The sequence below is a fragment of the Mesorhizobium sp. CNPSo 4689 genome (assembly GCF_057784325.1).
Map to the genome: position 1 here is coordinate 1 of NZ_JBWLUZ010000025.1, position 57,113 is coordinate 57,113.

The 57,113-nt window shown below is 63.4% G+C and carries 51 protein-coding genes and 5 pseudogenes (1 of these 56 running past the window's edge); 16 read left to right on the forward strand and 40 right to left on the reverse strand.

What is annotated here, in order from left to right:
* The 8 genes and pseudogenes from AC04SI_RS24505 to tpiA form a co-directional block, all read right to left on the reverse strand.
* Positions 1-556: DUF3631 domain-containing protein (locus AC04SI_RS24505; protein WP_488475046.1), on the reverse strand; the 556-nt coding region annotated here is incomplete at its 3' end.
* 1,196 nt (positions 557-1,752) lie between these two features.
* A pseudogene (locus AC04SI_RS24510) lies at positions 1,753-2,052 on the reverse strand (zinc-binding dehydrogenase); the annotation flags it as partial.
* 159 nt (positions 2,053-2,211) lie between these two features.
* The gene (locus tag AC04SI_RS24515) at positions 2,212-2,514 is read right to left on the reverse strand and encodes a DUF982 domain-containing protein (protein ID WP_192178741.1); all 303 of its coding nucleotides are present in this window, start codon (positions 2,512-2,514) and stop codon (positions 2,212-2,214) included.
* Positions 2,515-2,640: 126 nt separating this feature from the next.
* Positions 2,641-3,186, reverse strand: a complete 546-nt coding sequence (locus AC04SI_RS24520) for a DUF1697 domain-containing protein (protein ID WP_404276752.1) — start codon at positions 3,184-3,186, stop codon at positions 2,641-2,643.
* 19 nt (positions 3,187-3,205) lie between these two features.
* Entirely contained in the window at positions 3,206-4,843 is a 1,638-nt protein-coding gene (gene pyrG / locus AC04SI_RS24525; RefSeq protein WP_081482256.1) for a CTP synthase, read from the reverse strand.
* A gap of 175 nt (positions 4,844-5,018) precedes the next feature.
* Entirely contained in the window at positions 5,019-6,134 is a 1,116-nt protein-coding gene (locus AC04SI_RS24530) for a L,D-transpeptidase (protein ID WP_488475047.1), read from the reverse strand.
* 295 nt (positions 6,135-6,429) lie between these two features.
* A complete protein-coding gene (gene secG / locus AC04SI_RS24535; protein ID WP_404276754.1) occupies positions 6,430-6,924 on the reverse strand; it encodes a preprotein translocase subunit SecG in 495 nt (164 codons plus the stop codon).
* Positions 6,925-7,092: 168 nt separating this feature from the next.
* On the reverse strand, positions 7,093-7,860 hold the full coding sequence (gene tpiA, locus AC04SI_RS24540) for a triose-phosphate isomerase (protein WP_404276756.1): 768 nt from the start codon (positions 7,858-7,860) through the stop codon (positions 7,093-7,095).
* Positions 7,861-8,005: 145 nt separating this feature from the next.
* Here tpiA and AC04SI_RS24545 point away from each other — a divergent pair, with 145 nt between their 5' ends.
* Genes AC04SI_RS24545 through AC04SI_RS24565 form a run of 5 tightly spaced genes read left to right on the forward strand, consistent with a single transcriptional unit; the run spans position 8,006 to position 13,425 of the window.
* Positions 8,006-9,898 carry a SurA N-terminal domain-containing protein gene (locus tag AC04SI_RS24545; RefSeq protein WP_404276757.1) on the forward strand — a complete coding sequence of 631 codons (1,893 nt, stop codon included), beginning with the start codon at positions 8,006-8,008 and terminating at the stop codon, positions 9,896-9,898.
* Positions 9,895-10,905: an anthranilate phosphoribosyltransferase gene (gene trpD, locus AC04SI_RS24550; RefSeq protein ID WP_404276759.1), complete on the forward strand. Its 1,011-nt coding sequence runs from the start codon at positions 9,895-9,897 to the stop codon at positions 10,903-10,905. The genes AC04SI_RS24545 and trpD overlap by 4 nt, the downstream gene beginning before the upstream one ends.
* Positions 10,906-10,909: 4 nt before the next feature.
* A complete protein-coding gene (gene trpC, locus AC04SI_RS24555) occupies positions 10,910-11,722 on the forward strand; it encodes an indole-3-glycerol phosphate synthase TrpC (protein WP_488475048.1) in 813 nt (270 codons plus the stop codon).
* Between the two features lie 2 nt (positions 11,723-11,724).
* Positions 11,725-12,219, forward strand: a complete 495-nt coding sequence (moaC, locus tag AC04SI_RS24560) for a cyclic pyranopterin monophosphate synthase MoaC (RefSeq protein WP_404276763.1) — start codon at positions 11,725-11,727, stop codon at positions 12,217-12,219.
* Positions 12,220-13,425 (forward strand): molybdopterin molybdotransferase MoeA, encoded by a 1,206-nt coding sequence (locus tag AC04SI_RS24565; RefSeq protein WP_404276765.1) that lies wholly within the window; start codon positions 12,220-12,222, stop codon positions 13,423-13,425.
* An 8-nt stretch (positions 13,426-13,433) separates the two neighbouring features.
* Here the strand turns inward: AC04SI_RS24565 and AC04SI_RS24570 are convergent.
* Positions 13,434-14,253 (reverse strand): annotated as a pseudogene (locus tag AC04SI_RS24570) (alpha/beta hydrolase).
* A 29-nt stretch (positions 14,254-14,282) separates the two neighbouring features.
* Positions 14,283-15,530, reverse strand: a complete 1,248-nt coding sequence (kynU, locus tag AC04SI_RS24575; protein ID WP_404276769.1) for a kynureninase — start codon at positions 15,528-15,530, stop codon at positions 14,283-14,285.
* 457 nt (positions 15,531-15,987) lie between these two features.
* Here kynU and lexA point away from each other — a divergent pair, with 457 nt between their 5' ends.
* A complete protein-coding gene (gene lexA, locus AC04SI_RS24580) occupies positions 15,988-16,728 on the forward strand; it encodes a transcriptional repressor LexA (RefSeq protein ID WP_006205184.1) in 741 nt (246 codons plus the stop codon).
* On the opposite strand, the pseudogene AC04SI_RS24585 reads toward lexA, so the two are convergent.
* A pseudogene (locus AC04SI_RS24585) lies at positions 16,722-19,209 on the reverse strand (ComEC/Rec2 family competence protein). The gene lexA and the pseudogene AC04SI_RS24585 sit on opposite strands and share 7 nt — an antisense overlap.
* A gap of 101 nt (positions 19,210-19,310) precedes the next feature.
* Here AC04SI_RS24585 and gltX point away from each other — a divergent pair.
* Both gltX and gltA read left to right on the forward strand, forming a co-directional pair.
* Complete coding sequence (gene gltX / locus AC04SI_RS24590; protein WP_488475049.1) at positions 19,311-20,735, forward strand: glutamate--tRNA ligase; 1,425 nt, start codon at positions 19,311-19,313, stop codon at positions 20,733-20,735.
* Positions 20,736-20,898: 163 nt separating this feature from the next.
* Positions 20,899-22,227, forward strand: coding sequence for a citrate synthase (gene gltA, locus AC04SI_RS24595; protein ID WP_404276775.1), 1,329 nt, complete (start codon positions 20,899-20,901; stop codon positions 22,225-22,227).
* A gap of 45 nt (positions 22,228-22,272) precedes the next feature.
* Here gltA and lpxB read toward each other — a convergent pair whose 3' ends face one another.
* The 13 genes and pseudogenes from lpxB to AC04SI_RS24660 form a co-directional block, all read right to left on the reverse strand.
* Positions 22,273-23,439, reverse strand: coding sequence for a lipid-A-disaccharide synthase (lpxB, locus tag AC04SI_RS24600; RefSeq protein WP_404276777.1), 1,167 nt, complete (start codon positions 23,437-23,439; stop codon positions 22,273-22,275).
* Positions 23,429-24,331 carry an LpxI family protein gene (locus AC04SI_RS24605; RefSeq protein WP_404276779.1) on the reverse strand — a complete coding sequence of 301 codons (903 nt, stop codon included), beginning with the start codon at positions 24,329-24,331 and terminating at the stop codon, positions 23,429-23,431. Before AC04SI_RS24605 ends, lpxB begins: the two co-directional genes overlap by 11 nt.
* Positions 24,318-25,151 carry an acyl-ACP--UDP-N-acetylglucosamine O-acyltransferase gene (lpxA, locus tag AC04SI_RS24610; protein ID WP_404277127.1) on the reverse strand — a complete coding sequence of 278 codons (834 nt, stop codon included), beginning with the start codon at positions 25,149-25,151 and terminating at the stop codon, positions 24,318-24,320. Before lpxA ends, AC04SI_RS24605 begins: the two co-directional genes overlap by 14 nt.
* 13 nt (positions 25,152-25,164) lie before the next feature.
* Positions 25,165-25,626: a 3-hydroxyacyl-ACP dehydratase FabZ gene (gene fabZ, locus AC04SI_RS24615; RefSeq protein WP_120016200.1), complete on the reverse strand. Its 462-nt coding sequence runs from the start codon at positions 25,624-25,626 to the stop codon at positions 25,165-25,167.
* Positions 25,619-26,674: a UDP-3-O-(3-hydroxymyristoyl)glucosamine N-acyltransferase gene (gene lpxD, locus AC04SI_RS24620; protein ID WP_404276781.1), complete on the reverse strand. Its 1,056-nt coding sequence runs from the start codon at positions 26,672-26,674 to the stop codon at positions 25,619-25,621. Before lpxD ends, fabZ begins: the two co-directional genes overlap by 8 nt.
* Positions 26,675-26,751: 77 nt before the next feature.
* The gene (bamA, locus tag AC04SI_RS24625) at positions 26,752-29,124 is read right to left on the reverse strand and encodes an outer membrane protein assembly factor BamA (RefSeq protein ID WP_404276783.1); all 2,373 of its coding nucleotides are present in this window, start codon (positions 29,122-29,124) and stop codon (positions 26,752-26,754) included.
* A 218-nt stretch (positions 29,125-29,342) separates the two neighbouring features.
* On the reverse strand, positions 29,343-30,485 hold the full coding sequence (gene rseP / locus AC04SI_RS24630) for an RIP metalloprotease RseP (protein WP_488475050.1): 1,143 nt from the start codon (positions 30,483-30,485) through the stop codon (positions 29,343-29,345).
* Positions 30,486-30,609: 124 nt separating this feature from the next.
* Complete coding sequence (locus tag AC04SI_RS24635) at positions 30,610-31,425, reverse strand: phosphatidate cytidylyltransferase (protein ID WP_404276786.1); 816 nt, start codon at positions 31,423-31,425, stop codon at positions 30,610-30,612.
* A gap of 11 nt (positions 31,426-31,436) precedes the next feature.
* Positions 31,437-32,168: pseudogene (locus tag AC04SI_RS24640) on the reverse strand (isoprenyl transferase); the annotation flags it as partial.
* 20 nt (positions 32,169-32,188) lie between these two features.
* Entirely contained in the window at positions 32,189-32,743 is a 555-nt protein-coding gene (gene frr, locus AC04SI_RS24645) for a ribosome recycling factor (RefSeq protein ID WP_006205169.1), read from the reverse strand.
* 94 nt (positions 32,744-32,837) lie between these two features.
* Positions 32,838-33,560 carry a UMP kinase gene (pyrH, locus tag AC04SI_RS24650; RefSeq protein WP_006205168.1) on the reverse strand — a complete coding sequence of 241 codons (723 nt, stop codon included), beginning with the start codon at positions 33,558-33,560 and terminating at the stop codon, positions 32,838-32,840.
* Between the two features lie 158 nt (positions 33,561-33,718).
* A complete protein-coding gene (locus tag AC04SI_RS24655) occupies positions 33,719-34,828 on the reverse strand; it encodes an aldo/keto reductase (RefSeq protein WP_488475051.1) in 1,110 nt (369 codons plus the stop codon).
* A gap of 38 nt (positions 34,829-34,866) precedes the next feature.
* On the reverse strand, positions 34,867-35,394 hold the full coding sequence (locus AC04SI_RS24660; RefSeq protein WP_488475052.1) for a nuclear transport factor 2 family protein: 528 nt from the start codon (positions 35,392-35,394) through the stop codon (positions 34,867-34,869).
* 115 nt (positions 35,395-35,509) lie between these two features.
* On the opposite strand from AC04SI_RS24660, the gene AC04SI_RS24665 reads away from it, so the two are divergent.
* The gene (locus AC04SI_RS24665; protein ID WP_488475053.1) at positions 35,510-36,436 is read left to right on the forward strand and encodes a LysR family transcriptional regulator; all 927 of its coding nucleotides are present in this window, start codon (positions 35,510-35,512) and stop codon (positions 36,434-36,436) included.
* Between the two features lie 21 nt (positions 36,437-36,457).
* Here AC04SI_RS24665 and tsf read toward each other — a convergent pair whose 3' ends face one another.
* The 6 genes from tsf to AC04SI_RS24695 form a co-directional block, all read right to left on the reverse strand.
* Positions 36,458-37,381 (reverse strand): translation elongation factor Ts, encoded by a 924-nt coding sequence (gene tsf, locus AC04SI_RS24670; protein WP_404276791.1) that lies wholly within the window; start codon positions 37,379-37,381, stop codon positions 36,458-36,460.
* Positions 37,382-37,498: 117 nt separating this feature from the next.
* Positions 37,499-38,281 (reverse strand): 30S ribosomal protein S2, encoded by a 783-nt coding sequence (gene rpsB, locus AC04SI_RS24675; protein WP_006205162.1) that lies wholly within the window; start codon positions 38,279-38,281, stop codon positions 37,499-37,501.
* Positions 38,282-38,458: 177 nt separating this feature from the next.
* Positions 38,459-39,070 carry a LysE family translocator gene (locus AC04SI_RS24680; RefSeq protein WP_404276794.1) on the reverse strand — a complete coding sequence of 204 codons (612 nt, stop codon included), beginning with the start codon at positions 39,068-39,070 and terminating at the stop codon, positions 38,459-38,461.
* A complete protein-coding gene (locus tag AC04SI_RS24685) occupies positions 39,067-39,345 on the reverse strand; it encodes a DUF4031 domain-containing protein (protein ID WP_006205160.1) in 279 nt (92 codons plus the stop codon). Before AC04SI_RS24685 ends, AC04SI_RS24680 begins: the two co-directional genes overlap by 4 nt.
* A gap of 60 nt (positions 39,346-39,405) precedes the next feature.
* On the reverse strand, positions 39,406-40,704 hold the full coding sequence (locus AC04SI_RS24690; protein WP_404276796.1) for a hypothetical protein: 1,299 nt from the start codon (positions 40,702-40,704) through the stop codon (positions 39,406-39,408).
* Positions 40,705-40,804: 100 nt separating this feature from the next.
* Entirely contained in the window at positions 40,805-41,632 is an 828-nt protein-coding gene (locus tag AC04SI_RS24695) for a cell envelope integrity EipB family protein (protein WP_192178773.1), read from the reverse strand.
* Between the two features lie 138 nt (positions 41,633-41,770).
* On the opposite strand from AC04SI_RS24695, the gene AC04SI_RS24700 reads away from it, so the two are divergent.
* From AC04SI_RS24700 to AC04SI_RS24715, 4 genes are all read left to right on the forward strand, one after another.
* Complete coding sequence (locus AC04SI_RS24700) at positions 41,771-42,235, forward strand: RidA family protein (RefSeq protein ID WP_404276799.1); 465 nt, start codon at positions 41,771-41,773, stop codon at positions 42,233-42,235.
* A gap of 13 nt (positions 42,236-42,248) precedes the next feature.
* The gene (locus AC04SI_RS24705; protein WP_404276801.1) at positions 42,249-42,977 is read left to right on the forward strand and encodes a glycerophosphodiester phosphodiesterase; all 729 of its coding nucleotides are present in this window, start codon (positions 42,249-42,251) and stop codon (positions 42,975-42,977) included.
* 41 nt (positions 42,978-43,018) lie between these two features.
* A complete protein-coding gene (locus AC04SI_RS24710) occupies positions 43,019-44,233 on the forward strand; it encodes a GNAT family N-acetyltransferase (RefSeq protein WP_404276803.1) in 1,215 nt (404 codons plus the stop codon).
* A 74-nt stretch (positions 44,234-44,307) separates the two neighbouring features.
* Entirely contained in the window at positions 44,308-44,739 is a 432-nt protein-coding gene (locus AC04SI_RS24715) for an HIT family protein (protein ID WP_404276805.1), read from the forward strand.
* Between the two features lie 18 nt (positions 44,740-44,757).
* Here the strand turns inward: AC04SI_RS24715 and AC04SI_RS24720 are convergent, their stop codons facing one another.
* The 4 genes from AC04SI_RS24720 to AC04SI_RS24735 form a co-directional block, all read right to left on the reverse strand.
* Complete coding sequence (locus AC04SI_RS24720; protein WP_488475054.1) at positions 44,758-45,393, reverse strand: chloramphenicol phosphotransferase CPT family protein; 636 nt, start codon at positions 45,391-45,393, stop codon at positions 44,758-44,760.
* Positions 45,394-45,443: 50 nt separating this feature from the next.
* A complete protein-coding gene (gene clpA, locus AC04SI_RS24725) occupies positions 45,444-47,912 on the reverse strand; it encodes an ATP-dependent Clp protease ATP-binding subunit ClpA (RefSeq protein WP_404276809.1) in 2,469 nt (822 codons plus the stop codon).
* A 6-nt stretch (positions 47,913-47,918) separates the two neighbouring features.
* Positions 47,919-48,245: an ATP-dependent Clp protease adapter ClpS gene (clpS, locus tag AC04SI_RS24730; protein ID WP_023671012.1), complete on the reverse strand. Its 327-nt coding sequence runs from the start codon at positions 48,243-48,245 to the stop codon at positions 47,919-47,921.
* Positions 48,246-48,521: 276 nt separating this feature from the next.
* Positions 48,522-48,851, reverse strand: a complete 330-nt coding sequence (locus AC04SI_RS24735; protein ID WP_404276811.1) for a phasin family protein — start codon at positions 48,849-48,851, stop codon at positions 48,522-48,524.
* A 285-nt stretch (positions 48,852-49,136) separates the two neighbouring features.
* Between AC04SI_RS24735 and AC04SI_RS24740 the strand changes: the two genes are divergently transcribed.
* Entirely contained in the window at positions 49,137-50,537 is a 1,401-nt protein-coding gene (locus AC04SI_RS24740; RefSeq protein ID WP_404276813.1) for an SPOR domain-containing protein, read from the forward strand.
* A 43-nt stretch (positions 50,538-50,580) separates the two neighbouring features.
* Here the strand turns inward: AC04SI_RS24740 and AC04SI_RS24745 are convergent, their stop codons facing one another.
* The 4 genes and pseudogenes from AC04SI_RS24745 to AC04SI_RS24760 all read right to left on the reverse strand — a co-directional run bounded on the left by AC04SI_RS24745 (position 50,581) and on the right by AC04SI_RS24760 (position 54,036).
* A complete protein-coding gene (locus AC04SI_RS24745) occupies positions 50,581-51,279 on the reverse strand; it encodes a DnaJ domain-containing protein (protein WP_404276815.1) in 699 nt (232 codons plus the stop codon).
* A complete protein-coding gene (locus AC04SI_RS24750) occupies positions 51,279-52,010 on the reverse strand; it encodes a vWA domain-containing protein (RefSeq protein ID WP_404276817.1) in 732 nt (243 codons plus the stop codon). Before AC04SI_RS24750 ends, AC04SI_RS24745 begins: the two co-directional genes overlap by 1 nt.
* A gap of 101 nt (positions 52,011-52,111) precedes the next feature.
* Positions 52,112-52,548, reverse strand: a pseudogene (locus tag AC04SI_RS24755) (DUF1489 family protein).
* Between the two features lie 84 nt (positions 52,549-52,632).
* Positions 52,633-54,036 (reverse strand): L-serine ammonia-lyase, encoded by a 1,404-nt coding sequence (locus AC04SI_RS24760; protein ID WP_404276819.1) that lies wholly within the window; start codon positions 54,034-54,036, stop codon positions 52,633-52,635.
* Positions 54,037-54,247: 211 nt separating this feature from the next.
* On the opposite strand from AC04SI_RS24760, the gene AC04SI_RS24765 reads away from it, so the two are divergent.
* Entirely contained in the window at positions 54,248-54,943 is a 696-nt protein-coding gene (locus AC04SI_RS24765) for a cysteine hydrolase family protein (RefSeq protein WP_488475055.1), read from the forward strand.
* Positions 54,944-54,984: 41 nt separating this feature from the next.
* Positions 54,985-55,704: a DUF599 domain-containing protein gene (locus tag AC04SI_RS24770; RefSeq protein WP_404276822.1), complete on the forward strand. Its 720-nt coding sequence runs from the start codon at positions 54,985-54,987 to the stop codon at positions 55,702-55,704.
* Here the strand turns inward: AC04SI_RS24770 and AC04SI_RS24775 are convergent.
* Together AC04SI_RS24775 and AC04SI_RS24780 are read right to left on the reverse strand one after the other, a co-directional pair.
* A complete protein-coding gene (locus AC04SI_RS24775; protein WP_488475056.1) occupies positions 55,677-56,474 on the reverse strand; it encodes a YdcF family protein in 798 nt (265 codons plus the stop codon). The two genes, AC04SI_RS24770 and AC04SI_RS24775, sit on opposite strands and share 28 nt — an antisense overlap.
* Positions 56,475-56,604: 130 nt before the next feature.
* On the reverse strand, positions 56,605-57,113 hold the 3' end of the coding sequence (locus tag AC04SI_RS24780) for an amidase (RefSeq protein ID WP_404276825.1). The gene runs 1,057 nt beyond the window's last position; the window shows 509 of its 1,566 coding nt (coding positions 1,058-1,566); its start codon lies off the right edge, out of view; it ends in the stop codon at positions 56,605-56,607.

Sequence of the window (57,113 nt, forward strand, 5' to 3'; positions counted from 1 at the left end):
TACTGCTAGCTAATTGGAATCGTCGCCCATGCGGCTTGCGACTCTCCACCTTGAAACTGCGAGATACGGGGACGTATATCGCGCCGAAATGCTCGCGATGCTGAGGCGGCAAGTTGTGCGGCACATCAAGCGCACGGACGCGTCGGCTCAAAAAGTCGAAGAAGCGCTGGCCAGGTTGGCTGAAGCAAACGCGCCCACGGACCGGCTGGCTCAGTATGGCCGCCGTCCCCGGGCTGTCTCTTTCTGTAGAAATTTCTGAAACGAAAACTTTCTGGGCGGATTCATTCGGCCGCCTCGGCTGTGCGCTTGTTGCGTAGGGACGTAGCTTCTGTGGCAAGTGCCTGTCATCGATAGGTTTGCCTCTGATGTCAGACCATGGAGAGTCATCAAGGTTACAGAGTCGGGGCAAGATGGATTCGGTAGCCAACACGTCGTTGTCACTGAAGACTGTCTTGATGTTGAAGAGCAGTCGAACGCCTAGGCTGGGTGTGCTCTCCTTAGAGAGCGCAACAACTGCAACACGGGCGCGTTCCGGCCGCGAGAGGCCGAAAAGCATGCTCCCGGTCTAACGTAACGCGCGGCGAGGGTGTCGGTCGGGCGCTCCTGATAGGGCCCCATTCACCCCCCACCCCTCCACCGACGAACCCCGGGGGCGGGTGCCGGAGGCGGCCTACTATGGCACTTGCCTGTGCGTTCTTACCCGCGCAGGTGTGGCCTTAGGTCGCAAACTATTGGCTTCAGAAGCAGAGCCTCGGGCTTCATTGACGGTGCAACCAACACCATATGGTTATCCATAGCCCTCCAAAACGAGAGAAGCTCGCGCCGACGGGGTCGCACTGCGGCTGTCAGCCGAGCAATGGCTATGAACTAGGAAACCATCATGCCTGAAAATATCAGACCAACTTCGAGAGATGTCCCCCTCATTCAGCTAGGCCTCTATCAGTGCCGCTTCCCGGTGAGCGAAGACCGGTCAGTACCCGGCGGCTACCGTTTTTGCGCTGGGCCAACTTCGCCGGATCGCGTCTACTGTGATCACCACCATAGTATCGTCACCGCCGTCGACCCTCGTCGAGCCCGTTCGGGTGTCCACCTCGCTCAACGGCGCGCCGCGTAGTCAAGTGGGGGCGGCCTCCCTGCCCTCTCTCTGGGGCTCGGCGCGATGTGCTCCGACGCTGACAGTCGACTTCGGCCGTTTGCATCTCGTCCTTTCGCGGGCTGAACCCTCCTGGCTGGCGCTGTGAGTTCGTCCATCACCCCGATCCATTGCTTGATGATCCCGCGAGCACGAACGGACATGCTGTGGCGGTCCCCCTCGTCTGTTTCGATGTCGTTTGGATCGATGAATCGCTGGAACAAAACACCGGATCGGATCGGGCTGCGGTATGAAGCCCCGAGACGACGAGCAAAAGAAGAGCCGCCCATAGAGCCGGCGCGAGTGACGATGACAGAACCGTTGCGGATCGCATAATTGATCCTCTCATATGAACTTAGGACGGCAGCGACTTACGCCTCAACCGCCTTTGATGTGAGGCCGAAGCCCCGATGGTATAGGCATAGCTCAATCTCGTAACCGACCATCGCCACCGGCTCGCCAAGTCTGTTTCGAGCTTGTTTCCATCGCGACGCCAACCCTGACGGAAGTCTGCCCAGCACGTAAAACGCATGTCTTGCAGGGCCCAAAAAAGCCACCCCTACCCCCACCGCCGACAAAGCCGGGGGGCGGGTGCCGCGGGCTACCAGCGCGATCCAAGCGGTTTCCGCATCATGAGATTCGCATTGCGTCGGGCGGCCGACGACGGTCACCAGTGTTCCTCCGGCTCGAATCAGGCCCGCGGATCGCTTCTGTATGTCGCCGCCGATGACATCGAACACCAGATCGACGCCGCCGACGTCTTCCAGGGCGTCGTTATCGAGGTCGACGAACTCGTTCGCGCCGAAGTCGAGCGCCTTCTGACGGTCGGCAGAGCGTCCGGTGTCAATGACGTAGGCGCCGGCCTCTCGTGCGAGTTGCGTCACCATCGACCCGACTGCGCCGGCCGCACCGTGCAGCAACGATCAGTTCGGCCCGGCGAGCCGCACCATCTAGTCTATTCCTGAATTTTTTCAATTGGCGGGTGGCGGGAAGCTAATTGCTGTGAAGTGCCGTCAAAAAACGACCGTCTGCGCACCATCCGTGCGCAGACTTCAGATTACCTAACGACTGGAGCCGGCCTAGCGCCTCAACGCGTAGACGTTTTCCATGCTTTCGCCGCCGATCGGCAGTGCCATGTCGTCGTCCAGCAGACGGGTGATGCGGGCAAATCCGGTGAAAGCCTTCCGCGCCTCCTCGGCCGACATATTGCCAGACAGTGCCGCGGCGCAGCAATTCAGGGCACACTGATAAACCGGTCCACGCCGTCCTGTCGGCCACTTACGCAAGAACACCATGGCTTCGGCAACGCTATCGACTTCCTGCACTGGGTATCCCTGCCCGGGCGCAATGCGCACAGGCGTGAAGAAATGCAAGCGATCCATATTTAACCTCCCGGCCGATCGCCTCCGCTCGATCGAACCCCATTAAACTCCTGGATGGGCATTTGGTTCCAGAAAAAAGTGGGCTGCGCATAAAAAACTTCGCGCAAGAAGCGGGAAGGGAGAAGGTCAGGGTTGTCCACCAACCATCTCGGCCAGTCTGCGCACCGTGTTCCAGTTGCGCGAGGTGCCGATACCCAAGCGCGTGTGGCTGGTCGCCGCAATTAGCCGCGAACTTGGTGTCGCGCGCGAAAAGACGATCCAGATGTCGCCGCCGACCGCCTGCATTTTTTCGTCGTCGCCGACATACGCCTGCAGCGTTTCTGCAGCCTCCGCAGGAACAGGCTTGCGCATCACGCGCACCGCCACCTGGTCCGCGGTGGCGGCCGATTCTATCGGAAACGGATTGCCGGCGGCAAGCGCCAGCCAGTCATCCGCGCGGCGCACGATGATGTCGACATGGCGGCCGAAGGTCTTTTCGAACGCGGTCTCCAGCCGCTGCTCCAGCCCGGCAATGTCCGTCGCTTTCGTCTCGAACACCAGATTGCCGGTCGCCACCAGCGTACGCGGGTTCTTCAGCCCCAGGCCTTCCGCCATCGCCTTGAGATCGGCCATGATCACGCGCCGCCCCTCGCCCAGGATGATGCTGTAGAGCAGCGCGACGTAGGTCTGCATGACAAGCCGCGCAGCCGGCTCAAACCAGCCGCGACTGCTCCATCGCCGCCTCGATGAAGCTGGCGAACAGCGGGTGCGGGTCTAGCGGCCGGCTTTTCAGTTCTGGATGGTACTGCACGCCGATGAACCAGGGATGATCGGGATATTCGACCGTCTCCGGCAGCACGCCGTCGGGCGACATGCCGGCAAACACCAGGCCGCAATCCTCCAGCCGCTCCTTGTAGTCGACATTGACCTCGTAGCGATGGCGGTGGCGTTCGGAAATCTGGGTGTCGCCGTAGATCTCGGCGATCTTCGAGCCCTTGGTGAGCTCGGCCTGATAGGCGCCGAGCCGCATGGTGCCGCCGAGGTCGCCAGTCTCCTTGCGCTTCTCCAGCATGTTGCCCTTCAGCCACTCGGTCATCAGGCCGACAACCGGTTCCTGGGTCGGGCCGAATTCGGTTGATGAGGCATGCTCGACGCCGGCCAGCGAGCGCGCCGCCTCGATGCAGGCCATCTGCATGCCGAAGCAGATGCCGAAATACGGCACCTTGCGCTCGCGCGCGAATTTCGCGGCCAGGATCTTGCCTTCCGAACCGCGCTCGCCGAAGCCGCCGGGGACAAGGATGCCATGCACCTTTTCCAGCCACGGCGTCGGGTCTTCCTTTTCGAAGATCTCGCTCTCGATCCAGTCGAGCTTGACCTTGACGCGGTTGGCGAGGCCGCCATGCGAGAGCGCCTCGATCAGCGATTTATAGGCGTCCTTGAGGCCGGTGTACTTACCGACGATGGCGATGGTCACCTCGCCTTCCGGATTGTGGATGCGGTCGGACACCTTCTGCCAGGGCTCCATGCGCGGCTTCGGCGCCGGATCGATGCCGAAGGCGGCGAGCACTTCCGAATCCAGGCCTTCCTTGTGGTAGGCCATCGGCACGTCGTAGATGTGCGGCACGTCGAGCGCCTGGATGACGGCGCTCTCGCGCACATTGCAGAACAGCGACAGTTTGCGGCGCTCTTCCTTGGGGATCGGCCGGTCGGCGCGGACCAGAAGGATGTCGGGCGCGATGCCGATGCCGCGCAGTTCCTTGACCGAATGCTGCGTCGGCTTGGTCTTCAGCTCGCCGGCCGTCGGGATGTAGGGCATCAAGGTCAGGTGCACGTAGACGGCATTGTTGCGCGGCAGGTCGTTGCCGAGCTGGCGGATTGCCTCCAGGAACGGCATCGCCTCGATGTCGCCGACGGTGCCGCCGATCTCGCACAGCACGAAGTCGTAGTCGTCATTGCCGTCGAGGACAAAATGCTTGATCTCGTCGGTGACGTGCGGAATGACCTGCACGGTGGCGCCGAGATAGTCGCCGCGCCGCTCGCGCTCGATGATGTTCTTGTAGATGCGGCCGGTGGTGATGTTGTCCTGCTGGTTGGCCGAGCGGCCGGTGAAACGCTCGTAATGGCCGAGATCGAGATCGGTCTCGGCGCCGTCGTCGGTGACGAAGACCTCGCCATGCTGGTACGGCGACATCGTGCCGGGGTCGACGTTGAGGTAGGGATCGAGCTTTTTGATGCGCGCGCGATAGCCTCGCGCCTGCAAGAGAGCCCCAAGGGCCGCTGCAGCGATGCCTTTTCCGAGTGAGGAAACCACGCCGCCAGTGATGAATACATATCGCGCCATGGGAGTCATCGCTTAACGCGGCCGGATTGATTCCGCCAGAGAAAAAACCGCCGCGCAGGCTTTTTCCCAAGAAGGCGCGAAGCCCCGAGGGGCCAAATAGTGTTCCGATCAAAACAAAAGGGCCGGCTGAGCCGGCCCCTTCGGCATTCTTGATCAAACCGTCAGATGATGACGACCTTGGTCGTTAGATAATAACGACCTTGGTGCCGACCCTGACCCGGCTGTAGAGGTCCATGACGTGCTCGTTGATCATGCGGAAGCAGCCATTGGAGGCGCTGGTTCCGATCGACTGCGGCGCGATGGTGCCGTGGATGCGCAGGTGCGTGTCCTTCTTGCCGTCATAGAGGTAGATGGCGCGCGCGCCGAGCGGGTTCTCGCCGCCGCCGGGCATGCCGTCCTTGTACTGGCCATAGTGCTTGGGCTCGCGCTTCTGCATGTCGAGCGTCGGGATCCAGCGCGGCCATTCCTGCTTGTCGCCGACCGCAACCGTGCCCTTGAACTGCAGGCCTTCGCGGCCGACCGCTATCGCATAGCGGCGCGCGGTGAATGCCGATTCGACGAGATAGAGGCGGCGGGCGCTGGTGTCGATGACGATGGTGCCCGCATCGTAGCCGGTGAATTCCACTTCCTGCGGCACGAATTCCGGCTTCACCTTGAACTGCTTCTTGGCTTCCTTCTTGGCGAGCACCTGATCGAGCGCCCGCGTCTCCGGCAGCAGCGACATCGACGAGGACGAGGTGCCGCCGAACAGGCCGGCGAAGAGCCCGACGTTGCGCGGCTTCTGGCCGGGCGCTTCGCTGCGCAATTCGCCATTGTTGCCGGTCAGCGCCACGTTCATGGCCTCGGCGGGGAGCGTTTCGGCGGACTGGATCGGCGCGATCGGCTGAACCGGCTCGATGATCTTGACGGTCTTCTTGCCCGGCTTGGCGTCCGCCGCCTTGGTTTCCGCCGCCTGGTCCTTCTTGGCCAGGAATGCCTGGCGTTCCGCGTCGGCCTTGGCCTTGGCCGCCTCGCGCATCGCCAGTTTCCTGGCTTCGAGCGCCTTGGCGCGAGCGGCTTCCTTGTCGGCTGCGATCTTGGCTTCGAGCTTGCCGATCTGGGCCAGATCGTCGGCGCTCGGATTTTTCTTCTTCTTGAGAAGCTTCAACTGCGCCGCATCGCTTTTGGCGGCGGCGACATTGATGACATCGGTCTTTCCAACCGATTGCTGTGAAACCATTGCCGGAGTGCCGGCGAAGGCGGCCGAACTCATGCCGAGTACGGCGCAAAACCCCAGGAAAATGAAGCTGCGAAGCTGCATGGCGAAGATCCGATCGTTCAATGCTTGTTGCCACGGCGTCGCCCGGCGCCCCCCAAGGACGCCGAAAGTGCCGCGCGCAATCTATAATCGATTAGCCACGGACGCCTCAAGCGCGCCATGGAGCTACGCTCGGTTGAATCTTCGTGATCGTGCGGCATTTGCCGCGACTGTGTTCAAACGACAACAGATCGCGGCATCAAGAGGCCTGTTCCATGCCGATAGAATCGGGATGGGCTCTATCTTCTATCTTTTTGTTTTGAGCATGATTCCACTTTTCGGGATCATGCTCTGCCGACTACTGGTTCGGAACCTGCGGAGTGACCGGCAAGGTGACGCCATTGGCTGCGGGTGGGGTGGCCGGAGTCGCGGGCGCCGGCGTGGCCGGAGCGGCCGCGGGAGGCGTCGTGGCGGCATCGTTGCCGGAGGGCGGCGTCGGCGCCGTGCTGCCGGCGGGAGCCGCCGGCGCCGTGGTGCCTGCAGGCGCCGTGGTGCCCGGCAACTGGTTGAGCACGCCCTTGCCCGCATTGTCGGAGGATGCCGGAGCGCGGTCGAGGATGTCGATCGGCTTTTCGCCATAGCGGGCAAGGATCGACAATGTCAGCGAGGTGACGAAGAAGGCGGCCGCCAGGATGGCCGTCGCCCGCGTCAGCGCATTGGCGGCGCCGCGCGCGGTCATGAAACCGGAACCGCCGCCGATGCCGAGACCGCCGCCTTCGGAGCGCTGCAGCAGCACCACGCCGACAAGCGCGAGCACGACCATAAGGTGGATGACGATCAGTACGGTTTCCATAATTTATCCTGGCAAGGCCTTGCGCGGCCGCGAAGACGACCGGTGATTTGGAGGCGGCTCCTTACAATGCTTTAACGGCATTTCCAAGCCCGTGGCCGGAATATGGGAAGCATTGCAGTCTTTGCAACGATTTCGCCACCGCGCCCAGGCCGGCAATGAGCCGCCTGGTTACGCGATGTTCAAATAAGCCTCGGCGATGCCGAGAAAGTCCGCCGCCTTCAGGCTGGCGCCGCCGACCAGCGCGCCGTCGACATTGTCGATGCCGAGCAGCTCAGCAGCGTTGGAGGGCTTGACCGAGCCGCCATAGAGAATACGCATCCGTGCCGCGCCATCGCCGAGCAGTTCCACCAGCTTTGCGCGGATATGGGCGTGGGCCTCGGCGACATCGGCGGCGGTCGGCGTCAGGCCGGTACCGATCGCCCAGACCGGCTCGTAGGCGATGATGGTGTTGGCTGCGGTGGCACTCGGCGGCACCGAGCCGGCGACCTGGCGCGACAGGACTTCCAGCGTCGTGCCGGCCTCGCGTTCGGCGCTTGTCTCACCGATGCAGATGATCGCCACCAAGCCGGCGCGCCAGGCCGCGGAAGCCTTGGCTTGGACCAGGGCATCGTCTTCGGCGAGGTCGGAGCGGCATTCGGAATGACCGACAATGACATGGCTGGCGCCGGCGTCCTTCAACATCTCCGCCGAAATCCGCCCGGTATAGGCGCCGCTCTCCTTGGGGTGGCAATCCTCGCCGCCGACCCGCACCGGGGTGCGCGACAGGATTTCGGCGGCATGCGCAAGCAAGGTCGCGGGCACGCAGACAACCGCTTCCGTCTCGGTGTCGAGCCCGCTCATGAAGCCGTTGCCAATCGTCCTCAGCTCGTTCAGCGAGGCGCTGGTGCCGTTCATTTTCCAGTTACCGGCGACGAGCGGGCGGATTCCAGGCGTCATGGGCTTTGTTTCTCCGGGCGACATTGGGCTCCCGCCCTCACTACCAAAATCAGGCCACAAAGCAATCGACAGTGGACCGGAAGGGCGCTATTGCGCTTGTTTCAGACTCGGGCGCACGCGAAATGCGCATAAATCGGAAGTATGCATGCTTGGTATCTTGAGAAACGCGGCGGGCACCTGGGTCGCGAAGGCGCTGCTGTCATTGCTGGTGCTCAGCTTTGCAGTCTGGGGTATTTCCGGGCGCTTGTCTGGTACCTTGGGTGGCCATCATTCGGTGATCACCGCCGGTGGCACGACCGTTTCGATCAACGAATATCGCCTCGCCTATGATCGTCAGGTCAGCGTCATGTCGCAGCAATTCGGTCAGCGCATCACGCACGAGCAAGCAAAGGCGCTCGGCATTGACAATCAGGTGCTGGCCCAGCTCGTTTCGGGCGCCGTCCTCGACGAGCAGGCCCGCAAGCTCGGGCTTGGCCTTTCCAAGGACCGGCTCGCCGAACTCACGCGCGAAGACCCGGCCTTCAAGGGCCCGGGCGGCCAGTTCGACCGCAGAACGTTCGAGTATCTGCTGCGCGAGGTCGGCATGCGGCCCGAGGACTATCTGAAGAATCGTGCCCAGGTGGCGGTGCGCCAGCAGATCGTCGAGGCGGTTTCGGACGGCCTCAAGGCGCCGCAAACTTTCCTCAAGGCGGTGGCGCTCTATCGCGGCGAAGACCGCACGGTCGACTACCTGACCTTGCCTAAAAAGTTGGTCGAGCCGATCGAGGCGCCGTCCGACAGCGTGCTCTCGACCTATTTCGATGCCAACAAGAAGGCCTATGCGGCGCCGGAATACCGCAAATTCTCCTATGTCAGGCTCGAGCCGCAAGACATTATGGATCTCAGCGCCGTGACCGAGCAGCAGATCAGCGACGATTACAACAAGAACAAGTCGCGCTACACCACGCCTGAAATGCGCACCATCGAACAGCTTGTGTTCCAGTCGCCCGATGCGGCCAAGGCAGCGCTAGACTCGCTGAAGACCGGTGCAACCTTCGACAAGATCGTCACCGCCGAGGGCAAGACGCAGGCCGACACGCTGCTCGGCACGCTGGCCAAGGACAAGATCGCCGACAAGGCTGTGGCCGACGCGGCTTTCAAGCTTGCCGCCAATGAAGTCAGTCCGGTCGTCCAGGGCGCCTTCGGACCGGTGCTTTTGCGCGTCACCGATATCAAGCCGGAAGTGGTGAAGCCGCTCGCCGAAGTCTCCGAGCAGATTCGCAAGGACCTGGCGCTGGGCGAGGCAAGCCGCATCCTTCTGGATGTGCACGACAACTACGAAGACACGCGCGCCTCGGGCAGTTCGCTCGCCGATGCAGCCGCCAAGCTGAAGCTCAAGGTCGTCACCATCGATGCGATCGACCGCACCGGCCAGCGGCCTGACGACACGATCGTCAAGGATCTGCCGGAATCGGCCGAGCTGATCAAGTCGGTGTTCGCCGCCGAACCCGGCGCCGAGAATGAGGGCCTGACCACCGCCGACAACGGCTTCGTCTTCTACGAGGTCGGATCGGTCACGCCTGCGCGCGATCGCACGCTGGACGAGGTCCGCCAGAAGGTGGTGGCCGACTGGACGGCTGACGAGACGACGAAGCGGCTCACCGCCAAGGCCAACGAACTGGAGAAGCGGCTCAAGGCGGGCACCACGCTCGATGTCATCGCCGGCGAACTCAAGCTCGAGAAGCAGACCAAGCGCGGCGTCAAGCGCGAGGCGGACGACGTCGATTTCGGCAAGGAGGGTGCGGCGGCGATGTTCGGTGTCGGCGAAGGCGGAACCGGGCTGATCCCCTCGCCCACCGGCGAAGGACAGATACTGTTCAAGGTCGCCGAAGTGTTCGAACCGGCCGGCGCCGATGCCAGCTCGGTGCCGGACGATGCGCAGAAATCCTTCACCGCCGGCATGTCGGACGATCTGCTAGACCAGTTGGTGGCGCAGTTGCAGACGCAGTACGACGTCCGCATCGACCAGACCGCCGTTGCCCAGGCGCAGGCCAGATGAGCGCGCTGAAGACCCATATCGCCAAGGTCGCGGGCGGGACGCCGCTTTCCTTCGACGAGGCGCGCGAAGCCTTCGACATCATCATGTCGGGCGATGCGACGCCCGGCCAGATCGGTGGCTTCCTGATGGCGTTGCGCGTGCGCGGCGAAGCGGTGAGCGAGATCTCCGGCGCCGTCGCCACCATGCGCGCCAAGATGCTGCGCGTCGATGCTCCGCAGGGCGCCATCGACATCGTCGGCACCGGGGGCGACAATTCACACTCGGTCAACATCTCGACCGGATCGGCCTTCGTCATCGCCGGCAGCGGCGTGCCGGTCGCCAAGCACGGCAATCGCGGCCTGTCCTCGCTGACGGGTGCCGCCGATGTCCTGATCGCGCTCGGCGTCAAGATCGACATCCCGCCGGAAATCATCGGCCACTGCATCCACGAGACCGGCGTCGGCTTCATGTTCGCGCCGGCGCATCATCCGGCGATGAAGCATGTCGGTCCGATCCGCGGCGAACTCGGCACCCGCACCATCTTCAACCTGCTCGGACCGCTGTCCAATCCGGCCGGCGTCCTCAGGCAGATGGTCGGCGTGTTCCTGCCGGAATGGATCATGCCGGTCGCAGAGACATTGAAGGCGCTGGGCACCGACCATGCCTGGGTCGTCCATGGCGACGGCTATGACGAGATCACCACCACCGGGGAGACGCAGGTGGCGGAACTCGTCGGTGGCGAGATCCGCAGCTTCACGCTGACCCCGGAAGCGGTCGGGCTGAAGCGCCACAGCAAGGACGAGCTGCGCGGCGGCGACGCGGCCTACAACGCCAAGGCCATGCGCGACATGCTGGGCGGTGCCGCCGGCGCCTATCGCGATACGGTGCTGATGAATGCCGGCGCTGGGCTGGTGGTGGCGGGCAAGGCGACGACGCTTGCCGACGGCATGGCGAGCGCGGCGCAAGCCATCGACAGCGGCCGGGCACTCCAGGTGCTCGACAGGCTGGTAGCAATTTCGAACGGATAGGCCCTTGTCCGACATCCTGCGCAAGATCGAGGCCTACAAACGCGACGAGATCGCCGCGGCGAAGTTGCGAGTCCCGCTTGCCGTGATCGAGGCACGGGCGAAGGATGCAGACGCGCCGCGCGGTTTTCTCGCTGCGCTCGAAGCGAAGCGCAAAGCCGGCGGCTTCGGGCTGATCGCCGAGATCAAGAAGGCGAGCCCGTCCAAAGGCCTGATCCGCGCCGATTTCGACCCACCGGCGCTTGCAAAGGCCTATGCGAAGGGCGGCGCTGCCTGCCTTTCCGTGCTGACCGATGCTCCCTCTTTCCAGGGCGCACCCGAATTCCTCACCGCGGCGCGTGGCGCCGTCGCCTTGCCCGCGCTGCGCAAGGATTTCCTGTTCGATCCCTATCAGGTGTTCGAAGCGCGCGCCTGGGGCGCCGACGCCATCCTGATCATCATGGCCAGTGTCGATGACGCCATGGCGAGCGAACTCGAAGCCACGGCATTCGCACTCGGCATGGACGCGCTGGTCGAGGTGCATGACGAGGCCGAGATGGAGAGCGCGCTGAAATTGTCGTCGCGGCTGATCGGCATCAACAACCGCGACCTCAGGACGTTCGAGACCAGCCTGACTGTTTCGGAGCGGCTGGCGGCGATGGTGCCGGCAGACCGGCTGCTGGTCAGCGAGAGCGGTATCTTCACGCATGAGGACTGCCGCAGGCTGGAGACAAGCGGCATCGGCACCTTCCTCGTCGGCGAGAGTCTGATGCGCCAGCAGGACGTGGCGGCTGCCACGTCCCTGCTTCTGACTGGCAAGGCGCCGGCCGAGGCCATCTGACGATGGCAGCCGCCCTCACCCATCTCGGCGCCAAGGGCGAGGCCAACATGGTCGATGTCGGCGACAAGGCCGAGACGACCCGCACGGCAATTGCCGAAGGCTTTGTCTCGATGCTTCCCGAAACGCTAGCAATGATCCTGGCCGGGGATGCCAAGAAGGGTGACGTGCTGGGCACGGCACGCATCGCCGGCATCATGGCGGCGAAGAAGACGCATGAATTGATCCCGCTCTGCCATCCGCTGCTGCTGACCAAAGTTTCCGTCGACATCGAGCCGGACCATTCGCTGCCGGGCCTGAAGGTCACTGCGCTGGCCCGCGTCACCGGCAAGACCGGCGTCGAGATGGAGGCGCTGACAGCGGCCTCGGTCGCGTGCCTGACCATCTACGACATGGCCAAGGCGGTCGATCGCGCCATGGTGATCTCCGGCATCAGGCTGGTCGAAAAGACCGGCGGCAAATCCGGCGACTACAGATCCGACCACAAGGCAGGCGCCTAGATGGCGCTGGTTCCGGTCGCCGAGGCGCTTGAACGCCTGCTGGATGGCGCTGCCCCGACAGGCAGCGAAAGCGTCGCGCTCATCGATGCCGCCGGCCGGGTGCTCGCCGAACCCGTCGTGGCGCTGCGCACCCAGCCGCCGTTCAACGCCTCCGCCATGGACGGCTACGCCGTTCGGGCAGCCGATATCGCCTCAGTCCCGGCGCGGCTTTCGGTGATCGGCATGGCGCCGGCCGGGCGCGGCTTCGACGGTGCTGTCCACAAGGGTCATGCGGTGCGTATTTTCACCGGCGCGCCACTGCCCGAAGGCGCCGACACCATCGTCATCCAGGAGAATGTCAGGGATCTCGGTGGTGGCGCCATCGAGGTGACGGAATCGACAGCCGAAGGACGCAACATCCGCCGCGTCGGTCTCGACTTCACCAGGGGCGACGTGCTGCTCGAAAAGGGGCGCCTGCTCGATCCGGCGGCACTCTCCCTGGCGGCCTCTGCCAACCATCCAGAAGTGACCGTGGTCAAAAGGCCGCTTGTCGCCATCATCGCCACCGGCGACGAACTCCTGCCGCCGGGCAGCGCGCTCGGCCCAGACCAGATCATCTCGTCCAATGCCTATGGTGTCGCCGCCGCCGCGCAGTCTGTAGGGGCGCGCGCGCTCGACCTCGGCATTGCCGCCGATCGCAAGGAGGCAATTGCCGCGCTGGTGCGGCAGGCGGTCGAGCACGGCGCCGATGTCATCGTTACGCTCGGCGGCGCCTCGGTCGGCGACCACGACCTGATCCACGACGTGCTGACCGGCGAAGGCATGACGCTCGACTTCTGGAAGATCGCCATGCGCCCGGGCAAGCCGCTGATGTTCGGCCGGCTCGGGGAGATATGCTGCATCGGCTTGCCCGGCAATCCAGTCGCCAGCCTCGTCTGCTCGCAACTGTTCCTGAAGCCGCTTCTGGCGCGGCTCGGCGGCCGCCGCTTCCAGCAGGACATACGCGCGGCCCGCCTCGGGACCGCGATGCCGGCCAACGATCTCAGGCAAGACTATGTGCGCGCGGTGGTTCGGGAAGAGGCCGGCGCGCTGGTGGCGACGCCCTTCGGCATCCAGGATTCCTCGATGCTGAGAATGCTCGCCGACGCCAACGGGCTGATCGTGCGCGAGCCGTTTGCGCCTGCCGCTGCAGCGGGTGCCACCTGCAGCGTGCTGATGCTGCGCTGAACCCGTTCCTATTCCGCGATCAGCGTCCGGGTCAGCGGATGCTCCGGGTCTGCAAGACCGTCGATGATGCTGAAATGGTGCCGGTCCGGCTCGACCACCGAGCTGGTCGCAGCGCCGAGGCCGGTCCAGATGTTGGCCAGCAGAGCGCTCTGACGCAGGAACTCGGCGCGCTCGCCACCGCCGACCCAGCAGGTCAGGCGTGCATTGTCCATCGGGCGCAGAAGGGCCGGGCTTTCGGTCAGCGCTTCGGCATCGTCGATCGCCAGCGTCTCGTTCATGGCGGTGCGCATGAGCGGGCGCAGGTCGTGCACACCCGAGATCGACACGACATGGCGTATGCGCCCCGTCACTCCGGGCGACAGAGGCGTGGTTGCGCTCGCCATCCGGCTGGCGAGATGGCCGCCGGCGGAATGTCCGATCAGCATCAGCGGCCCGTCGACCAGCGCCGCCGCCTTGCCGATCGCCGCGCCGACCTCCCTGACGATGCCGGCGATGCGTATCTCGGGACATGGCGTGTAGGAAGGCATCGCCTTGGCCTATCGGCCCAGCGGCAAGATGCGACCAGAAACTCTTGTCGAACGCTTTCCAATAGCCGCCGTGCACGAACACAACGAGCCCGTTGGGTGAGGTGCCCGGCAGGAAAAGATCGAGCCGGTTGCGCGGTCTATCGCCGTAGACGATGTCGAGCCGCGCCCTGCCCTCGGCCGAAAGAGCGTCGCGAAAGGCCCGCGCGGGCTCGACCCAAGCGGCCGGCCAGCGATCGCCGCCAGCGATGTTGGCGCCGTTCGTATAGGCGTTGTTCCAGTCGGAAATACGATGTTCGAGCACCTATGCCCTCCCCCTGCTCTCCTTGCCGCTCAGGTGACCGCTGTCTTGACAGCGAAACGTGCGTCCTTCCAGGCGCCGCTGCGCAGGATGTCTGCCAGAACTTCGACAGCGTGCCACACATCGGCGTAGCCGACATAGAGCGGGGTGAAGCCAAAGCGTATGGTCGACGGCGCCCGGAAATCGCCGATCACGCCACGTTCGATAAGCGCCCGCATGATCTGGTAGCCGTGCTCGTGCATGAATGAAATCTGGCTGCCGCGCCTGGCGCTGTCACGGGTGCTTTCGAGCGTGAGACCGTAGGCACCGCATTTTGCCTCGACGAGTTCGATGAACAGATCGGCCTGGGCGATGCTCTTCTTTCTCACGGCCGCCATGTCGACATCGTCCCAGATGGCGAGTGCGCCCTTCAGCGTGCGCATCGACAGGACCGGCTGTGTGCCGCACAGAAAACGGCGGATGCCGGTGCCGGCTGCGTAGGATTGCTCGAAAGCGAAGGGCCGTGCGTGGCTCCACCATCCGCTGAGCGGCTGCTGCACATCGGCATGATGGCGCTCGGCCGCGTAGATGAAGGCCGGAGAACCCGGACCGCCGTTCAGATATTTGTAAGTGCAGCCGACCGCGAAGTCGGCATTGGCCTTATCCAGTTCGACCGGCATGGCGCCCGCGGTGTGGCAGAGATCCCAGACGATCAGCGCCCCCGCGTCATGGGCGATGCGCGTCAGCGCGGTCATGTCTCGCAGTTCGCCTGACTTGTAGTTGACGTGGTTGACCAGCACCACGGCGACATTTTCGTCGATCAGCTCCTCGATCGTCGGCGCGTCGACGCCAGCGAGGCGGAGAACGGTGTTCTTTCGGGTCGAGGCCACGCCTTCAGCCATGTAGAGGTCGGTCGGAAAGCTGTCGCCTTCGGCGACGATGACGGGCCGATCCGGCCGCATGGCCATTGCGGCGTGCAGAACCTTGTAGATGTTGATCGAGGTGGTGTCGCAGACCACCGTTTGGCCGGACGCTGCGCCGATCAGGCGCCCCAGCTGGTCGCCGAGTTCGAGCGGCATGTCGAACCAGCCGGCCGTGTTCCATGCGCGGATGAGGTCCTGCGCCCATTCTTCGGTCGCCGCCTTGCGCAGCGCGTCGAAAGCGGCATGCGAGGCAGCGCCCAGCGAATTGCCGTCGAGATAGATCACCCCTTTGGGCAGGATGAAGCGGTCGCGCAGCGAGCGCAGTGGATCCGCGGCGTCCATCGCCTCGACGGCCGCAAGATCAGGAACTGCGGTCATGATATGTCTGCTCCCCTCTGCAGGACACCGGCACGCAATGACGACACACAGGCCGATCGGTACTTTCTCTCATCACTCGCCATCGCACTGCAAGAACCTGCCTTGATGACTTGTCGGCCCAACGACAACCCCTCGACCTTTGCTCAAAGTTGGCATTTTGAGTTCGTTTCGTTCACGGTGCATCGAGCGGGCTGGATGGTCGAACACAGCCCGACCCGGGAATGTCTGCGCCAAATGATTGCCGGTACTGGAGCCTTCCAAGTCGGGCTGAGGCCATAAAAGAAAACAAAATCAATGCGATGAAGCCGGACTCTGAGGGAGTTTGACATTCTCTGTCGACCACAACATCGTTTCGGGCACCTTAAGCCATTCATTAAACTTTAAACGGTTGCGGAACACAAATGGAACAGATAGTGTTTGTTCTGGTTTTGTTTTTCTGATTCCGTTGGGGGCCGCGATGCTGACACGCAAACAACATGAACTGCTGATGTTCATCCATGAGCGGCTGAAGGAAAGTGGTATTCCACCATCCTTCGACGAGATGAAGGAGGCGCTCGACCTTGCCTCGAAGTCGGGCATCCACCGGCTGATCACGGCGCTGGAGGAGCGCGGTTTCATTCGTCGGCTACCCAACCGGGCGCGCGCTCTCGAAGTGCTGCGCCTACCCGATTCGATCGCTCCCGGCCTCAATGCGGCGAAAAAGTTCTCGCCGAGCGTCATTCAGGGCAGTCTTGGGCAGGGCGGTCTCGGGCGGCAGATCAAGCCGATGGCATCGTCGCGCACGCCCCAGGCGGGCAACGACGACGATGCGGTCGCGGCAGTGTCCATCCCGGTGATGGGCCGGATCGCGGCCGGTGTGCCGATCGACGCCATCCAGCATCAGACGCACTCGATCTCGGTGCCGCCGGACATGATCATGGGCGGCGAGCACTACGCGCTGGAGGTCAAGGGCGATTCGATGATCGAGGCCGGGATTTTCGACGGCGATACGGTCATCATCCGCAATGCCGATACGGCGAGCCCGGGCGAGATCGTCGTGGCACTGGTCGACGAGGAGGAAGCGACGCTGAAGCGCTTCCGCCGCAAGGGCGCTTCGATCGCGCTGGAAGCCGCAAACCCGGCCTATGAAACCCGCATCTTCGGGCCCGACCGGGTCAAGGTGCAGGGCAAGTTGGTTGGCTTGATCCGGCGCTACTGAGGCGGCGGTGATTGTTTTGGCGGCGGTTTGCTGGCCTGCCTTTCGGGTCTCTTGTAAGACGGCAGGCCCCTCGCCTCGCGCGAAAATCTGCGCTGCTCGTGCCAGGGCCGGTACGGCTGCTCGATCGCGAAGTCTATCTCCGCTGGCGCGATTGCCGATTGCTGGTCGAAGAAGACGGCGGCGCTGCCCAAGCGGGCAAGCTGCCGTTTCTTGACGACAAGGACAAGCGGATTGCGGCAAGGGTCGTAGGCGGTGGCGTCGTTGACGATGATCAGGGTCGCGAAAGCACACGCTCTCCACGCGTCCTTGCGGTCTTCTGCATACGCGATGATGGCGCCGGACGGATGCCGTGCGAGGCACAGACCGGCGCTGCAGTAGAAGGGCGAGCCCGGCGGCAGGTCGGCCGGATCCATGTCGAACCGCGCGTCTCCCTTCTCGAAGGTCTCCGGTACGACAATGGTTTCGGCTTTCAGTGCCCGTTTCCAGTTGTCGGTGGTGAACTCGTTCGATCGCACCCGGTTGATGGCGAGTCCCCCCCGCCGATCGGCATGACCACCAGATGCGCATCCTCCGAGATCAGGACATCCGGCGTGCGGGTGTCGGAGACCGTCAGCAGGCCGGCGAGCGCGAATGGAACGGCTGCCAGCCTGAGCCATGTCGTCGCCATGGTGGCGATGACCAGCGCGATGGTCACCAGCAGCACCGACTGAATGGAGATCAACCCGACGGCATCGACCGGCGAGCGCTCGGAAATCCATTCCGAGATCGCGATCATCGCCGTCAGCCCTTTGCCCATCAGATAGAGGGAGGGCCAATCGAGCCCGAAAGGCATCAGCAGCGCGCTGATTACGGCCAACAGCATGACGACCGAGACAATCGGCATGACGGCCAGGTTGGCAAACAGGCTGAGCGGCGACACGCGCTGAAAATGCCAGATGGCGAAGAGCGCTGTCGCACCGCCAGCGATGATGGAGGTCATGGCGAGACCGCCCATGCCGAGCAGGAATTTTCGCGTGACGAAGGCGAGCGGCGATCGCCTTGGCGGCGGCGATGTCGCCCTGCCGGCGCGGTAGTCCGACCAGCCGGCATAGGCGCCGACAAGGGCCGCGGTTGCCGCAAACGACATCTGGAAGCTCGGGCCGACCACTTCGTGCGGCGACACCAGGATGACGGCGATGGCCGAGATCGCCAGGTTACGCATGGTCAGCGCCGCGCGCGGTCGAACAGCACGGCGACCAGCATCACCGCCAGCATGATGAAGCTGCGTTCGGCGGCGACGACGATGCCGGAAAAGACGAGGTAGGCGGCGATGGAAAAGAGCGCTGCGGCGGCCGCATATTTCTTCACCGGCCGGCGCGAAGCGAAATCGGGAAACAGGGCGAAGGCGCCGCGCAGCAGCCCCATGATGGTGCCGGCGACAAGCGCCATGTGCAGGCCGGAAATCGAGATGATGTGGTAGATGCCGGTGCGCCGCATCGCTTCGTTGATCTCATCCGGGATGCCGGCGCGTACGCCGACCATCAGTGCCGCGGCAATCTCACCTTTGGGGCCGCCAATCTGACCGCGAATGTGGTCTGCGATGTTCTCCCGGGCGTTCTCGATCGCGGACGCCAGGCGCGTCGTGGATGGCGCGTCTTCGCCGGCGCCAGTTTTGGAGGCAACAGTCTTCGGATTGCCGAGGAAAAAGCCGCTAGCTCCGATGCCAGAAAGATAGCTGTCGAAGGAAAAGTCGTAGCTGTCCGGCCGCACCGGTCCGGTCGGCGGAAGCAGCCGGGCATAGCCGGTGATCAGGGAACCGGCCGTCATATCCGGAGGAACTTTCCGCGCCGAAAGCCTGACCCGCTCCGGCGCGTAGCGCAGCTTTGGGTGGGCGGTCGAAATCACGTCGATGGTCAGCCTGACGCGGCCGTTTTCCATTTCCTCCAGACTGGCGAGCCGCCCGGTCAGCCGCGTCTGGATCTCGGAGCCGAGCATTTGCGTTCCGGCACGCCAGGTTTCGACCTTGGCGGCGAGCAGGCCGAGTGCGCAGAGCAGCGCCGCCATGAAGCACAAATGCGTCTTCTGCCATGACCGCGAGACCACCGCGCAGGCCGCCATCAAGGTGACCACGGCGACGGGCCTGTAGAAATCGGGTTCCGTCGCCAGCGAGAAATAAAGGATCACCCCGCATGCCAGAAACACCGGCACCAGCAGGAAGCCTATGCCGCGGTCAAGCTCCGTGCCGGCTGCCGCAGCGATGCTTCGGCGGATTGCGGGACCAGAAAGGCGGCGGAGTGATGCGTGGATCCGCCTGACCGGTGCTTTCGTGGGGATAGGCGCCGGTACGCGATTGCCGGGCTGCAAAAGCTCAATGCCGGATTGCGGCGCTGGCGACAGAACCAGCGCCGGCTCGGCGTACGGAACATCGGCAAACAGGGCCCGCTCGCTGACGCTGCTCGTCGCGCCCTCGCCCTCCTCCGCACCCCGGCCTCGTCCAGCCATCGGGTCTGCCCCTTGCGCCCCAGACCTCCTATGCTACATGAACGCGCAACGCGCGAAAGTCCGCGCAATCACATCCGCTTTCTGCGCTTTCCGAGAGTTCCATGTCCGACAAGGTCGTCACCCGCTTTGCCCCCTCGCCGACAGGCTATTTGCACATTGGAGGCGCGCGCACGGCGCTGTTCAACTGGCTCTATGCAAAACACACCGCCGGCACGATGCTGCTGCGCATCGAGGATACGGACCGCGAACGCTCCACCGCCGCCGCCACCACGGCCATCCTCGACGGGCTGTCCTGGCTTGGCCTCAGCTGGGATGGCGAGCCGGTATCGCAGTTCGAGCGCGCGCCGCGCCATCGCGAGGTGGCTGAGGAGCTGGTGCGCATCGGCAAGGCCTATTACTGCTACGCGACGCCGGCCGAGCTGGAGGCGATGCGCGAGGCCGCACGTGCCAAGGGCCTGCCGCCCCGCTATGACGGCCGCTGGCGCGACCGCGATCCGTCGGAGGCGCCTGCAGGCGTCAAGGGCGCGATCCGCATCAAGGCGCCGACCGAGGGTGAGACGGTGGTGCACGACCGCGTGCAGGGCGAGGTGCGCTTCCCCAACAAGGATCTCGATGATTTCATCATCCTGCGTTCGGACGGCAACCCGACCTATATGCATGCCGTCGTCGTCGACGACCATGACATGGGCGTCACCCACATCATCCGCGGCGACGACCACCTGACCAACGCCGCGCGCCAGACGGTGATCTACAACGCCATGGGCTGGGAGGTGCCGTCGATGTCGCACATCCCGCTGATCCATGGCGCCGACGGCGCCAAGCTGTCGAAGCGGCATGGCGCGCTCGGCGTCGAGGCCTATCGCGCGATGGGGTATCTGCCCGAGGCGCTGCTCAACTATCTGGCACGGCTCGGCTGGAGCCATGGCGACGACGAGGTGATGTCGATCAAGGACATGATCGCCTGGTTTGACATCGGCGACGTCAACAAGGGCGCTGCCCGCTTCGACTTCGCCAAGCTCGAGGCGCTGAACGGCGTGCATATGAGGCGCATGGGCGATGCAGAACTGCTCGACATCTTCGTCGCCACGCTGCCCTATCTCGAAGGCGGCCCGGCAATCGCGGCGCGCCTCGATGACAACAAGAAGGCGCAGCTGCTCGCCGCCCTGCCCGGCCTGAAGGAGCGGGCGAAAACCTTGGTCGAGCTCGTCGATGGGGCCGGTTTCCTGTTCGCCGTGCGGCCGCTGCCGGTCGACGACAAGGCGGCTTCATTGCTCGGTGGTGACGCACGCGCGATCCTGGCTGGCGCTCACAGTGTTTTGAAGGCAGTTTCCGGCGAGTGGACTGCCGCTGCGGCGGAGGCGGCGATCCGCGAGCTCGCGCTGGCCGAAGGCCACAAGCTCGGCGCCGTGGCCCAACCGCTCAGGGCCGCCCTCACCGGCAAAAGCACCTCGCCGGGCGTGTTCGACGTGCTTGCGGTGCTCGGCCGCGACGAAAGCCTTGCGCGTATCGCGGATCAAATCGATTAGGAAAACTGGCCCAAGAAGATTGGCATTGAAAGGCGCGTTTCGCAGTGCAACATTAGGCCTTGGCCCAATCTGGCACGCACCTCCTAAAATGCGGTGGCGAGTACGCGCATTCCGGTGATTTGCAGGATTTGCCTTTGCCGGCATGGAACGAAAGGAGTTTGCAATGACCGAAGCTGCGACAAAACTGGAATTTGGCGGCAAACCGCACGAGTCGACCGCAAAGCTCGAGCTCGCCGGCAAGACGCATGAACTCAAGGTGCGAAGCGGTTCCGTCGGGCCGGATGTCATCGATATCGGTTCGCTCTACAACACGACCGGGGCTTTCACCTACGATCCCGGCTTCACCTCGACGGCAAGCTGCGAGTCGGGGATCACCTTCATCGACGGCGATGCCGGCATCCTCCTGCACCGCGGCTATCCGATCGACCAGTTGGCCGAGCATGGCGACTTCCTGGAGGTCTGCTATCTTCTGCTCTACGGTGAACTGCCGACCAAGGCGCAGAAGGACGACTTCGACTACCGGGTGACGCGCCACACGATGGTGCACGAGCAGATGTCGCGCTTCTTCACCGGCTTCCGCCGCGACGCACACCCGATGGCGGTGATGTGCGGCGTGGTCGGTGCGCTGTCGGCCTTCTACCACGACTCCACCGATATCTCGGACCCGTACCAGCGCATGGTCGCCTCGATGCGGCTGATCGCCAAGATGCCGACCATCGCGGCGATGGCCTACAAATACCATATCGGCCAGCCCTTCATTTACCCGAAGAACGAGTTGAACTTCGCCGCCAACTTCCTGCATATGTGCTTTGCGGTGCCGTGCGAGGAATACAAGATCAATCCGGTGCTGGCGCGCGCCATGGAGCGCATCTTCATCCTGCATGCCGACCATGAGCAGAACGCCTCGACCTCGACGGTGCGGCTTGCCGGCTCGTCGGGCGCCAACCCGTTTGCCTGCATCGCCGCCGGCATCGCCTGCCTGTGGGGCCCGGCGCATGGCGGCGCCAACGAGGCGGCACTCAACATGCTGGGCGAGATCGGCCATGTCGACCACATCCCGGAATTCATTGCCCGCGCCAAGGACAAGAACGATCCGTTCCGGCTGATGGGTTTCGGCCACCGCGTCTACAAGAACTACGATCCGCGCGCCAAGATCATGCAGAAGACCGCGCATGAGGTGCTAGGCGAGCTCGGCATCAAGGACGATCCGCTGCTCGACATCGCCATGGAACTGGAAAAGATCGCCCTGACGGACGCCTATTTCATCGAGAAGAAGCTTTACCCGAATGTCGACTTCTATTCCGGCATCACGCTGAAGGCGCTGGGCTTCCCCACCACCATGTTCACCGTGCTGTTCGCGGTCGCCCGCACCGTCGGCTGGATCGCGCAGTGGAAAGAGATGATCGAGGATCCGCACCAGAAGATCGGCCGCCCGCGCCAGCTCTACACCGGTGCGCCGGAACGCGACTACGTGCCGATCGCGAAGCGCTGATCGGGGCCGAACCAAAACGCGAAAAAGCGCCCGTAAGGGCGCTTTTTATTTGATGTGCCGGAGGACGACTTCCGCCGCGATATCGCCGGAGGGCCGGTTCGTGGCCATACGCTTGGCGATCTCGGCGAAACCGTCTTTCTGCCAGGCGCGCATGCCGGTGTCGGCGAACAATGCTTGCAGTTGCCGGGCGAGGTTTTCCGGCAAGACATACTGGTCGTAGAACTCCGGCACGAGCGCGCGGTCGGAAATCAGATTGGGCAGCAGCGCCGACCAGACGGAAATCAGATGCGGCATGACGAGCCGCGCCACGGGATCGAGCTTGTAGCAGGACACCATCGGGACACCTGACAGCGCAAGTTCGAGCGACACCGTTCCCGAGGCGATCAGCGCCGCGTCGGCCTTGCCGAAGGCCTGCCATTTGCGCTCGGGCTCGAGGATGATTTCCGGCTTTTCGTCCCAGCTTGCGACCGAAGTCCTGACCAGGTCGGCAACATGCGGCACGGTGGGCAACAGAAGGCGCAGGCGATGACCGCGCTGGTGCAGCACCGACACCGTCTTACCGAACGCGTCGATCAGGCGCCGTACTTCGCCACGGCGGGAGCCGGGCAGCACGAGCAGTGTCTTCACGCGATCTTCCGAGAGGTCGCGCGCTTGGCCTTGCGCCCTGGCTGCAGCAAGCACGCCCGGATCCTGTGTCAGGCGGTGGCCGACATAGGTGCCGGGTGGCCCGCCGAGACGGGCCAACGCCTTCACCTCGAACGGCAGGATGCACAGGATGTGGTCGACATAGGGCTTCATCGCCACCGCCCTGCCCGGCCGCCACGCCCAGACGCTTGGGCAGACATAGTGGACGATCGGAATGGCCGGATCGGCGGCGCGGACCTTGCGGGCCACACGCAGCGAAAAATCCGGGCTGTCGATGGTGATGAGGCAGTCGGGTTTTTCGGCGGCGATCGCGCCTGCAGTCTGGCCGATGCGCCTGATCAGGCGCGGCAGGTCACGCAGGATAGCACTGAACCCCATCAGCGCGATCTCGCTGCCGTCGAACAGGGATTTCAGCCCGAGCGCCTGCATATGGCGGCCGCCTATGCCGACAAGCCTGATTTCGCGGCCGGTCGTCCGCTTGAGTGCGGCAATAATGTCGGCGCCAAGCAGATCGCCGGATTCCTCGCCGGCGACGATGGCGATCTTGAGCGGCTTCTCAGTGACCATTAGCCGGCTCCGCCGCTGCCAGACCGACGACAAACAGACCAAGCGCGTTGGCGCGCGCGATGGTGGCTGGGCCTTCCAGAATGAGCGAACGGCCGGCTTCGATGGCGATGCCGGCAAGTCCCGCTTCATGCGCTGCCTCGACCGTCAGCGGACCGATGGAAGGCAGATCGGCGCGCAACTCCTGACCGGGCTTGGCGCATTTGACCAGCACGCCGCGCGTCTTGCCGGCGATCCGGCCATGGTCGCGCAGTTGCCTTGTCCGCTCGAGCAGCCCATTGGTGCCCTCGATGCCTTCCAGCGCAATCACCCGGCCGCCGATCGCGACTGCGGCCTGGCCAATGTCGAGCGCACCGATGGCCTTTGCCGCTGCATGGGCAGCATTGATGTCGCGCCAGTCGGATTTTCGCGGCTCCGCCCTGGTCAACGATCCTTCGGCCGCGGCCAATTCAGGCACGATCTCATGGGCGCCGACGATCTTGATCCCCCGCGCTTCCAGAGCGCGTGCCACGACCTTCAACAAGCCGTCGTCGCCGCGGGCCAGCGCCATGACGACCACGGGAAGCACGGCGATCAGACTGAGGCTCGGACGCAGGCCGGTCAGCCTTGGCCGACGCCTGATCTCGCCCGCAAGCACCAGATGGGTAATCCGGCGCCGTTTCAGCAACGGTACGAGCGAACCGATATCTTCCAGGGCAAGTGTCTCTTGCTCGTAACCGGCGAGATCCGGCTTACGGTCGACTTCGCCTTCCATCAGTATGATGAAGGGCGGATAGCCTCGCCCGGCCAGGCCGGCCGCTACCTCGACCGGCAGGCTGCCGCCGCCGGCAACGATGCCGACCCTGGCGCCCGGCGGAAGATCAAGTCTCGTCCCGGCGGTCTCAGCCTTCGTCATCGGCGTCGTCGCCGTCGCCACCTTTGAGCGACGGGACGGCATAGTGCCGCTTGCCGCGACTGGCGATGAAATCGATGATTTTCATGGCCGTCGGCGACGAGGCGAATTCCGCCTTGGCAAATTCGATGTTCTCGCCAACGGTCCGGGAGCGGTCGAAGATCGTCCTGTAAGCCTTGCGCAGCACATGGATTTCGGCGCGCGGCAGGCCGGAGCGCTTCAGGCCGATGATGTTGAGGCCGCGAAGGCTGGCGCGATTGCCGACGGCAATGGCGTAGGGAATGACATCGCCGACGACGGCTGAGCAGCCGCCGAGAAAAGCGTTGTCGCCGACGCGAACAAATTGGTGAACGGCGGTCAGACCACCGATATAGACATTGTCGCCGATCTCGCAGTGGCCGCCCAGCGTCGCCCCGTTGGCGAAGGTGGCGTTCTTGCCGACGACGCAGTCATGGGCGATGTGGGCATAGGCAAGGAAATTGCCGTTGTCGCCGACCGTCGTCTCGCCGCGGCTGGAATCGGTGCCGAGATGCATGGTGACGCCTTCGCGGATCGTGCAGTTCTCACCGATGACAAGGGTGGTGCGGCCACCCTTGTGCTTGGTGTTCTGCGGCGGCGCGCCCAATATCGCCATCGGATAGACCTTGGTCGCGGCACCGATGGTGGTCGCGCCCATTACCGAAACGTGGCTGACAAGCTCGACGCGGTCGCCGATCACCGCGTCGGCGCCGATATGGCAGAAGGGGCCGACACGGACACCTTCGCCGATTTGAGCGCCCTCTTCGACGACGGAGGAAGGATGGATTGAAGTCTGGATTTTCATGAGCATTCGATTGTCAGACGCTGGTGACCATCATCGCCGAAATCTCGGCTTCAGCGGCCTTTGCGCCGTCCACCAGAGCCTCACAGGCGAATTTGAGCAGGTTGCCGCGTTTCTTGATTTTCTTGACGTGGATCCGCAACTGGTCGCCCGGGACGACCGGTTTGCGGAATTTGGCGTTGTCGATGGTCAGGAAATAGACCAGCGACGGTTTCTCGGTGGCGAGGCTGCGGATGCAGATGGCGCCAGCGGTTTGCGCCATGGCCTCGACGATCAGCACCCCCGGCATCACCGGTTGGTCCGGGAAATGACCCTGGAAATGCGGCTCGTTTATGGTCACGTTCTTGATGCCGACGGCGGACTCGTCGCCGTCGATATCGACGATGCGGTCGATCATAAGGAACGGATAGCGATGCGGCAGGAGCTTCATCAGACCCAATATGTCGACCGCCTCGAGCGTCGCCACCATGTCAGCCATTCCCGTCGCCCTGTTTGCGTGTCCTGGCGAGCTTGCGCAGCATGGCGATCTCGCGCATGGCCTCCGCCATCGGCTGCGCCGGGTAGCCTCCCCAGATCTCGCCTGCCGGGACGTTGCTCATGAATCCACTTCTCGCCGCAAGCTTGGCCCCTGTCCCTATGGTCAAATGATCGGCAAGCCCAACGCCGCCGCCCATGGTGACGTTGTCGCCCACCACGACGGAACCGGAAATACCCGAAAGACCGGCAATAATGCAATTGCGGCCGATGCGGACGTTATGGGCGATCTGAACCAGATTGTCGATCTTGGTGCCCTGGCCGATGATGGTGTCGGACATGGCGCCGCGATCGACCGTGGTGTTCGAGCCGATCTCGACATCGTCCTGGATGATGACGCGACCGATCTGCGGCACGCGCTCGGGGCCCTTGGCGCCGCCTACGAAACCGAAGCCATCCTGACCGATCCTGGCGCCGCCATGGATGATGACACGGTTGCCGATCAGCGCATACTGAACGCTGGTGCCCGGGCCGATATAGCCGTCGCGGCCGATCTGGCAGGAGTGGCCGATGACCGCATGCGGGGCGATGACGGTACCACCGCCGACGGATACACGGGGGCCAATGACCGCGCCGGCCTCGATGATGGCGCCGGTCTCGACATGCGCCGATGGGTCGATGTGGGCATGTGGCGAGATACCGGTTTCGCCGGTCATCGGTCCCGGGGTCGCAGCCTGCGGAAATAGAAGACGCCCGACCAGCGCAAAAGCCTGCTGCGGGCGCGGGTGAACCAGAACGGCGATGCCTGCGGGAGCCTTGCCAGCGAATTCGGCCGGACAAAGAACAGCCGCGGCCTTCAACGACTGCATCAGGGCGAAATTGCGCTTGCCGTCGACAAAGACGAGCGCGTCCTGGCCGCCTTCATTGGCCGGCGCCAATGCCTCGATCGAAATAAGGGATTGGCCGGAATCGACAAGCTGCGCGCCGGTCAGATTCGCGACTTCGCCAGCCGTATACCGGCGTGAGGGCGCGAAGAACACCGGATCGGTCATTCCAGAAGCAATATCCAGCTAGGTCGGATCACTCTCTTCCGGACCGCAACCGGCCCGGAAGCAACGTCACCCGCGGATCAGAAACGGGTCGCTATGCCGAAGTTGAATTCCTGCACGTCGTCGGTGGCTTGCTTCTTGACCGGGATCGCATAGTCGATGCGGATCGGACCGAAAGGCGATGCCCACATCAGGCCGACACCGACCGAAGCGCGCAATTGCAAGTCAGCTGACGCCTGATTGACCAGAGCTTGGTTGGCGATCTTGTTGCCGTAAAGCGTCGCCGCATCGGCAAAGACCGCGCCGCGCAGGCCGAAGCTTTCCGGAATGACCGGCAGCGGGAACTGGGCTTCGGCCGAGGCGTTGAAGTAGGTGGTGCCGCCGAGATGGTCAGTATTGTTATCCTCGGCGACCGGACCGATGCCACCATAGGCAAAGCCGCGGATCATGCGTTCGCTGCTCTGGAAATGGTCGAAGATGCGCAGGCCGTCAGAGCCGTAGCTTTCGACATGGCCGGCGCCCGCGGACACAAGCCCGACCAGATCGAGCTGCTCCGACAGGGTCTGGTAGACACTGCCACGGCCCGTCACTTTGACGAATTTGGCGTCACCGCCGAGGCCAGCCACTTCCGTGGTGACGTTGGCGTAGATGCCCTCATGCGGGTTCTTCATGTCGTCGATGGTGTTGTAGACTAGTCCGACACTGACCGACGACTTGATCCAGGGACTTTCCGCAATGCCGTCCTTAATGGCTTGCGAGACGTCGCAATCGCCCAGCACGCCGTCGCCATTGTCATCGCAGTCGTCGTCAAACTTATATTTTTCCTGCGCGATATTGTACGCCAGCTGCGTCGAGATGTCGTCGGTGATCGGCAGGCCGAAACGAACGGTCGCCCCCAGCGTCTCGCTATCATATTTGTCGTAGTTGCGCGTCTGCTGGTAGATATCGAAGCCGGCAGCGATACGGCGCCCGAGGAAATAGGGCTCGGTGAAGGAGAGGCTGTAGTCGCGCGAATTCTTGCCGCCACCTGCCGAAAGCTTGATGAACTGGCCGCGGCCGAGGAAGTTGCGCTCGGTGATCGAGCCTTCGACAGAGGGGCCTGCCGTCTCGCCGCCGGTCGAGTAGCCGGCGCCGACCGAGAACTCGCCGGTCGACTTCTCGACCACGTCGACCACCAGCACAACCTGATCAGGCTGCGAGCCGGGCACGGTCGAGATGTCGACTTTCTCAAAATAATCCAATGCTTCCAGGCGCTTCTTCGCGCGCTGGATCAGAACCTGGTTGAAGGCGTCGCCTTCGCTGACGTCGAATTCGCGACGAATAACATAGTCGCGCGTGCGATCGTTGCCGCGGATCTCGATGCGCTCGATATAGGCTTTGGTGCCCTGGTCGATCGTGTAGACGACCGAAATGGTGTGGTTCTCGAAATTGCGGTCGCCACGCGGCGTCACCTGGGCGAAGGCATAGCCGGAACCGGCGACCTTCTCGGTCAGCGCGATGATCGTGTCTTCCACGTCCTTGGCGTTGTAGACGTCGCCCTTGTGGGTCTGGACCACTGATTCCAGCGACTTGCTGTCGACCTCGGGGATCGTGCTCTCTACGCTGACGTCGCCGAACGTGTAGCGGTCGCCTTCCTGCACGGTGATGGTGACCGTGTACTTGTTGGTGGTGTCGTCGAGCTCGCCGACCGCGGAGACGACCTGGAAGTCGGCATAGCCGTGATTGTAGTAGAAGCGGCGCAGCAGCTCCTGATCGGCGCGCAGCTTGTCCTCGTCATAGACGTCGTCACGCAACACGAACGAGAGCCAGGACGAGCGCTTCGTGGCGATGACGTCCGAAAGCCGGCGGCTCGAATAGGCGCTGTTGCCGACGAAATTGATCGACGCGATCTGCGTGCGGCCGCCTTCGTTGATGTTGAAGACCACGTTCACGCGGTTGTCGCCGAGATTCATGATCTGCGTGGTCACGGCGGCATCGTCGCGGCCGATCCGGCGATAGGCGGCCTTCACCGCCTCGACATCGGAATCAAGCGTGGCCTGCGAGAACGTTCCGCGCGGCTTCAACTGGACCGCGATCGCAAGGGCGTTGTCCTTGAGCTTCTTGTTGCCCTGGAACAGAACCTGGTTCACGACCTGATATTCGGAAACCTTGACGACCAGGGAGGAGCCGACCTGATTGATCTGGACGTCCGAGAACAGTCCGGTGCCGAACAGCGCCTTCACCGCATCGTCGATATCGGAGCTGGAAAAGGCCTTGCCTGGCTTGATCTGGATGTAATTGCGGATGGTGTCGGCGTCGACACGCTGATTGCCCGAAACCTCGATTCTCGAGACAACGGCCGCCTCGGCAGCCGATGTGGCAACGAACTGCACTGCGAGCGCGCCTGGCACAACCAGAGCGGCGGACAAGGCCACCGCGGACGCGGCGCTCAGAAACTTGGATGCTGCCTTCATCGGGCTTTTGTACCTTTTCTCGAAGTCCCCACGGCGAGAAAACCGGACGTGCGGTAAATTTCCCATACCGTAATAACCGGATTTTCCCTACACGCAAGGCTTCTGGTTAATTTGTATTTACTTAACCCTGATGCGTGGCTTTCGCGTCACGCATATCCCCGTGCATGGTAAACGGCGTCTCAACATTGACGGTGCCGAAGTCAAATTCCTTCATGATTTCAGCACCCAAACAGATCATTCCAGAATACGAAACCCATAAAGCCTAAAACCAGAATCAGCCCGGCCCGGTAGGCCATCTCCATCATCCGTTCCGAGACCGGCCGCCGGATGACGGCCTCCACGCCGTAGAACAAGAGATGGCCGCCGTCGAGGGGGGGAATCGGCAGAAGGTTCAGAATTCCTATCCCGACTGACAGGAATGCCACAAGCTGCACCAGCCACTCGAAGCCAAGTTTTGCCGCCTGGCCGGACATTTTGGCGATCTTGATCGGGCCGCCCAGCTGGCATTTGTCCTCGCGGCCAGCAACGAAGCGTTGCAGGAACTGGCCGGTGCGCTGAATGACGTGGCCGGTCTCCTCGACGGCCGCTCCCACCGCGCCGACAGGGCTGTACGTGATCAGCCGCGGCTGGCCGAGTTCGGTGTTGTTGGCGACGCCGATCACGGCCACCTTGACCTTGTTGCCCAGCGCGTCCTCCTGCTCCATCAGCTCCGGTGTCGCGGTGACGGTCACCTCCTTGCCATCGCGCAGCATGGTGAAGGTGATGGCGTCGCCGGCACGTCCGGAGACCAGGCGCTGGACGTCGGCGAAGGTCTCGATCTTGCTGCCGTCGACGCTGACGAATCGGTCGCCGGGCTGGATGCCGGCCTTGGCCGCCGGACTGTCGGCCCTGACTTCGGCCACTGTCGGCTCGAGCACGGGCCGGCCATAGACCGAAAACAGCACCGCAAAGACGGCAATCGTCAGCAGGAAGTTGAACAGCGGCCCGGCCACCACCGTCGCCGCGCGTTTCCAGATCGGCTGGGTATGGAAAGCAACCTCGCGTTCGGCATCGGTCAGCGTTTCCATGTCCTCGGCGCTGGGTTGGCTCGATGTGGCATTCATGTCGCCGACGAATTTGACATAGCCGCCCAGCGGTATGGCGCTGAGTTTCCAGCGCGTGCCATGGCTGTCGTTGAAGCCGAAGAGTTCGGGTCCGAAGCCGATCGAAAAGGCTTTCACGCCGATTCCGCACCAACGACCGATCAGGTAATGGCCCATTTCATGGACGAAGACGACTACGGTCAGTACGAACAGGAAAGGCACCAGCGTGCCGAGGACAAAGCCTTCCGTGCTGAAGACCGCGTGAAATATCTCGTTCAAGTCATGCCCTCAAATTCGCCCGCGGCGCAGGTCGCACCGTGACTGTGACATCAATCCAGGCGAATCCGTGGCGCAGCCGGTTCTTTGGCATGCAGGCCCGTTCTTCGCCATGCAGTCGTGTCATTTAGGCCGGAAACAGCCACTGTGCCGGATGGTCGGCGCTCGCCGAAATCCAGCCGATGACGTACAGGGCGAAAGCCGCCGCGACAAGCCCGTCCACCCTGTCCATGACACCGCCATGGCCTGGGATCAGCGCACCGGAATCCTTAGCACCGTGGCGGCGCTTGACCCAGGATTCGAAAAGATCGCCGGCCTGGGAGATGACCGACAAAGCAAGCGCAACAACGCCCAAGATACCGAGGTTGCCGGCACCTGCGACGGTCGCAAGAAGCAGGCCGGCGACCACGCCGCCGATGGCGCCTCCCAGTGCTCCGCTCTGCGTCTTGCCCGGCGAAATCGACGGCGCCAGTTTCGGCCCACCGACGGCGCGGCCAACGAAGTAGGCAAAGATGTCGGTTGCCCAGACCACCGCGAACAGGAACAGGATCGCGACCAGGCCGGAACGGTCGCCATCGCGCAGCAGTGCCAGCGACAGGCCGGAAAGCGCCGCATAGGCAATGCCGGCCGCATCCCATTGCGCGGCTCCGCGCATTTGTGCACTGAGCGCCGCGGCCACAACCAGTGCGGCGACAAGGGCAAGCAGCCAGGAGGCCGGCAGGCCGGCAATCAGCGCGCCGACGAAAACCAGAAGCAGCGCTTCGGGCAGGAAGCCGAGGCCCGCGCCGGCGGATGGCCGCGCAATGCGCGACCATTCATAGAAGATGGCGGCCGCGATCGCCGCACAGAGCAAACGGAAGGGTAATCCGCCGAACCAGGTCAGGCCAAGGGTGATGACTGCCAGCACCAAGGCCGAGACGACCCGCAGCTGGAGGTTGCTCATATGAGCGCCGGTCACGAAGCCACGTCTTGGGCGGCAAGGCCGCCAAAACGGCGTTCGCGGCTGGCAAAATCGCGCAGCGCGTCGGCCAGGTGCTCGCGGCTGAAGTCTGGCCAGTAGCAGGGCAGGAAGACCAGTTCGCTATAGGCCGCCTGCCAAAGAAGGAAGTTCGACAGCCTGAGTTCGCCGCTGGTGCGGATGACCAGCTCCGGATCGGGGATGCCTTCGGTATCGAGAGAACCGGCAAACATGTCGGCGGTGATCGCCTCGCTGTCGATTTCGCCGCGCGCGGCTGCTGCGGCGAGCTTGCGTGCCGCGCGCACGATCTCGTCGCGTCCGCCGTAGTTGAAGGCGATGACCAGGGTCAGCGCTTCATTGCCCGCGGTCAGCGATTCGGCTTCCTGGAGCAGACCCCTGATATCGGGCTGCAGCCCTGCCCTGTCGCCGACGATTCGCACCCGCACGCCGTTCTGGTGCAGTTCGGCGAGGTCGCGGCGGATGAACAGCTTCAAAAGGCCCATCAGGTCGCTGACTTCGGATTTCGGCCGCGACCAGTTTTCCGACGAGAAGGCGTAGACGGTCAGGAAGGAGATGCCGAGGCCGGGAGCGGCGCGCACCGTCTTGCGCAGCGCCTCGACACCGGCGCGATGGCCGGCAAGCCGCGGCATGCCGCGCGCCTTGGCCCAGCGTCCGTTTCCGTCCATGATGATCGCGACATGCGCGGGCGTTGCCATAGTCTCGCTTTCGGGCCGGTGAAAGACCGACCCTAAACCTGCATGATTTCAGCTTCCTTATCGGAAAGCAGGTGGTCGATAGTGCTGATCATCTCGTCGGTCAGCTTCTGGACCTGATCGGAGCGCTTGCGATGATCGTCCTCGCTGATGTCGCCGTCCTTTTCGGCCTTCTTCAAGAAATCCATCCCGTCGCGGCGGACATGGCGCACGGCGACACGGGCGTTCTCGGCATAGCCATGCGAGATCTTGACCAACTCCTTGCGGCGCTGCTCGTTGAGCTCAGGCAGCGGTATCCTCAGATTGGTGCCGTCGACGATCGGGTTGAAGCCGAGATTGGATTCGCGGATGGCGCGATCGACAGCGCCGACCATGGCCTTGTCCCAGACAGAAACCGAAATCATGCGCGGCTCCGGCACGGACACGTTCGCCACCTGGTTGATCGGCATGGCGGTGCCATAGGCCTGGACCTGGATGGCATCTAGCAGGTTGCTGGAGGCGCGGCCGGTGCGCAACGAAGCGAGATCATGCCGGAATGCGGCAATCGCCCCATCCATGCGCCGCTTGAGGTCGTCGAACTCACCACTCATCTTCATCTCCTCGACCCGTTAGCCGGGTTCACTGCTTGTGTTCGAGCCTTGTTTCGAAAAAAACCGGTGCCCAGGTTTTCGAAACCGCTCCGGATCAATCGTCCGCAACGACTGTACAACGGCCGCCGCCCCTCAGAATATCGCCAAAACCACCCTTCTCGTGGATCGAATAGACGATTATCGGAATGTTGTTTTCCCGCGCAAGTGCAATCGCGGCCGTATCCATGATGGAAAGGCCTTTGTTGATGACTTCGGCATGGCTGATGCGCTCGAAGCGCGTCGCATTCGGGTCTTTCTTGGGATCGGCCGAGTAGACGCCGTCAACCTGGGTGCCCTTGAACAGCGCATCTGCGCCGATTTCGGCGGCGCGAAGGGCAGCGGCCGAATCGGTGGTGAAGAACGGGTTGCCGGTGCCGCCGGCAAAGATCACCACCTTGCCCTGGTTCATGTAGGCGGTCGCCTGGCGTTGCGAGAAGCTCTCACAGAGTTCGGGCATGGCGATGGCCGACAGCACCACCGCGTCGACGCCAATCTTGTTCAGCGAGGTGCGCAGCGCCAGCGAGTTGATGACGGTGGCGAGCATGCCCATGTGGTCGCCGGTGACGCGGTCGCCGCCTTTCGATGCAACCGCGACGCCGCGAAAGATGTTGCCGCCGCCGATGACCACACCCACTTCGATGCCCAGAGCACGGGCTTCCGCGATGTCGGCGGCGATGCGGTCGACAACCGAGACGTCGATGCCAAAATGCTGTTCGCCCATCAGCGCTTCGCCCGACGCTTTCAACAAGACACGTCGGTAGAGGGGCTTCGCCGTCATCTGGTCCTCGTCTTTTTGCGTGTGATGCGCCTGGGGTGGCAGGCGCGCAGGCGCCGCGCTCCTAACACCGGCGCGATGCCGAGTTCCGATACACGAAGGGCGCCGCGATGTCACGCGGCGCCCTTTGGCAATTTCCCGGCTGTTTTGGTCGCGGCCGGTCATGTGCTGGTGACGCTGACGGCCTCACCTTCGATAAGCACCTGTGGCGCATAGCCGGCAGGCTTGTCGCCGGTCGCGGCACCGCCGGTAACCCGGGCCTGTATCTCGGAACCGAAATACGAGTAGGGAAATGGTACCGGCGATCTGCTGGCCGAATCCAGCCTCTGGCGAAGGTCGGCGGGGATCGAGAAGTCCAGCGCCCCGAGATTGTCCTGCAACTGGCCGAGCTTTGTAGCCCCGAGAATGACGGAGGCGACGCCCGGCTGCGTCGCCACCCAGTTGAGCGCGATTTGGGGCATGCTGCGGCCGAGTTCGGCAGCGACCTTTTCGAGCTCGGCAACGATCTTCCAGTTGCGCTGCGTGAATTTCTGGAACCCCGGATGGGTGGTGTTGCGGAAACCATCGAGCCGCCCGGAATTTCCGGCCTGCGCGGGACGGTATTTGCCGCTGAGCAGGCCGCTGGCCAGCGGACTCCAGACCATGATGCCGGCGCCGTGACGCGTGCCGAAGGGTACGAATTCGTGCTCGATCGTGCGCTCGGCGAGCGAGTATTCGAGCTGCAGGGCCGAAACCGGCTCGTAGCCGCGCAATTCGGCGATCGCCTGCGCCCGGCCCGCATACCACGCCGGCACGTCGGAAAGGCCGACATGGCGGACCTTGCCGGCGCGCACGAGGTCGTCCAGCGTGCGCATGACCTCCTCGGCCGGTGTCAGCCTGTCCCAGACATGCAGGAGATAGAGGTCGATATAGTCCGTGCCCAGTCGCCTGAGCGACGCTTCCACCGCGCGCATGATGTTCTTGCGCCCGTTGCCGCCGGCATTCGGATTGCCGGGCTGCGTGTTCATGGTGAACTTGGTGGCGATCACTGCCTTGTCGCGCAGTCCGCGCTCGGCCACGAATTCGCCGAGCCAGGTTTCGCTCGTGCCGCCGGTGTAAAGGTCGGCGGTATCGAAGAAATTGCCGCCTGCCTCGACATAGGCGTCGAACATGGCACGGGCAGTTTCCCTGTCGGCCCCCCAACCCCATTCGGTTCCGAAAGTCATGGTGCCCAAAGCCAGCCGGCTCACCCGCAGACCGCTGTTGCCGAGATTGTAGTAAGTCATCGTCATGATGTCGTTCCGATCCAGATCAAGATTGATGCCGCCGGTCAGTGGCCGGGGGTGGCTTTGACCCACGGGTTGCCGCGCTCATGCGTCATGCGGAATGTGAAGCCATCCACTTTCCAGCCGTCTTCCGAACGGGTCAGGTGGTGCTTGTAAGTGCCCCAGACTTCCCAGAGCGGGTCGCCATTGCCCTCCATCCGGTTCCAGGCGTAGCCGTTTGACGACACCGTGGCGCCGTTGCCATCGATGGCAACCTGGTGGTTGGTGCGCAGGTGCAGGCTTGTCTTGCTGCCCTTCAGATTCGCCGCCCAGGTCCCGATCAGGTCGTCGGAGGCAATGGTGGCCGGAGGCTGTCCACTCAGGCTGCTGAAGTCGACTGTCACCCGCTCCGCGAAATAGCTGCGGGCGAGTTTCCAGTCCTGCGCGTCGACGGCGCGATCGATGGCGTCGGCGATGCGAATGACGGCGCGCTCGTCGGCGAGCGCTCGCCACTCTGATAACTCGGCCCCACCGGCATCGACTGGCGCCAGCGCAATGCCTGCCGCGAAGGTGACGTTTCTCAACGCGTTCATGACTCTTCTCCCTTGTGCATCAGCCCGCCGCCGATGTGTTGAGGGCAATGTGGGGCAATGCGCCGGCATCGAGAAGATTGCATTGTTCGCAAGGACTATGCGATATTGTTCATGAATGGACCGGGACCTGCTCAGCCATCTGCCTGTCGTCGTCGCCGTCGCCCGGCGCGGCGGCTTCGCGCTTGCCGCGGCCGAACTCGGCATGAGCCCCTCGGCGGTCAGCCATGCGGTGCGTCTTGTCGAGGAGCGGATCGGCCAACCGCTGTTCGCGCGCACCACGCGCAGCGTTTCGCTGACGGAAGCCGGCAAGGCATTGATTGAGACGGCGGCCCCTGCCCTCCAGGATATCGCCGAGCGGATGGATCGTATCCGCGGCATCAAGGGGCGCCCGGCAGGCCAGCTCAGGATCAACGCCTCCAACATCGCGATCCCCCTAGCGGTGACGCCTGTGGTGACAATGATGGCGGAACGCTATCCGGACGTGACGGTCGAAGTGGTCGCCGACCAGGGGCTCGTCGATATCGTCGGAGAAGGTTTCGACGCCGGCATCAGGCTCGGCGAGATGATCGCGCAGGACATGGTCACGGTCCGGCTTACGCAGCCGTTCAGCGCCGTCATGGTTGCCACTCCCGCCTATATCGGGCGGCATGGTCGTCCGCGCGATGTGGCCGATCTGGCGAACCACAATTGCATCGGCTACCGGCTCGTTCGCAGCGGTGCGCTCTATCGCTGGGATCTGGCGGAGGACGGCAAGGACGTTTCCGTGGAAACGCGCGGCACGGCAATCGTAACGGATTCTCTCGCGGCGATCGATCTCGCGCTGGCCGGAGTGGGGATCGCCTATGTCTTCGAGCCGCTGGTGCGCGCGCACATGGCCACCGGTCGCCTCGTGCAGATCCTGCCGCAATCGGCGATCGAGGAACCCGGCCTGTTCCTTTACTTTCCGCGCCGGGCGTCGATGGCGCCGAAACTCAGGGCCTTCATCGACACCGCACAAGAAATCGGCCGGGCATCCTCGCGGACGCCCGGCCGTGCTGCCTGAGCAGGGGAGCTCTTTTCAGAGCTATTTCTTGACCGCCGCAGCGACTTCCGCCGCGAAATCGGTCTCTTCCTTCTCGATGCCTTCGCCGAGCGCGAAGCGCAGATAGGCCGTAATCTTGGCCGGCGCGCCGATCTCCTTCTCGGCATCCTTCAGCGCCTTCTCGACGGTGATGTCGGGATTGATCACGAAGGCCTGCTTCAAAAGAACGACCTCCTCGTAGAACTTGCGCAGGCGGCCCTCGACCATCTTCTCGATGATCGCTTCCGGCTTGCCGGACTGGCGTGCCTGGTCGGAGAAGATCGCCTTCTCACGCTCGACCGCGGCCGGATCGATCTGCTCGGCGGTCAGCGCCATCGGGTTGGTGGCGGCGACATGCATGGCAACTTGGCGGGCAAAAGCGTTGGCCGCCTGCTCGTTGCCGGTGGTCTCGATGGCGACCAGCACGCCGAGCTTGCCGAGACCGTCGGCAACCGCGTTGTGGACATAGGTGGCGACAACGCCGTGCTCGACGGTAAGCTTGGCCGAGCGGCGGAAGCCCATGTTCTCGCCGATGGTGCCGACCGCGTCCTTGATGGTGTCGGTGACCGACTTGTCCGAGCCCGGATATTTGGCCGCTGCGACCACATCGGTCTTGCCGCCATAGGCGAGCGCGACCTTGGCGACGTTGGCGACGATCTCCTGGAAAGCGGCATTGCGGGCGACGAAGTCGGTCTCGGAATTAACCTCGACGACCGCTGCTTCGCGGACGCCGGAATCAACACCGATCAGGCCCTCGGCAGCGGTGCGGCCGGCCTTCTTGTCGGCCTTGGAGATGCCCTTCTTGCGCAGCCAGTCGACGGCCTCTTCCATGTTGCCGTTGGTCTCGTTCAACGCCGCCTTGCAGTCCATCATGCCCGCGCCGGTCAAGTCGCGGAGTTCTTTGACCTGTGCAGCCGAAATGCTCATTGTCGCCTCTTTGTTTCAAATGCGCCGACGCACCATCGATTCCCGATGATGCGCCCGACACCAGCGCTTAACGCGCCAACATATTGGAAAGATGAAGGCCGCAACCGGCCTTCGCTATTATGCTTCCGGAGTTTCGGCAGCCGGGGTCGGATCGAGCGCCGGCTCGACCGGAGCCTCGACCGAGGCGCCGATGTCGACGCCGAGCGCGCCCTGCTGGCGAGCGATGCCGTCGATCGCAGCCTTGGCGATCAGGTCGCAATAGAGCTGGATGGCGCGGGCCGCGTCGTCATTGCCGGGGATCGGGAAGTCGATCTTGTCCGGATCGCAGTTCGAATCGATGATGGCGACGACCGGAATGCCGAGGCGCTTGGCCTCGAGGATGGCGATCGCTTCCTTGTTGGTGTCGATGACGAACATCAGGTCCGGGGTCGAGCCCATGTCCTTGATACCGCCCAGCGCCTTGTCGAGCTTCTCGCGCTCGCGGTCGAGGTTGAGGCGCTCCTTCTTGGTGAGGCCCTGGGCCTCGCCGGCCAGCAGCTCATCGAGCTTGCGCAGGCGCTGGATGGAGTTCGAGATCGTCTTCCAGTTGGTCAGCATGCCGCCGAGCCAACGCGAATTGACGTAGTACTGCGCCGAACGCTGCGCGGCATCGGCAACGATGTCGGACGCCTGGCGCTTGGTGCCGACGAACAGCACGCGGCCGCCCTTGGCGACGGTGTCGGACACCTGCTTCAGCGCCTGGTGCAGCAAAGGCACCGTCTGCGACAGGTCGATGATGTGGATGTTGTTACGGGCGCCGTAGATGTAAGGCGCCATCTTCGGGTTCCAGCGGTGGGTCTGGTGGCCGAAGTGAATGCCAGCTTCCAAAAGCTGGCGCATGCTGAAATCAGGCAGAGCCATTCTTAGTTCCTTTCCGGTTAGCCTCCACGGACACAGGCATTTTTGGACTTATGTCCTCGAACGCCACCGGAGGTTTCAGCCGGATTTCTCCCGGGCAGACACCAAAGTCCGTGTGTGGAATGAGCGGCCATATAGAGGGGATGCGCGACAAACGCAAGCGCTGCGCCGTCTTATGGCTCAGCGTGCGGCGATCAGCGCACCGGTGCCGATCATGGCGCTGCCGGCAAACCTGTTCATCAGGCGCATGCGGCCCGGCGTCCTGAACCAGCCGGAAGCCCTTCCGGCCAGAGCGGCATAGACACCCATGGTGACGATGTTGACGCTGATCACGACGGCAATCACCAGCACTCCGTCGGCGAAGGTCATCGTATCGAGGTCGAGGATCAGCGGCATGATGGAAGCGTGGAACAGGATCGCCTTCGGATTGCCCAGGGCGATGGACGCACCGAGGAAAAACGATCGGGCCAGCCTTGGCTGCGCCGCAGTTGGCCCATCGGATTGCGCGGCTGCCGACCGCCACATCCTGATGCCAAGGAACACCAGATAGGCGGCACCTGCATATTTCAGGGCGAGAAACACCCATTCGAAGGTCTTCGCCAGCGCCACAAGGCCGAGCAGCGCCAGGATCACCAGCACCGCGTCGCCGGCGGCAATGCCGACGCCGGCCATGAAGGCGCGAACGAAGCCGCGCGAGACGCCGTTGGTGATGACCGCAAACATCGCCGGACCGGGCGTTGCCGCCGCAAGCGTGATCGCGGCGCAGTAAGCCAGAAATGCCGTCAATGTCATGGGCGTCTCTTCCCGTTCGGCACTCGCACCCGCCGGAAGATCGCGACGATCTCCTCGCGGCTGCATTCGATGGCGCCGAGCCGCACCGCGCGGTCGCGCTCGAAGCCGGTTATGTCATAATGCGGCGCCGATGTCCTGGGTGGTCCTTGATAGGATGAACGCTTGACGCCGAGCGCGGCCGCAAAGCGATGCAGTTCGTCGGTATCGTCGGCCATCAGATGGCACCAGCGATGGCCGGCCCATTTCCAGATTGCCGCATCGACATAGACCGCCATGAGGCTTGCCGCACTCCCGATTTCTCTCTGGCAGCCATGCGATTAGCCCGGCGTCCAACCTCAGCGATGATAGAAGGGATTCGGATAGGAAATGAAGCCGCCACTTGCGTCGAGACCGGCCACGATACCGCTGATGGCTTCCTGCATACGCGACCGCAATTCGTCGAGCGCCTCGTCGACCGAGCCTTCAAAGGTATGCAAGCCCAGCGGTTCCGGCACGCGGATGTGGGCGCGGCGCGGTCCGGCCGGCTGCGGAATGAAGCGGTTGAGCGTATCGCGCAGTCCACCCTTGCAATAGTCGTTGCGGATGCGCTTCAGATGCTCGGCGATCTCCTCCTGCGTGACCGTCGGACTGACTGACGCCCAAGGCCCGACCCGCTGCAGGCGCTGGATCGTCTCGGTAAGCGCGCGGACCTTTTTCGATCTCTCGGCGTCACCGGCGTTTTCACGCAGCCAGCGGCGTGACAGGCGCAGCAGTTCGATGATGTCGCCGAGGGCGCTGTCGGCCGAAATGACCTCGCCGAGCCGGTGGCTAAGTTCGACCAGCAACGCCTTTTGCAGCACGTCGTATGGGACCCGCCGGTCGGACACCATGCCCGAGGCGGCCACGTCGCGCGACAACAGCGTCGAATAGATATGGTGGACACGCTCCGGCAGCGTATCGGCGGAGCGGCGGTCGATCCCCAGCCTGCGCTCGACATAGGTGCATTCCTTTGCCAGCCCCGGCTCGACATTGCCGGTGAAGGCGAGCTTCCAGACCACCGGCGCGACCCAGACCTTGAAATCGGCAGCCGTGGCGGGGCCGCGCTTCAGCGCCTCGAGCCCCATCTCGACGGCACCCGGAAGCAGCGGCGCGACGACATTGCCGTGCCAGCCGACGCTGCCTTCCGGGTGCAGGAGCACGCCGTGCCCCTGCAGCGCCCAGCCGACCGAGTGTTCCCTGGCCGCTGCGCTGTTGCCGGGGATCTGGGCGATCAGATTGTTGGCCAGCCAGAATTTCTGCATCGGCCGGCCGAGCCCGTTGACGACCCCATGCGTGGCCCAGGAGGCGGCGAGCGGGCTGACCTGCGAGACGATCTCCTTGTCGATCATCCAATCGGTGAAGAACTCGGGATGGTTGGGGGTGATGAAGGTCGCCTTGCCGGCGCCGCAGCAGGCCTTCAGGCGCTCCCGGTCAGCGTCGGGAAAGTCGATGTGGCGGACATTGGCGACGCCGCGCAGCCCGGCCAGCCGGTTGAACGGCAAGAGATCGCGAAACCCCGGCACGCCGCGCAGCATGACGATCCGGTTGAAGACCGTCATGACCCTGATCAGCGCCGGATTGGGCCGCGGCGCCACGAACACGTCGATCCTGCTCAAGCTGCACTCCCCCCGAATATGCTTGAAGGGAAAGCTGGGGCCTGATTGCGGCGCGTTCAAGTCGGTCGCCGGGTCGTGGTTAACTCAAAGCGGGGTGGCGCTACTTCGCCGGACAGGGCTTCGACTGGTCGAACAGGGACAGGTTGACCAGCTTGCCGGTCATCGAGAACTCGCCATAGTCCATGGTGAGATCGCGGGTGATGCCGTTCTCGTGCAGCTTGAAGCTGATCCGGTATTCCGGCACCTCTTCGCCGGTCTTGTCGGTGTCGTCGAAATAGGCGATGTCGACCGGCCAGTATTTGTCGCCGGCAAGCTTGGCCAGCGCCGGCGCTTCCGGGTCGGCCTTGTCGCCGTCGGCCTTCTTGCCGACGATGACGGTGGTGGTCATCACCTTGTTGGCGTCTTCCGAGCCGTCGAAGAGATTGGTTTCGTAGAAATTTTCGCCCTTTTCCGCCTTGCCGATCAGCTCGACCAGATGCTGCGTCGGAAACTGGGTGGCGGCGAGCTCCAGGCTGTTCTTCTCGGGCTTGTCGATATCGACCTTGAGGCCCTTGGCCTCCTTGGTCGCGGTGCCCTTGACCTCCTTGTCGAGGTTTTGGTCGACGAAGGATTTGGTGACGAAGGAGAACGTCTTGCCCTCGGCATCCTCGAAGGTGGTCGTCTGCTGGTCGGTCAGCCTGGTGTTGTCGTTGGTGACGATCTGGGTGACGAAGCGGAACTTGACCGTATAGCCCTCGCAGGGCGAACCATTGAACTCATAGACCATGCGGCCCGATATGCCGGTGATTCCCGAGCGATCGGAGGCCTTGCTCAAGGTGAGATCGTAGACGGCGCGATGCGCCTGCAGGGCCGGCACGGCAAAGGCTGGAGCCATCGAGAAGAGCGTTGGCAGCAGGACGGCGTGGAAGGCAAGGCGCGTTGCGCGCATATGGTGCTCCGATCGTCGCGGCTGATGGCAGGCCGCAGGGAAAGATGGTCCAGCTTAAAAAAAGTCATGGCGGAAGCGAGGCAAAAATAGCAATTTCGGCCCGGCTAACGCGGCGCCTTCCAGCAATAGGGAAAACCAATGAGTGAAACAATCGAAAAGCGGCTAAGTGATCTCGGCGTGACGATTCCTGCCGCCGCCGCGCCCGCCGCCAACTACGTGCCCTATTGCCGAACCGGCAACATGCTGTTCACCGCCGGGCAATTGCCGCTCAAGGACGGCAAGCTGCAGGCGAGCGGCCTGCTGGGCCGCGACGTCGACACGGCAGCCGGCCAGGAAGGCGCAAAATACTGCGCGATCAACATTTTGGCGCAGGCCAAGGCGGCGCTCGGCGATCTCGAGAAAATCCGCCGCGTGGTGAAGATCACCGTCTTCGTCGCATCGGCGCCGGGTTTCGTCGAGCAGCATCTGGTCGCCAATGGCGCTTCCGATTTTCTGGTCGCAGCACTTGGCGAGCGCGGCAAGCATGCCCGCTCCGCCGTCGGCACCGCCTCGCTGCCGCTTAATGCCGCAGTGGAAATCGAAGCGATCTTCGAAGTCGAATAGAGCAGGCGCAATCATGACTGATCTTTCCTGGCTGACGGCCCGCCCCGTCGCGCATCGCGGCTTCCACGACATGAACAAGGCGCGTTGGGAAAACACGCTGTCGGCCTTCGCCGCCGCCACCGAGCGCGGCTATGCGATCGAATGCGACGTCCACCTGTCGTCGGACCGTATCCCCGTCGTCATCCATGACGGCGACCTCAAGCGGCTGACCGGCCAGGACGGTTTCGTCTGGCAGCGAACGGCGGCAGAGCTGACGACGCTGAAGGTCGGCGGCACATCGGATCACGTGCCGACGCTGCAGCAGGCGCTCGATCTGGTCGACGGCCGCGTGCCGATGGTCGTCGAACTGAAGGGCGTTCCCGGTCACGACCAGGGCCTGGTGGAGAGCGTCGGCAAGATGCTCAGGCGCTACAGGGGCAAGGCCGCGATCATGTCGTTCGACCACTGGTTGATCCGCGACTTTCCGAAACATGCGGCCGGCATCCCCGGCGGACTGACAGCCTATGGCAAGGACAACCAGCTGATCGAAGCACATTTCTCAATGCTGGCGCATGACATCGCCTTCACCTCCTATGCGGCGGGCGACCTGCCGAACCCGTTCGTCAGTTTCGTGCGCGAGCGGTTGAAAATGCCTGTCATCACCTGGACCGTGCATGACCAACCGGCGGTCGACCTGACCTTCAGATACGCCGACCAGATGACGTTCGAAGGTTTTGAACCCGATCTCGTAAAGGTGGCGTGATCCAGGCTTGCACGGCCCCATAGGGAGCTTAAATAAGCCTCATGGATCAGGGTGACGACGGCGATGGGCAAACGGCGAATGGGGAGTTTTCGATCCGTGTCGCCGCCGGCATCGGCGCCTTCACCTGCGATGAGTGGAACGGCTTTGCCGGCACCACGAGCGGCGATGCAGAAAATGGCTACAACCCTCTCGTTTCATACGCTTTTCTGAGCGCGCTCGAGGATTCCGGCTGCGCCGTGCGGCGCACCGGCTGGCAGGGCCATCACCTCAGGCTGGAGAGCGCGCAAGGCAGGCTGCTCGGGGCCGTGCCCTGCTATCTGAAATCGCACAGCCAGGGCGAATATGTCTTCGACCATGGCTGGTCGGATGCTTTCGCGCGCGCCGGCGGGCGCTACTATCCGAAGCTGCAAAGTGCTGTGCCGTTCACGCCGGTCACAGGTCCTCGCCTGCTGGTCGGCAAGGGTGAAGACGAAGATACGGTGAAGGCCGGCCTTGCCGCTGGTCTCAAGATGGTGACCGACAAGCTCGGCGTGTCCTCCGCGCATGTCACCTTCGCCAGCGAGAGCGATGTCGCGACGCTGGAGGCGGCAGGTTTCCTGCACCGCACCGACCAGCAGTTCCATTTTTTCAATGAAGGCTTTTCGAACTACGACGACTTTCTCGCCACGCTCGCCTCGCGCAAGCGCAAGGCGATGAAGAAGGAGCGGCGCGAGGCGCTCGCCGACGGCATTTCGATCGACTGGCTGACCGGCAAGGACCTAACCGAAAAGGCCTGGGACGAGTTTTTCGCCTTCTACATGGACACCGGCAGCAGGAAATGGGGCCGGCCGTACCTTAACCGCGAATTCTTCTCGATGATCGGCGAGCGGATGGCCGACGACATCCTGCTGGTGATGGCCAAACGCAATGGACGCTACATCGCCGGCGCCATCAACTTCATCGGCTCCGATGCGCTCTACGGGCGCAACTGGGGCTGCATCGAGGACCACCCGTTCCTGCATTTCGAGGTCTGCTACCACCAGGCGATCGACTTCGCCATCGAGCACAAGCTGAAGGTGGTCGAGGCCGGCGCGCAAGGTGAGCACAAGCTGGCGCGCGGCTATCGTCCGGTGACCATGCATTCGGCGCACTACATCGCGCACCCCGGCCTGCGCAACGCGGTGGCTGACTATCTCAGGCGGGAACGCCGCGAAGTCGAGCGGATGGGCGAATATCTTGAGGACCACACGCCATTCCGCAAGGACCTGGCGGAATAGCTGAAGCCTGGTCGGCGTCGCCTTGCCGCGCGATGGCCGCTAAACGGGCTGGACAATTATCTGGAGGGCACGCCATGGCCGAAGCCACCTACGATCCCGGCAACATCTTCGCGAAAATCCTGCGCGGCGAAATCCCGTCGCATCGCGTCTATGAAGATGACGCCGTTGTCGCCTTCATGGATGTGATGCCGCAAGGGACCGGTCATACGCTGGTGGTGCCAAGGGCGCCGTCGCGCAATCTGATCGACGCCGATCCGGCGACATTCGGTCCGCTTTTTGCGGTTGTGCAGAAGGTTGCGCTGGCGGTCAAAAAAGCCTTCACCGCCGATGGCGTCACCATCCTGCAGTTCAACGAACCGGCATCGGGACAGAGCGTCTATCACCTGCATGTGCACGTCATTCCGCGCTTCGACGGCATTCCGTTGAAGCCGCACTCCGGACAGATGGAGAAGCCGGAGGTGCTGGTGGAGAACGCCGAAAAGATACGGGCCGCGCTGGGAAGCTAAGCCGGCCGCAACCGAAGTTCAGCTAGCCGGCGATTGCGCCAGTCTCTGAAAGGCGGTCGGCTGCGTGCCCAGCTGTTGCAGGATTGCCTGTGCACACCGTGCCGGGCTGAGCTGCGACGTATCGACCTCCAGATCGTAGAGGCCTGGCTTGTGGACCGCCTCCTGCCAGAGGCGGACCGGCAGCGGTGCCGGATCATCACGCGATCCCGTCACATAGCCCTCCGCGGAAGTCTGCGCGCGCCTTTCAAGGATCACCTCGATCGGGCAGCGAACTCCGACGAAAAGCGCCGGCAGGCCGGCGAGCCGCCGGGCGCAATCGGCAAGTATGTTGAGCGGCTTCGAATAGGCGTCGTGGTGACCGACATCGGCGACGACATTCAGTCCCGCCCGGCTATGGGCGGCAATCGATTCATAGAGTGCGGCGTAGAATTGGGGTAGGTAGATTTCAAGATCGGGACGCTCTCCCTCGGGACGCAGGCCGATGCCGGGACGATAGCTTGGCGGGGTGATCCGTGCATAAACGTCGACGCCCAGATTCATCCAGGCGCCGTCGAACGTCTCCTGGATCACCTGGACAATGCTCGACTTTCCCGATCGCGGCGCGCCGTTCAGCACGATGATTTGCCCGAGCTCCACGCGGCATCCTCCTACCACGAAAAAAGCCCCGTTTCCGGGGCTTTTTGACTATTTGACTCGGAGGCTTGTCAGCCCTTGCGCGGCAATTGCGGCACCAGGCTGCGCTTGCCGCCGTCCTTGCCCTTCGGCTCCGGCTTCTGCGCCACCACCTTTTTCGCGGCCGGCTTCTTCGCCACGGCCTTGCGTACCTTCGGCGCTTCGTCCGGCTCTTCCTTCTTCGGTTTCACCGGCGCTTCGTCGGCCAGCGATTCGAGCTTCAGGCCGGTCTCGCCGGTCTCCTTCTTCTCGACGGTGACGCGCACCGTGCCGCCCTTCTTCAGCTTGCCGAACAGCACCTCGTCGGCCAGCGGCTTCTTGATGTGCTCCTGGATGACGCGACCGAGCGGACGCGCGCCCATGCGCTCGTCATAGCCCTTGTCGGCCAGCCACGAGATCGCCTCGGGCGACAGCTCGAAGGTGACGCCACGCTCGGAAAGCTGGGCCTCCAGCTGCATGACGAACTTCTGCACCACCTGATGGATGACCGGCACCGGCAGCGAGCCGAACGGGATGATCGCATCGAGGCGGTTGCGGAACTCCGGCGTGAACAGCCGGTTGATCGCCTCGACATCGTCGCCTTCACGCTTGGTCGAACCGAAGCCGATCGCCGCGCGCTGCGCGTCGGACGCGCCCGCATTGGTGGTCATGATCAGGATGACATTGCGGAAGTCGATCTGCTTGCCGTTGTGGTCGGTCAGCTTGCCGTGGTCCATGACCTGCAACAGGATGTTGAACAGGTCCGGATGCGCCTTCTCGACCTCGTCGAGCAGCAGCACGCAGTGCGGATGCTGGTCGACGCCGTCGGTCAACAGGCCGCCCTGGTCGAAGCCGACATAGCCGGGAGGCGCGCCGATCAGCCGCGAGACGGTATGGCGTTCCATATATTCCGACATGTCGAAGCGGATCAGCTCGACACCGAGCGAGGCGGCGAGCTGCTTTGCCACTTCGGTCTTGCCGACGCCGGTCGGGCCGGAGAACAGGTAGGACCCGATCGGCTTTTCCGGTTCGCGCAGGCCGGCACGTGCCAGCTTGATCGCCGAGGTCAGCGCGGTGATCGCGGTATCCTGGCCGTAGACGACGCGCTTCAGCTCGATGTCGAGGCCCTGCAGCACCTTCTCGTCGTCAGCCGAAACCGTCTTCGGCGGGATGCGCGCCATGGTGGCGATCGTCGCTTCGATCTCCTTGATGCCGATGGTCTTCTTGCGCTTGGCCTCCGGCACCAGCATCTGCGAGGCGCCGGTCTCGTCGATCACGTCGATCGCCTTGTCCGGCAACTTGCGGTCGTTGATGTAGCGCGCTGACAGCTCGACCGAGGCTTTGATCGCCTCGCTCGTGTAGCGGACCTTGTGGAACTCCTCGAAATAGGGCTTCAGGCCCTTCATGATCTCGATGGCGTCCTCGATGGTCGGCTCGTTGACGTCGATCTTCTGGAAGCGCCGCACCAGCGCGCGATCCTTCTCGAAGAACTGGCGAAACTCCTTGTAGGTGGTCGAGCCGATGCAGCGGATGGCGCCGGTCGACAGCGCGGGCTTCAGAAGGTTCGACGCATCCATGGCGCCGCCCGACGTCGCCCCTGCCCCGATCACGGTGTGGATCTCGTCGATGAACAGCACGGCGCCAGGATAATCCTCGAGCTCCTTGACGACCTGCTTCAACCGCTCCTCGAAATCGCCGCGATAGCGGGTGCCGGCGAGCAGCGTGCCCATGTCTAGCGCAAAGATAGTTGCGTTGTGCAGCACTTCCGGCACATCGCCTTCGACGATGCGCTTGGCCAGACCTTCGGCAATCGCCGTCTTGCCGACGCCGGGATCGCCAACGTAGAGCGGGTTGTTCTTGGAGCGGCGGCACAGCACCTGGATGGTACGGTTGATCTCGCTCTCGCGGCCGATCAGCGGGTCGATCTTGCCGGCCTTGGCCTTGTTGTTGAGGTTGACGCAATAGGCGGTCAGCGCGTCCTGCTGCTGCTTCTTCTTGCCGTTCTCCTCCTGCGGCTCGGCGCCATTCGGGCCGCCCTGCTCGTCATCGGCGCCGCGCGGGGTGCGGCTCTCCGAGGCGCCTGGACGCTTGGCGATGCCGTGCGAGATGTAGTTGACCGCGTCGTAGCGGGTCATCTGCTGTTCCTGCAGGAAATAGGCGGCGTGGCTCTCGCGCTCGGCGAAGATTGCGACGAGCACGTTGGCGCCGGATACTTCCTCGCGACCGGACGACTGCACGTGGATGACGGCGCGCTGGATGACGCGCTGGAAACCGGCGGTTGGCTTGGAGTCTTCGTCGTAGCCGGTGACGAGATTGTCGAGCTCCGTGTCGATGTAGGTGAGAACGGTGTGCTTCAGCTCGTCGAGATCGACGTTGCAGGCGCGCATGACGGCGGCCGCCTCGGTGTCGTCGATCAGCGCAAGCAGCAGGTGTTCGAGCGTTGCATATTCATGGTGCCGCTCATTGGCGAGCGTCAGCGCCTGGTGAAGCGCCTTTTCCAGGCCTTGGGAGAAAGCCGGCATGTTACCTCACTTCTTCTCCATCACGCATTGCAGCGGATGCTGATTCTGTCGTGCAAAATCCATGACCTGGGACACTTTGGTCTCGGCCACCTCGAATGTATAGACCCCGCACTCGCCCACTCCATGATTGTGAACATGAAGCATGATGCGTGTGGCGGCTTCGCGGTCCTTCTGGAAAAAACGCTCCAGGACGTGAACCACGAACTCCATGGGCGTGTAGTCGTCGTTGAGGATGAGGACCCGGTATAGGCTGGGCTTTTTGGTCTTGGTCTTGGTGCGCGTGATAACGGCAGTGCCGCGACCGGCCTCGTTGCCGTCGCCGTCACTTTGCATCCGCACCACGCCTGCCGTGGCAGTCAAACCGATCGTCACGTAGTCCTGCCTCTTTCGAATCCCCATGCGAGTTCGACATGTAGGTGTTCGATGGACGATTTTAAGCCCTTCTGGTTAGCTGACAATATGGCTAGGTGGGCAAACTTGAGCGATTTTGAAAATCGTGAGGACATAAAGCCCCGGAATTGAACCGGGCATGAAAAAACCCGGCCGCGCATCCGCGACCGGGTCTGTCCTGCAGGCCCGCAGGCCGTTTTTCAGTGCCGTCGGACGAAATTACTTCGCCTTGGCGATGATCGATTCGAACGGCTTGTAGGCTTCCTTGGCGAGCTCGGCATAGAGGTCGCCGATCTTGGTGGCTTCGGCGACGAAGCTCTCGTAGCTCTGCTTGGCGTATTCGGACTGGATCTCGATCGCCTTGTCCAGCGACTTGGCCGAAAACAGCTTCTCGAACGCGGCGCTGCCCGCTTCGAGGCTCTTCTTGGTGTACTCGCCAGCCTCGGTGGCGATCGCCTGCGCACCCTTCGAGAGGGAAGCGAAGCTCTTCAATCCGGTGTCGGCAAACTCTTTGCCGTATTTGCTGAAGTCCTCATAGGTCTGGGTCATTTCACGTTTCCCTTTGGTTGAAACGCCCTTTAGCCCCGGGCGCCCTTGTGCAATGCACGATGAATATATTGTGCGCTGCACAAAAGTCAAGTTTTTGCCTGCTTTGTGGGCGCCGCTGCGCCGGCAATGGATAAAATTCGAATAAAGGGAGGCTCAAACGCAAAGAAAATGGTGAACGCGGCGGTTACCATAAACGGATTGGTAACGCCGACCGCGATAGTTTGGCCGGAAGCGAGGCAGGTCCCTTTGCCGCCTCCAAGGCAATGAAATTCAAGGGAAGTATCAGTGCGTCAGGCGTGGTCGGGCTTCGTCTCCAAATCCTCAATCTCCTTCAGGGCGGTCATGATCGTCGCTTTGGCGATGGCGGTCGTTCTCGGCGACGTGGCCTCGTCGATGGCGGCCAAGTCCGCGGCCATCGTCGTCGATGCCAAGACCGGCAAGGTGCTCTATTCGTCCGACGCGAACGGCCGGCGCTACCCCGCCTCGCTGACCAAGATGATGACGCTCTATCTGACCTTCGAGGCGCTGGCCAAAGGTCGGATCAGCAAGAACACGCCTGTGCCGTTTTCGGCCCGTGCCGCGGCCGAGCCGCCGACCAAGCTCGGTGTGAAAGCCGGCCGCGCGGTTTCGGTGGAGACGGCCATCCTGTCGATGGTGACCAAGTCGGCCAATGATTCGGCGACCGCGCTCGGCGAACTGCTCGGCGGCAGCGAGCCCGATTTTGCCCGCATGATGACCGCCAAGGCACGCGCGCTCGGCATGAACGGCACCGTGTTCCGCAACGCCAACGGCCTGCCCGATCCCGGCCAGTTCACCACTGCCCACGACATGGCGATGCTTGGCATAGCGCTCAGGGAGCACTTCCCCCAATATTACGGCTATTTCTCGCAGCGCTCCTTCCTCTATGGCCGCCAGCGCATCAACGGTCACAACCGCCTGCTCGGCCGCATCAAGGGCGTCGACGGCATCAAGACCGGTTACACCCGCGCCTCCGGCTTCAACCTCGTCTCGTCGGTTTCCGATGGCAACCGCCGCCTCGTCGCCGTCGTCATGGGAGGAACCTCGGGCCGCAGCCGCGACAACCAGATGGCCGGCCTGATCAACGCCTATATGCCGAGGGCGTCGACCCGCGGCGGTGGCGCCTTGATCGCCAAGGCTGGCGGCGACGGTCCGATCCGCGCGCTGGCCAAGGTGTTCCTGCCGAAGCACGATGCGCCGACCCCGGATGAAAAGCCGGCGGTCGAAGAGGATACGACGGTTGCCTCGGCGGACGACAGCGCGCCGGTCGTCGAAGAGACCGCTCCCGTCGTCCAGATCAAGAAGGTCAAGACGGTGGCCGTCGCCGCCGCGACCGAGGTTCCGGCGCCGCAAGTCGTGGCCGCCTATGCCGAGCCGGCACCCGCGCCGGCGGTCGACCCGGTCAACACCGCCTCGGTGCCATCGGGATGGGCGATCCAGGTCGCTTCGTCGCCAAAGCAGTCCGAAGCCCAGGCCTTCCTCGACAAGACGAGCAAGCAGGCGCCCAAGGTCCTGGCCGATGCGGCCGGCTTCACCGTCGCCTTCGACAAGGACGGCGTGACCTACTACCGCGCCCGGTTTGGCGGCTTCGGTTCAAAGGACGCTGCCTGGAACGCCTGCAGTGCTTTGAAGAAGAAGAAAATCGCGTGCTACGCCGTCCAACAGTAGGACGGTGCTGGATTCTCCCGGGAAATTTCTGCGTCGAAGGAGACTAATTGTGGTTGGAGAGCAAGACGTCCTTGGCTTCATTGATCCGCGCCGCAAGGAACGACGTGCCACCGATATCGGGGTGCAGGCGCTGCATCAGGCGGCGGTGCGCCTTGCGGACATCCGCCGCGGCGGCCCCCGCTTCAAGACCAAGGATCTTGTAGGCCTCCTCCTTAGTCATGGCGCCCGCACCTGGCGCAACACCCAGCCCTTCGCCACCGTCCGGCTCAGCGTTTTTGCGCCAGATGGGAAACCTGCCGTCAAGATACGTCTCTAGCAACTGGCGGCTCTCGGGATCGCCCGGGAGCTCGCGATAGAGCTGCTGCAATTCCGCCAGGCCCATCGAGCCAAGCATCTTGCCTTCGTGGCGTCCGGCCAGCACCAGGCCTTCCAGCCCGCCGGTCTGGTGATCGAGCTCCATCTCCAGCGCCGCGGTGCGCACAGTCGAACGCTTGCTGGCCGCCGGCTTCGATGTCGGCCGCGCCATCCGCATCGAACCATACCAGGCGGCCGCGCCAAGCAGCATCATGCCGCCGACGCCGCCGCGGCCCGCGACAAGCACGGCTGCACCGGCCAGTGCCAGAAGAACCGGCCCCAGCGTCTTCAAGCCGTCCGCAACCTTTGCCGGATCGGCGCGCACGAAAATCGCCGCGACGCCAAAAAGCACCAGAACCAGTGCAACAAGTGCGATGATTGCGCCCATCAGCTCCCGCCGCCCCGCAAATGCTCGATCAACAGCCGGTCTCCCGGACTACCCCTGGCTTCCAGCGCCTTCAGCCCACCGGTCGCGAACATGGCGACCGCCGAAAGCAGTCCTGCCAGCGTCGCGGCAGCCCGCCGATCAAAACGGAACCAAGCCCCTTTGGACAGCCGTGCGATTTCCTTGAACGCCTTTTCTGCGCCGGAATCATGACCTTCCTGGAAGACGAAGACCGGAACGCCATGCAGGCCGAGGCTGGCTGCCTTGTCCGCTAGGTCGTCGGGGTTTTCCTCCATTGCATCGCCGATATAGACAAGGGCATTGACCTTGCCCTTCGCGGTCTCCTTCAGCGCATGGGCGAGCACCTTGCCGATCTGGGTGTTGCCGCTGCGGCATTCGATGCGCGTCATCAATTGCTTCAAGGCATTGGTGTTGGTGACGAAATCGGACGAGCGGCATTCGCCAAGCCCGCGGAAATAGACCAATTGGACGCTGAGGGTGCCGACCTTGCCGACGGCGTCGAACATCTCGCCCTGCAACGCATTGGCCAGATCCCAGGTCGGCTGCCGGCTCATCGTTGCGTCGAGCGCCAGGATCAGCCGGCCCGCACCGGTCGCGGACGCGGCGAGCGTCCTTGCCTGACGAATGAAAGCATCGATCTCGCCGGTGCTTGATTGAGGTTTGACCGGCGCAGAATCGGCCTTTGCGGGCACGGGCTGCTTGTTGTCGCTCATGAGATCAAGATGTGGCGCGGCGGCAGCGCTTGCAAGTCCCATCATGGGCGACATGAAGGACCAGTACGGCCGGGCAGGAGAAGCGGTTTCAGGACAGCTGACTAAAGCAGGCCGAGTTCGGCCAGTTCGAGCCGCAGTTTCGGCGGCATCTCGGCAATCGCGGCCTTGCCCTTGCCGAGATCGGCGGGCGCATCGGACGGCTTCAGGTATCGCCAGCCCTGGAAAGCGCGGCGCGGCTGCCAGTCGGTGCGCACGACTTGCGGGTCGAGCATAAGATGGCAGCGGCCGATGCCTTCGTCGTCGGTGAACGGCCGGATCTCGGTGATCAGCTGGCGGCACTGCACATTGCCTTTGATCACCCAATAGAGCGAGCCGCCATCGGTGATCTCGGCGCCACGCGTCGGCACCATGCGGGTGGTGTGCCAGTGTTCCGCAGGTTCCCCGGCGCGGCGGCGCTCATCGAGCGAAAGGCGATCCACTCTTCCAGATCCTCGACGCTGTCGCAGCCGACGCAAAGTTTTAGGAGATTGAGAGCCATGGCCCAAGATTTAGCCTGACAGCCCAGCGCGTCAACGGCCTCATCGACTTCTCCACAGTGCCAGTACGGAACGCCGGGGTCGGCTCAGCACTCCACCACATTGACGGCGAGACCGCCAAGGCTGGTCTCCTTGTACCTCTCGTTCATATCGAGACCGGTCTGGCGCATGGTCTCGATCGCCGCGTCGAGCGGCACGAAGTGAACGCCATCGCCCTTGATCGCCAGCGAGGCGGCGGTCACGGCCTTGACGGCGCCCAGCGCGTTGCGCTCGATGCAGGGCACCTGCACCAGTCCGCCAACCGGATCGCAGGTCATGCCGAGATGGTGTTCGAGCGCGATCTCGGCAGCGTTCTCGACCTGTTCGGGCGTGCCGCCCATGACTGCGCAAAGCCCAGCAGCCGCCATCGCCGAGGCCGAACCCACCTCGCCCTGGCAGCCGACCTCGGCGCCCGAGATCGAGGCGTTGGTCTTGATGATGCCGCCGACGGCCGCCGCCGTCAGCAGGAAGTCGCGGATGCTCGGCTGGTCGGCCTCGGGGTGGAAATGCAGCCAGTAGCGCAGCACCGCCGGCAATGTGCCGGCCGCGCCATTGGTCGGCGCCGTGACGACACGGCCGCCGGCGGCGTTCTCTTCGTTGACCGCCATGGCGTAGATCGATAGCCAGTCATTGGCGAGCAGCGGGTTCGGCCGGTTCTGCTGCCACTGCTCCTGCAACTTGTCGTGGAGCTGGCGGGCGCGGCGGCGCACCTTCAGCCCTCCCGGCATGATGCCATCCTGCGACAGGCCGCGATCGATGCAGCCCTTCATGGCGCTCCAGATGGCGTCGAGGCCGCTGTCGAGCTTCTCGCGCGACATTTGCGTCTCCTCGTTGACGCGCTTCATCTCGGCGATGGAAAGCCCGCTCCTGCCGGCCATCGCCAGCATTTCGACGGCATTCTTGAAGGGGTAAGGCACCTTCTTGCCTTCGGTCGTCACCGAGCCCTTGGCCTTCATCCGCTGCAGCTCTTCGTCGGAAACGACGAAGCCGCCGCCGATCGAATAGTAGATGCGCTTAAGCAGCAGGCGGTCGGCGGCATCGTAAGCGTAGAAGGCCATGCCGTTGGCGTGGCCGGTCAGCGGCGTCTTCTTGTCGAGCACCAGATCGGTGGCCGGATCAAAGCGATAGGACGGGTGTCCGGGCGGCGATACTCGCTTGTCGGTGGCGATGCGGGCGACAATGACGTCGGCCTGGTCGGGGTCCACCGTCTGTGGTGTTTCGCCGGCCAGCCCCAGTACCACGGCGCGGTCCGAACCATGGCCGATGCCGGTATAGGCGAGCGAGCCGTGCAGGCTGGCGGCGATGCGCTCGACCTTTGCGCCGGCCGGGCGCGGCCAGTCGTCACCGGCAACCTCGTCGAGGAAGCGCCGCGCGGCCGTCATCGGCCCCATCGTGTGCGAGCTCGACGGGCCGATGCCGATCTTGAACAGGTCGAAAACCGAAAGGAACACGCTTTTGCTATCTCCTGCACCCTTTGAAACCTACATATAGGAATTCTCATGATGTTTCCGCTGTTTTGACAATCGCGGCGCGGCGCCTGCCGACCTTGTTTGCTCCTGCAGCGACATTGGTTGCTAGACCATGACGGCGCGATTAATCTGCGCCTTGCGCCCCCGAAGGCGGCGTCAGTGCCTTGCTTGTCACTTACCCAGGGAGGAAGCAATGCTCGCCTTGAATGCCAGGCCGGATCCGGTGGGTATCGTGCCTGCCCAGACAGCCATCATTGTGGTGGACATGCAGAACGCCTTTGCTTCGGCAGGCGGCATGTTCGACCTGGCAGGGTTCGACATATCCGGCGCGGCACCAGCCATCGAGGCCAACAAGCGCCTGCTCGCTGCCGCGCGCAAAGCAGGCGTGACGATGGTCTATCTGCAGATGTCGTACAGACCCGATCTCAGCGATGCGGGAGATCCCTCCTCACCGAACTACCACAAGGAACTGGGGATGGTCATGATGCGCGGGCGTCCGGAGCTTCGCGGCAAGCTGCTGATCGACAACAGCTGGGATTGGCAAATCGTCGATGCGCTGAAGCCCGAGCCCGGCGACCATGTCATCCGCAAATCCCGCTACAGCGGCTTTTGCAACACCGGCCTGGAGGCGTATCTGCGAGCCCGCAAGATTCGCCATCTGCTGTTCACCGGGGTCGCCACCAATGTCTGCGTCGATGCAACGGCGCGCGACGCCTACATGCTGGAATTCTGGCCGATCCTGGTCGAGGACGCGATGAACCATTCGGGCCCGGACTTCAACCGCCAGTCAACGCTGTGGAATTTCGAAAACGCGTTCGGATGGGTCACCAGGACCGATATGGTCATCGACGCCTTGCGCGTGAAAACTGCCGAACCGTTGCCGGCCTAGCGATCATCGAAGCGACCGCCTTGCCTGTGGTACAAAGGAACATGGGCGATTCCTTCCATCTGTCGACGGCCGATCTCGCGGCACTGGGCTTCTTCCTCCTCGTGTGGGTCCTGCATACGCTCGCCTCCGATGGAAGACTGGTCAGCCGTGTGTCGCTGACGACGGCGATGAACGCGCAGCGCGAGACCTGGATGCGGACCATGGCCGAGCGTGAGATTCGCATCGTCGACACCGCCATCATGAGCGGCCTGCAGCAGGGCACCGCCTTCTTCGCCTCCAGCTCGCTGATCGCGCTCGGCGGCTGCTTTGCGCTGCTCGGCGCCTCCGACCAGGTCCTTACCGTGCTGAGCGATTTGCCGTTGAGTGCGACCTCATCGCGCACGGCGTTCCAGATGAAAGTTTTCGGCCTGGTGCTGATCCTCGCCTTCGCCTTCTTCAAGTTCGGTTGGGCCTATCGGCTGTTCAACTATTGCTCGATCCTGATCGGCTGCGTGCCGATCCCGCATGGCGAGGCCTCACGCAATCCGATTACCGAAACAGCGGTATGGCGTGCGGCGCGCATGAACATGCTGGCCGGCAAGCATTTCAATTCCGGCCTGCGCGGCGTGTTCTTCTCGATCGCCTATCTCGGCTGGTTCGTCGACCCGATCGTGTTAGTGCTGTCGACGCTGCTCTTGCTTGCGGTGCTGGTGCGCCGCCAGTTCTTCTCCGCCGCCAGACAGGCGGTGATCGGTCAGCCGCCCGGCGCCGGAAACGGCTGATCGATCCGGCCCGACAGCCAATAGGCAAAGAGACCGATCCATTCGCGAATGGCCATGGTGGTGACCTGCAGCGAATCGGCCGCATTGTCGCGGAACAGGCCGACGCCCTCCTTGCCCGAGGTGCGGTAGTCGACCGGCCAGGGAATGGTCGCGAAGCCGGCCTTGTCGAACAGTGCCTTGGCGCGCGGCATGTGGAAGGCCGAGGTCACAAGCAGCCAGGTCTCGCCCGGCTTCGGCGCCACCAATCGCTTGGTGAAGACGGCATTTTCGTAGGTGTTGCGGGATTTGTTCTCAAGGATCAGGCGATCGGACACGACGCCGAGCGCGCCAAGCAGGCGGGGTGCAGTGTCGGCGTCGCCCTCGCCGTCGAGGAAAAGCTCGCCATTGCCGCCGGAAACGACCACTTTCGCTTGTGGGAAGCGCCGCGCGAGGATCGCGGTCTCGACCATGCGGTCGCCGCCGCTGTTCAGCTCGTCGCCGCCGCGCACCAGATTGATGGCGCCCTCGAAGCCACCACCGAGCACGACGATGCCGTCGACCTTCTGTGGCAGCGGCGGCTTGGGAAAGCGCTCTTCAAGCGGATTGAGCAGCATCGCGCCAACCGAGGTCCAGGCCGCCAGCGCGAGGATCAGGAAGGCGAGCACGCTGCCGGAAGCGAACAGTTTTCTGCGCCCAAGCAAGGCGGCGAGCAATCCAGCCAGCAGCAGGAAGATCGCCAGGTTGAGCGGCTGAATGATGAACCAGAAGATTTTGGAAAGATAGAAGAACATCCCTCGCCCCATTACAGCGCCGCGCGTCCCTGGACGCGCAAAGGACGCTGTAACACTTTGATTTTGCGCATGATCCTTTTCCGAAAATCGATGCCGATTTTCGGGGTCATGCGCTAGACAAGGAACGATCCTACCACCACTTCTCCGGCTGAAATGTGCCGGCCGCCTGCTCGATGACATGGGCGGTCTGGAACAGCGTTTCCTCATCGAAAGGACGGCCGATGAGCTGCAGGCCGAGCGGCAGGCCCTTGGCGTCGAGGCCGGCGGGCACAGCGATGCCGGGCAGGCCGGCCATGTTGACGGTCACGGTGAAGATGTCGTTGAGGTACATCTTGACCGGATCGGAGGCCATGTCCTCGTCGGCAACGCCGAAGGCAGCCGACGGCGTTGCCGGGGTCAGGATGACATCGACGCCGGCAGTAAACACGTTCTCGAAGTCGCGCTTGATCAGGGTGCGCACCTTCTGCGCCTGCAGATAGTAGGCATCGTAATAGCCGGCCGACAGCACATACGTGCCGATCATGATGCGGCGCTTGACCTCGCGGCCGAAGCCGGCGGCGCGGGTCCTCTCATACATGTCGATGATGTCCTTGCCCGGCACGCGCAGGCCGTAGCGGACGCCGTCATAGCGGGCGAGGT

Bases quoted from the DNA above. Each gene is read 5' to 3' on its own strand.
- AC04SI_RS24515 (WP_192178741.1), bottom strand. From the start codon at position 2,514: ATGGATCGCTTGCATTTCTTCACGCCTGTGCGCATTGCGCCCGGGCAG.
- AC04SI_RS24520 (WP_404276752.1), bottom strand. From the start codon at position 3,186: ATGCAGACCTACGTCGCGCTGCTCTACAGCATCATCCTGGGCGAGGGG.
- pyrG (WP_081482256.1), bottom strand. From the start codon at position 4,843: ATGACTCCCATGGCGCGATATGTATTCATCACTGGCGGCGTGGTTTCC.
- AC04SI_RS24530 (WP_488475047.1), bottom strand. From the start codon at position 6,134: ATGCAGCTTCGCAGCTTCATTTTCCTGGGGTTTTGCGCCGTACTCGGC.
- secG (WP_404276754.1), bottom strand. From the start codon at position 6,924: ATGGAAACCGTACTGATCGTCATCCACCTTATGGTCGTGCTCGCGCTT.
- tpiA (WP_404276756.1), bottom strand. From the start codon at position 7,860: ATGACGCCTGGAATCCGCCCGCTCGTCGCCGGTAACTGGAAAATGAAC.
- AC04SI_RS24545 (WP_404276757.1), top strand. From the start codon at position 8,006: ATGCTTGGTATCTTGAGAAACGCGGCGGGCACCTGGGTCGCGAAGGCG.
- trpD (WP_404276759.1), top strand. From the start codon at position 9,895: ATGAGCGCGCTGAAGACCCATATCGCCAAGGTCGCGGGCGGGACGCCG.
- moaC (WP_404276763.1), top strand. From the start codon at position 11,725: ATGGCAGCCGCCCTCACCCATCTCGGCGCCAAGGGCGAGGCCAACATG.
- AC04SI_RS24565 (WP_404276765.1), top strand. From the start codon at position 12,220: ATGGCGCTGGTTCCGGTCGCCGAGGCGCTTGAACGCCTGCTGGATGGC.
- kynU (WP_404276769.1), bottom strand. From the start codon at position 15,530: ATGACCGCAGTTCCTGATCTTGCGGCCGTCGAGGCGATGGACGCCGCG.
- lexA (WP_006205184.1), top strand. From the start codon at position 15,988: ATGCTGACACGCAAACAACATGAACTGCTGATGTTCATCCATGAGCGG.
- gltX (WP_488475049.1), top strand. From the start codon at position 19,311: ATGTCCGACAAGGTCGTCACCCGCTTTGCCCCCTCGCCGACAGGCTAT.
- gltA (WP_404276775.1), top strand. From the start codon at position 20,899: ATGACCGAAGCTGCGACAAAACTGGAATTTGGCGGCAAACCGCACGAG.
- lpxB (WP_404276777.1), bottom strand. From the start codon at position 23,439: ATGGTCACTGAGAAGCCGCTCAAGATCGCCATCGTCGCCGGCGAGGAA.
- AC04SI_RS24605 (WP_404276779.1), bottom strand. From the start codon at position 24,331: ATGACGAAGGCTGAGACCGCCGGGACGAGACTTGATCTTCCGCCGGGC.
- lpxA (WP_404277127.1), bottom strand. From the start codon at position 25,151: ATGAAAATCCAGACTTCAATCCATCCTTCCTCCGTCGTCGAAGAGGGC.
- fabZ (WP_120016200.1), bottom strand. From the start codon at position 25,626: ATGGCTGACATGGTGGCGACGCTCGAGGCGGTCGACATATTGGGTCTG.
- lpxD (WP_404276781.1), bottom strand. From the start codon at position 26,674: ATGACCGATCCGGTGTTCTTCGCGCCCTCACGCCGGTATACGGCTGGC.
- bamA (WP_404276783.1), bottom strand. From the start codon at position 29,124: ATGAAGGCAGCATCCAAGTTTCTGAGCGCCGCGTCCGCGGTGGCCTTG.
- AC04SI_RS24635 (WP_404276786.1), bottom strand. From the start codon at position 31,425: ATGAGCAACCTCCAGCTGCGGGTCGTCTCGGCCTTGGTGCTGGCAGTC.
- frr (WP_006205169.1), bottom strand. From the start codon at position 32,743: ATGAGTGGTGAGTTCGACGACCTCAAGCGGCGCATGGATGGGGCGATT.
- pyrH (WP_006205168.1), bottom strand. From the start codon at position 33,560: ATGACGGCGAAGCCCCTCTACCGACGTGTCTTGTTGAAAGCGTCGGGC.
- AC04SI_RS24655 (WP_488475051.1), bottom strand. From the start codon at position 34,828: ATGACGATGACTTACTACAATCTCGGCAACAGCGGTCTGCGGGTGAGC.
- AC04SI_RS24660 (WP_488475052.1), bottom strand. From the start codon at position 35,394: ATGAACGCGTTGAGAAACGTCACCTTCGCGGCAGGCATTGCGCTGGCG.
- AC04SI_RS24665 (WP_488475053.1), top strand. From the start codon at position 35,510: ATGGACCGGGACCTGCTCAGCCATCTGCCTGTCGTCGTCGCCGTCGCC.
- tsf (WP_404276791.1), bottom strand. From the start codon at position 37,381: ATGAGCATTTCGGCTGCACAGGTCAAAGAACTCCGCGACTTGACCGGC.
- rpsB (WP_006205162.1), bottom strand. From the start codon at position 38,281: ATGGCTCTGCCTGATTTCAGCATGCGCCAGCTTTTGGAAGCTGGCATT.
- AC04SI_RS24680 (WP_404276794.1), bottom strand. From the start codon at position 39,070: ATGACATTGACGGCATTTCTGGCTTACTGCGCCGCGATCACGCTTGCG.
- AC04SI_RS24685 (WP_006205160.1), bottom strand. From the start codon at position 39,345: ATGGCGGTCTATGTCGATGCGGCAATCTGGAAATGGGCCGGCCATCGC.
- AC04SI_RS24695 (WP_192178773.1), bottom strand. From the start codon at position 41,632: ATGCGCGCAACGCGCCTTGCCTTCCACGCCGTCCTGCTGCCAACGCTC.
- AC04SI_RS24700 (WP_404276799.1), top strand. From the start codon at position 41,771: ATGAGTGAAACAATCGAAAAGCGGCTAAGTGATCTCGGCGTGACGATT.
- AC04SI_RS24705 (WP_404276801.1), top strand. From the start codon at position 42,249: ATGACTGATCTTTCCTGGCTGACGGCCCGCCCCGTCGCGCATCGCGGC.
- AC04SI_RS24710 (WP_404276803.1), top strand. From the start codon at position 43,019: ATGGATCAGGGTGACGACGGCGATGGGCAAACGGCGAATGGGGAGTTT.
- AC04SI_RS24715 (WP_404276805.1), top strand. From the start codon at position 44,308: ATGGCCGAAGCCACCTACGATCCCGGCAACATCTTCGCGAAAATCCTG.
- clpA (WP_404276809.1), bottom strand. From the start codon at position 47,912: ATGCCGGCTTTCTCCCAAGGCCTGGAAAAGGCGCTTCACCAGGCGCTG.
- clpS (WP_023671012.1), bottom strand. From the start codon at position 48,245: ATGCAAAGTGACGGCGACGGCAACGAGGCCGGTCGCGGCACTGCCGTT.
- AC04SI_RS24735 (WP_404276811.1), bottom strand. From the start codon at position 48,851: ATGACCCAGACCTATGAGGACTTCAGCAAATACGGCAAAGAGTTTGCC.
- AC04SI_RS24745 (WP_404276815.1), bottom strand. From the start codon at position 51,279: ATGGGCGCAATCATCGCACTTGTTGCACTGGTTCTGGTGCTTTTTGGC.
- AC04SI_RS24750 (WP_404276817.1), bottom strand. From the start codon at position 52,010: ATGAGCGACAACAAGCAGCCCGTGCCCGCAAAGGCCGATTCTGCGCCG.
- AC04SI_RS24765 (WP_488475055.1), top strand. From the start codon at position 54,248: ATGCTCGCCTTGAATGCCAGGCCGGATCCGGTGGGTATCGTGCCTGCC.
- AC04SI_RS24770 (WP_404276822.1), top strand. From the start codon at position 54,985: ATGGGCGATTCCTTCCATCTGTCGACGGCCGATCTCGCGGCACTGGGC.
- AC04SI_RS24775 (WP_488475056.1), bottom strand. From the start codon at position 56,474: ATGTTCTTCTATCTTTCCAAAATCTTCTGGTTCATCATTCAGCCGCTC.